The sequence below is a fragment of the Salimicrobium humidisoli genome (genome assembly GCF_002295105.1).
In the GTDB taxonomy this organism is placed as follows: domain Bacteria; phylum Bacillota; class Bacilli; order Bacillales; family Halobacillaceae; genus Salimicrobium; species Salimicrobium humidisoli.
In genome coordinates, this window is sequence record NZ_NSGH01000017.1 from 1 (window position 1) to 57,671 (window position 57,671).

General features: G+C 48.0%; 52 protein-coding genes, 1 riboswitch and 1 other annotated feature (1 of these 54 running past the window's edge). Of the genes, 36 read left to right on the forward strand and 16 right to left on the reverse strand.

Annotation, left to right across the window (positions count from 1 at the left end):
• The first annotated feature begins 1,321 nt into the window (after window positions 1-1,321).
• Window positions 1,322-1,912 (forward strand): hypothetical protein, encoded by a 591-nt coding sequence (locus tag CKW00_RS10435; protein WP_095822508.1) that lies wholly within the window; start codon window positions 1,322-1,324, stop codon window positions 1,910-1,912.
• 20 nt (window positions 1,913-1,932) lie between these two features.
• Here the strand turns inward: CKW00_RS10435 and CKW00_RS10440 are convergent, their stop codons facing one another.
• Window positions 1,933-2,328, reverse strand: a complete 396-nt coding sequence (locus tag CKW00_RS10440) for an RDD family protein (RefSeq protein ID WP_095822509.1) — start codon at window positions 2,326-2,328, stop codon at window positions 1,933-1,935.
• Window positions 2,329-2,461: 133 nt separating this feature from the next.
• On the opposite strand from CKW00_RS10440, the gene CKW00_RS10445 reads away from it, so the two are divergent.
• Window positions 2,462-2,926 (forward strand): divergent PAP2 family protein, encoded by a 465-nt coding sequence (locus tag CKW00_RS10445; RefSeq protein WP_095822510.1) that lies wholly within the window; start codon window positions 2,462-2,464, stop codon window positions 2,924-2,926.
• 54 nt (window positions 2,927-2,980) lie between these two features.
• On the opposite strand, the gene CKW00_RS10450 is transcribed toward CKW00_RS10445, so the two are convergent.
• The gene (locus tag CKW00_RS10450) at window positions 2,981-3,907 is read right to left on the reverse strand and encodes an AEC family transporter (protein WP_095822511.1); all 927 of its coding nucleotides are present in this window, start codon (window positions 3,905-3,907) and stop codon (window positions 2,981-2,983) included.
• A 12-nt stretch (window positions 3,908-3,919) separates the two neighbouring features.
• A complete protein-coding gene (locus CKW00_RS10455; RefSeq protein WP_095822512.1) occupies window positions 3,920-4,720 on the reverse strand; it encodes an alpha/beta hydrolase family protein in 801 nt (266 codons plus the stop codon).
• A 197-nt stretch (window positions 4,721-4,917) separates the two neighbouring features.
• Between CKW00_RS10455 and CKW00_RS10460 the strand changes: the two genes are divergently transcribed.
• From CKW00_RS10460 to CKW00_RS10485, 6 genes are all read left to right on the forward strand, one after another.
• A complete protein-coding gene (locus CKW00_RS10460) occupies window positions 4,918-5,997 on the forward strand; it encodes an AI-2E family transporter (RefSeq protein ID WP_095822513.1) in 1,080 nt (359 codons plus the stop codon).
• A 17-nt stretch (window positions 5,998-6,014) separates the two neighbouring features.
• Window positions 6,015-7,238: an NADH:flavin oxidoreductase/NADH oxidase family protein gene (locus CKW00_RS10465; RefSeq protein WP_095822514.1), complete on the forward strand. Its 1,224-nt coding sequence runs from the start codon at window positions 6,015-6,017 to the stop codon at window positions 7,236-7,238.
• 24 nt (window positions 7,239-7,262) lie between these two features.
• Window positions 7,263-7,964 (forward strand): 5-oxoprolinase subunit PxpB, encoded by a 702-nt coding sequence (pxpB, locus tag CKW00_RS10470; protein WP_095822557.1) that lies wholly within the window; start codon window positions 7,263-7,265, stop codon window positions 7,962-7,964.
• On the forward strand, window positions 7,961-8,968 hold the full coding sequence (locus CKW00_RS10475; protein WP_095822515.1) for a 5-oxoprolinase subunit C family protein: 1,008 nt from the start codon (window positions 7,961-7,963) through the stop codon (window positions 8,966-8,968). The genes pxpB and CKW00_RS10475 overlap by 4 nt, the downstream gene beginning before the upstream one ends.
• A 4-nt stretch (window positions 8,969-8,972) precedes the next feature.
• On the forward strand, window positions 8,973-9,728 hold the full coding sequence (locus CKW00_RS10480) for a LamB/YcsF family protein (RefSeq protein WP_095822516.1): 756 nt from the start codon (window positions 8,973-8,975) through the stop codon (window positions 9,726-9,728).
• 89 nt (window positions 9,729-9,817) lie between these two features.
• Entirely contained in the window at window positions 9,818-10,396 is a 579-nt protein-coding gene (locus tag CKW00_RS10485; RefSeq protein ID WP_095822517.1) for an NUDIX hydrolase, read from the forward strand.
• A gap of 48 nt (window positions 10,397-10,444) precedes the next feature.
• Here CKW00_RS10485 and CKW00_RS10490 read toward each other — a convergent pair whose 3' ends face one another.
• Entirely contained in the window at window positions 10,445-11,644 is a 1,200-nt protein-coding gene (locus tag CKW00_RS10490; protein WP_233129768.1) for a LysM peptidoglycan-binding domain-containing protein, read from the reverse strand.
• Between the two features lie 141 nt (window positions 11,645-11,785).
• On the opposite strand from CKW00_RS10490, the gene CKW00_RS10495 reads away from it, so the two are divergent.
• On the forward strand, window positions 11,786-13,441 hold the full coding sequence (locus CKW00_RS10495; RefSeq protein ID WP_095822519.1) for an SLC13 family permease: 1,656 nt from the start codon (window positions 11,786-11,788) through the stop codon (window positions 13,439-13,441).
• A 66-nt stretch (window positions 13,442-13,507) separates the two neighbouring features.
• On the opposite strand, the gene CKW00_RS10500 is transcribed toward CKW00_RS10495, so the two are convergent.
• From CKW00_RS10500 to CKW00_RS10510, 3 genes are all read right to left on the reverse strand, one after another.
• Window positions 13,508-14,761 carry an MFS transporter gene (locus CKW00_RS10500; protein WP_095822520.1) on the reverse strand — a complete coding sequence of 418 codons (1,254 nt, stop codon included), beginning with the start codon at window positions 14,759-14,761 and terminating at the stop codon, window positions 13,508-13,510.
• Entirely contained in the window at window positions 14,718-15,905 is a 1,188-nt protein-coding gene (locus tag CKW00_RS10505) for a CynX/NimT family MFS transporter (RefSeq protein ID WP_095822521.1), read from the reverse strand. Before CKW00_RS10505 ends, CKW00_RS10500 begins: the two co-directional genes overlap by 44 nt.
• Window positions 15,906-15,986: 81 nt before the next feature.
• Complete coding sequence (locus tag CKW00_RS10510; RefSeq protein WP_095822522.1) at window positions 15,987-17,162, reverse strand: MFS transporter; 1,176 nt, start codon at window positions 17,160-17,162, stop codon at window positions 15,987-15,989.
• Between the two features lie 457 nt (window positions 17,163-17,619).
• Here CKW00_RS10510 and CKW00_RS10515 point away from each other — a divergent pair, with 457 nt between their 5' ends.
• The 3 genes from CKW00_RS10515 (at window position 17,620) to CKW00_RS10525 (ending at window position 21,001) form a co-directional block, all read left to right on the forward strand.
• Window positions 17,620-19,356, forward strand: a complete 1,737-nt coding sequence (locus CKW00_RS10515; RefSeq protein ID WP_095822523.1) for a carbon starvation CstA family protein — start codon at window positions 17,620-17,622, stop codon at window positions 19,354-19,356.
• 423 nt (window positions 19,357-19,779) lie between these two features.
• Window positions 19,780-20,046 carry a cory-CC-star protein gene (locus tag CKW00_RS10520; protein ID WP_008588302.1) on the forward strand — a complete coding sequence of 89 codons (267 nt, stop codon included), beginning with the start codon at window positions 19,780-19,782 and terminating at the stop codon, window positions 20,044-20,046.
• A 13-nt stretch (window positions 20,047-20,059) separates the two neighbouring features.
• Complete coding sequence (locus CKW00_RS10525; protein ID WP_095822524.1) at window positions 20,060-21,001, forward strand: ArsA family ATPase; 942 nt, start codon at window positions 20,060-20,062, stop codon at window positions 20,999-21,001.
• On the opposite strand, the gene CKW00_RS10530 is transcribed toward CKW00_RS10525, so the two are convergent.
• The gene (locus CKW00_RS10530; protein WP_095822525.1) at window positions 20,998-21,987 is read right to left on the reverse strand and encodes a DmpA family aminopeptidase; all 990 of its coding nucleotides are present in this window, start codon (window positions 21,985-21,987) and stop codon (window positions 20,998-21,000) included. The two genes, CKW00_RS10525 and CKW00_RS10530, sit on opposite strands and share 4 nt — an antisense overlap.
• Before the next feature lie 273 nt (window positions 21,988-22,260).
• Between CKW00_RS10530 and CKW00_RS10535 the strand changes: the two genes are divergently transcribed.
• The 5 genes from CKW00_RS10535 to CKW00_RS10555 all read left to right on the forward strand — a co-directional run bounded on the left by CKW00_RS10535 (window position 22,261) and on the right by CKW00_RS10555 (window position 29,594).
• A complete protein-coding gene (locus tag CKW00_RS10535; RefSeq protein WP_095822526.1) occupies window positions 22,261-23,178 on the forward strand; it encodes a proline dehydrogenase family protein in 918 nt (305 codons plus the stop codon).
• Window positions 23,179-23,202: 24 nt separating this feature from the next.
• Window positions 23,203-24,750 (forward strand): L-glutamate gamma-semialdehyde dehydrogenase, encoded by a 1,548-nt coding sequence (gene pruA, locus CKW00_RS10540; RefSeq protein ID WP_095822527.1) that lies wholly within the window; start codon window positions 23,203-23,205, stop codon window positions 24,748-24,750.
• Window positions 24,751-24,918: 168 nt separating this feature from the next.
• Window positions 24,919-26,178, forward strand: coding sequence for a PucR family transcriptional regulator (locus tag CKW00_RS10545; protein WP_095822528.1), 1,260 nt, complete (start codon window positions 24,919-24,921; stop codon window positions 26,176-26,178).
• 306 nt (window positions 26,179-26,484) lie between these two features.
• Window positions 26,485-27,936 (forward strand): aldehyde dehydrogenase, encoded by a 1,452-nt coding sequence (gene aldA / locus CKW00_RS10550; protein WP_095822529.1) that lies wholly within the window; start codon window positions 26,485-26,487, stop codon window positions 27,934-27,936.
• A gap of 56 nt (window positions 27,937-27,992) precedes the next feature.
• A complete protein-coding gene (locus tag CKW00_RS10555) occupies window positions 27,993-29,594 on the forward strand; it encodes an amidohydrolase (RefSeq protein ID WP_233129769.1) in 1,602 nt (533 codons plus the stop codon).
• Between the two features lie 72 nt (window positions 29,595-29,666).
• On the opposite strand, the gene CKW00_RS10560 is transcribed toward CKW00_RS10555, so the two are convergent.
• Window positions 29,667-30,644, reverse strand: coding sequence for an acrylyl-CoA reductase family protein (locus tag CKW00_RS10560; protein ID WP_095822531.1), 978 nt, complete (start codon window positions 30,642-30,644; stop codon window positions 29,667-29,669).
• A gap of 138 nt (window positions 30,645-30,782) precedes the next feature.
• Here CKW00_RS10560 and CKW00_RS10565 point away from each other — a divergent pair, with 138 nt between their 5' ends.
• Together CKW00_RS10565 and CKW00_RS10570 are read left to right on the forward strand one after the other, a co-directional pair.
• The gene (locus CKW00_RS10565) at window positions 30,783-32,279 is read left to right on the forward strand and encodes a glycine betaine uptake BCCT transporter (protein ID WP_095822532.1); all 1,497 of its coding nucleotides are present in this window, start codon (window positions 30,783-30,785) and stop codon (window positions 32,277-32,279) included.
• A 91-nt stretch (window positions 32,280-32,370) separates the two neighbouring features.
• Window positions 32,371-33,897, forward strand: coding sequence for a BCCT family transporter (locus CKW00_RS10570; RefSeq protein ID WP_008588328.1), 1,527 nt, complete (start codon window positions 32,371-32,373; stop codon window positions 33,895-33,897).
• A gap of 97 nt (window positions 33,898-33,994) precedes the next feature.
• On the opposite strand, the gene CKW00_RS10575 is transcribed toward CKW00_RS10570, so the two are convergent.
• A complete protein-coding gene (locus tag CKW00_RS10575; RefSeq protein ID WP_095822533.1) occupies window positions 33,995-35,242 on the reverse strand; it encodes a cytochrome P450 in 1,248 nt (415 codons plus the stop codon).
• A 93-nt stretch (window positions 35,243-35,335) separates the two neighbouring features.
• Between CKW00_RS10575 and CKW00_RS10580 the strand changes: the two genes are divergently transcribed.
• The 5 genes from CKW00_RS10580 (at window position 35,336) to CKW00_RS10600 (ending at window position 39,661) form a co-directional block, all read left to right on the forward strand.
• A complete protein-coding gene (locus tag CKW00_RS10580; RefSeq protein WP_095822534.1) occupies window positions 35,336-35,644 on the forward strand; it encodes a CHY zinc finger protein in 309 nt (102 codons plus the stop codon).
• Window positions 35,645-35,735: 91 nt separating this feature from the next.
• Entirely contained in the window at window positions 35,736-37,574 is a 1,839-nt protein-coding gene (locus CKW00_RS10585) for a monovalent cation:proton antiporter family protein (protein WP_095822535.1), read from the forward strand.
• A gap of 162 nt (window positions 37,575-37,736) precedes the next feature.
• Window positions 37,737-38,909 carry a CapA family protein gene (locus CKW00_RS10590; protein ID WP_095822536.1) on the forward strand — a complete coding sequence of 391 codons (1,173 nt, stop codon included), beginning with the start codon at window positions 37,737-37,739 and terminating at the stop codon, window positions 38,907-38,909.
• A gap of 60 nt (window positions 38,910-38,969) precedes the next feature.
• Entirely contained in the window at window positions 38,970-39,200 is a 231-nt protein-coding gene (locus CKW00_RS10595) for an excisionase family DNA-binding protein (RefSeq protein WP_095822537.1), read from the forward strand.
• 83 nt (window positions 39,201-39,283) lie between these two features.
• Window positions 39,284-39,661 (forward strand): RidA family protein, encoded by a 378-nt coding sequence (locus tag CKW00_RS10600; RefSeq protein WP_008588344.1) that lies wholly within the window; start codon window positions 39,284-39,286, stop codon window positions 39,659-39,661.
• Between the two features lie 72 nt (window positions 39,662-39,733).
• Here CKW00_RS10600 and CKW00_RS10605 read toward each other — a convergent pair whose 3' ends face one another.
• A complete protein-coding gene (locus tag CKW00_RS10605) occupies window positions 39,734-40,795 on the reverse strand; it encodes an NAD(P)/FAD-dependent oxidoreductase (protein ID WP_095822538.1) in 1,062 nt (353 codons plus the stop codon).
• Window positions 40,796-40,948: 153 nt separating this feature from the next.
• Between CKW00_RS10605 and CKW00_RS10610 the strand changes: the two genes are divergently transcribed.
• Entirely contained in the window at window positions 40,949-42,325 is a 1,377-nt protein-coding gene (locus tag CKW00_RS10610) for a Glu/Leu/Phe/Val family dehydrogenase (RefSeq protein WP_095822539.1), read from the forward strand.
• Between the two features lie 88 nt (window positions 42,326-42,413).
• Entirely contained in the window at window positions 42,414-43,469 is a 1,056-nt protein-coding gene (locus CKW00_RS10615; RefSeq protein ID WP_095822540.1) for a C45 family autoproteolytic acyltransferase/hydolase, read from the forward strand.
• Between the two features lie 88 nt (window positions 43,470-43,557).
• Here CKW00_RS10615 and ppc read toward each other — a convergent pair whose 3' ends face one another.
• Complete coding sequence (ppc, locus tag CKW00_RS10620) at window positions 43,558-46,317, reverse strand: phosphoenolpyruvate carboxylase (RefSeq protein ID WP_095822541.1); 2,760 nt, start codon at window positions 46,315-46,317, stop codon at window positions 43,558-43,560.
• 189 nt (window positions 46,318-46,506) lie between these two features.
• Window positions 46,507-46,992, reverse strand: coding sequence for a DinB family protein (locus CKW00_RS10625; RefSeq protein WP_095822542.1), 486 nt, complete (start codon window positions 46,990-46,992; stop codon window positions 46,507-46,509).
• Between the two features lie 181 nt (window positions 46,993-47,173).
• A riboswitch (SAM riboswitch) is annotated at window positions 47,174-47,293 on the forward strand.
• A gap of 121 nt (window positions 47,294-47,414) precedes the next feature.
• On the opposite strand from CKW00_RS10625, the gene msrA reads away from it, so the two are divergent.
• The 3 genes from msrA (at window position 47,415) to CKW00_RS10640 (ending at window position 49,543) form a co-directional block, all read left to right on the forward strand.
• Window positions 47,415-47,885 (forward strand): peptide-methionine (S)-S-oxide reductase MsrA, encoded by a 471-nt coding sequence (msrA, locus tag CKW00_RS10630; RefSeq protein ID WP_095822543.1) that lies wholly within the window; start codon window positions 47,415-47,417, stop codon window positions 47,883-47,885.
• A gap of 115 nt (window positions 47,886-48,000) precedes the next feature.
• On the forward strand, window positions 48,001-49,113 hold the full coding sequence (locus tag CKW00_RS10635; RefSeq protein ID WP_095822544.1) for an ethanolamine utilization protein EutH: 1,113 nt from the start codon (window positions 48,001-48,003) through the stop codon (window positions 49,111-49,113).
• On the forward strand, window positions 49,088-49,543 hold the full coding sequence (locus tag CKW00_RS10640; protein WP_095822545.1) for an SRPBCC family protein: 456 nt from the start codon (window positions 49,088-49,090) through the stop codon (window positions 49,541-49,543). The genes CKW00_RS10635 and CKW00_RS10640 overlap by 26 nt, the downstream gene beginning before the upstream one ends.
• 87 nt (window positions 49,544-49,630) lie before the next feature.
• On the opposite strand, the gene CKW00_RS10645 is transcribed toward CKW00_RS10640, so the two are convergent.
• Together CKW00_RS10645 and argS are read right to left on the reverse strand one after the other, a co-directional pair.
• Window positions 49,631-49,861, reverse strand: a complete 231-nt coding sequence (locus tag CKW00_RS10645) for a hypothetical protein (RefSeq protein WP_095822546.1) — start codon at window positions 49,859-49,861, stop codon at window positions 49,631-49,633.
• A 69-nt stretch (window positions 49,862-49,930) separates the two neighbouring features.
• Window positions 49,931-51,553 (reverse strand): arginine--tRNA ligase, encoded by a 1,623-nt coding sequence (gene argS, locus CKW00_RS10650; RefSeq protein WP_095822547.1) that lies wholly within the window; start codon window positions 51,551-51,553, stop codon window positions 49,931-49,933.
• A gap of 81 nt (window positions 51,554-51,634) precedes the next feature.
• Window positions 51,635-51,845: a binding site (T-box leader), on the reverse strand.
• Between the two features lie 98 nt (window positions 51,846-51,943).
• On the opposite strand from argS, the gene CKW00_RS10655 reads away from it, so the two are divergent.
• Window positions 51,944-52,270, forward strand: a complete 327-nt coding sequence (locus CKW00_RS10655) for a thioredoxin family protein (RefSeq protein ID WP_233129770.1) — start codon at window positions 51,944-51,946, stop codon at window positions 52,268-52,270.
• A gap of 41 nt (window positions 52,271-52,311) precedes the next feature.
• On the opposite strand, the gene CKW00_RS10660 is transcribed toward CKW00_RS10655, so the two are convergent.
• Entirely contained in the window at window positions 52,312-53,412 is a 1,101-nt protein-coding gene (locus CKW00_RS10660) for an NADH-dependent flavin oxidoreductase (protein ID WP_095822549.1), read from the reverse strand.
• Between the two features lie 184 nt (window positions 53,413-53,596).
• Between CKW00_RS10660 and CKW00_RS10665 the strand changes: the two genes are divergently transcribed.
• The 6 genes from CKW00_RS10665 to CKW00_RS10690 all read left to right on the forward strand — a co-directional run.
• Window positions 53,597-54,223 (forward strand): FusB/FusC family EF-G-binding protein, encoded by a 627-nt coding sequence (locus CKW00_RS10665; protein ID WP_158221309.1) that lies wholly within the window; start codon window positions 53,597-53,599, stop codon window positions 54,221-54,223.
• A gap of 112 nt (window positions 54,224-54,335) precedes the next feature.
• Window positions 54,336-55,565 carry an acyl-CoA dehydrogenase family protein gene (locus tag CKW00_RS10670; RefSeq protein ID WP_095822551.1) on the forward strand — a complete coding sequence of 410 codons (1,230 nt, stop codon included), beginning with the start codon at window positions 54,336-54,338 and terminating at the stop codon, window positions 55,563-55,565.
• Window positions 55,552-56,331, forward strand: coding sequence for an SDR family oxidoreductase (locus CKW00_RS10675; protein ID WP_095822552.1), 780 nt, complete (start codon window positions 55,552-55,554; stop codon window positions 56,329-56,331). The genes CKW00_RS10670 and CKW00_RS10675 overlap by 14 nt, the downstream gene beginning before the upstream one ends.
• A gap of 16 nt (window positions 56,332-56,347) precedes the next feature.
• Window positions 56,348-56,920 carry a TetR/AcrR family transcriptional regulator gene (locus CKW00_RS10680; RefSeq protein ID WP_095822553.1) on the forward strand — a complete coding sequence of 191 codons (573 nt, stop codon included), beginning with the start codon at window positions 56,348-56,350 and terminating at the stop codon, window positions 56,918-56,920.
• A gap of 5 nt (window positions 56,921-56,925) precedes the next feature.
• Window positions 56,926-57,336 carry an acyl-CoA thioesterase gene (locus CKW00_RS10685; RefSeq protein WP_095822554.1) on the forward strand — a complete coding sequence of 137 codons (411 nt, stop codon included), beginning with the start codon at window positions 56,926-56,928 and terminating at the stop codon, window positions 57,334-57,336.
• A 4-nt stretch (window positions 57,337-57,340) separates the two neighbouring features.
• A protein-coding gene (locus CKW00_RS10690) for a phosphotransferase family protein (RefSeq protein ID WP_095822555.1) crosses the window boundary here: on the forward strand, window positions 57,341-57,671 show its 5' portion. 737 nt of this gene lie beyond the right edge of the window; the window shows 331 of its 1,068 coding nt (coding positions 1-331); it begins with the start codon at window positions 57,341-57,343; the stop codon falls past the right edge of the window.

Consider the following 57,671-nt stretch of genomic DNA (forward strand, 5'->3'; position numbering starts at 1 on the left):
TTTTGTCCTATACTTGTAGACATAGGTAGGGGATCCCCTTTCATGAGTTGATTTGGTCGTTAACTATGAGGATACCCTACCTCTTTTTTTGTCTTCAAGAGCTTTACACAAACTATTGTACGTCATCTTTAGTATTGTTTCTTATGAATATTGCTTGCAAAAAACTACGTTTCTGATTTTTTTGCACCAGTTGTTTTTACACGATTCTAGTTTATTAGAGATGGAATACAATGACGAGAGTCTACTGAAGATAGAAGAATTTATTACTAAAAAAAATCAACTTTATTACATTGAAAAGAAAGTAGAAAATCTCCACAAAGAGTATGGGATGATTAGTTTAAATGAAAATCATAAAAAGTACCAAGTGAATTGTTAGATAACCCTTTTCTCGTGTAGAAAGAAAAAGGGGAGGTATCATCATTAAAGAAGAAATGAATATTTGATTTCGCTGTACAAACCTTGCCTGTATATTTTTATAATCATGAATATATAAAGAATATGAAGGCGTCCAAGCAGTTACTTTTTTATTGCCTACTTGTTGGCAGATTCGGACAACAACCATCACATACGATTCGTCATCATCATAAGAGAAGTGCAACAAACCTTGATGCGTCAACGTTCATCCTTCTTTATCCTACACCTCCCTATAAGGGGGGCATGTCTGGCAGGGCAGACAAGAGGTCAGCGGTTCGAGCCCGCTATGCTCCACTATGTAACCCCTTGCTATGCAAGGGGTTTTTGTTATGGTGAGAAGTTTGGTAACGGCGAAAAGGTTCTCCTCATCTTCTTTTATTAATAAGGCGATAATCAAATAACGGAACCATAAAAATAAGCAGTCTTTCCGATTTGGATTAGGCTGCTTATTTTTGTTTAATTTGCCCCCTGAGTGGTATAATAAGAACAAATGTTCCTGTTTTTTGAGAGGGGAGAGATAACTATGGAGGGAGTTCTTGAAAGAGGTCTTTCTAATAAACAAAAAGTTGAAATAGTCTATATAGATAGCGAAGGCAGGATAACCCAGCGGTTTGTTCGTATAACCGTTATAAGGGAAGACACCATTTTTGCGTATTGTTATTGGAGGAAGCAGGTTAGATCATTTAAACGGAAGAATATTCTTTCAGCGTATCCGGTTCAAGCCCGTTATGCTTCACTTACATGAACCCTTCTCTCGGAACAGGGGAGGTTTTTTGTTTTCCAAGAATTAAAGGCTGTGGTAAGAATAAGGAGCCGGTTGACGAAGTATGGGAAGAGGAATATATTTAATGTAACTAAAAGGTAGGCTTTTTCGTTGTTCTGTATTCCATGAACGTGGAGGGATTGGATGAAGAAGATGTTACTCCTGCTGGTCTTTTTCGTATTCTCAGTCGGTGCTGCCGGCCATTATTCGCTGTTCGCAAGCATTATCGGCAAAGGATTTCTGCAGTTTATTCTGCCTGCGGGCTTCGTGCTTTGGGTGAACAGAAAAGAGTACTGGTTCCACTACCTTATAAGGAAACTGGACCATTTTAACCGGAACACACTGCTCGTCCTTTTCCTGTTCTTTGGTACAGGTGTCCTGTTTGATTATGTATGGCTTCAGGAGTTTTCCATCCTGATTACGATGCCTGTATCCCTGCTTGTGTTCGGGACGGCTCTCTGTCTCTTCCGCATGTTCTTTGAGAAAGGATTCCGGCGTTTTCACCGCCTCACGTTCGCAAGGACTTCCGTCTACCTTATCGTCCATATGACGATATGGGGGCTTTACACGATGGGGCTGGACGAGTACGGAGTGCCGGCGGAATTCTCCGTATATGCGAGGGTTGTGCAGGTGCTTGGCGGACTGATGCTTGTCCTCGTTTTTTTCCGTTGGGGAAAAAAGGATCACGAGGTGGATCCTCCGACCGTGGAAGGTATGGTAAGGAAATTGTATTAATAAAGGAAGCACCTGAAGACTCAGGTGCTTTCCGTCGTTACAATCGTTCCTGCGAACCGGTCCTGGGCAAGGCTCCGGCCCTCGTCTTTTGAGAAGTTCTTTCTGTCTCTCATGTATGAAATGCTGCTTGCGAACTCCCGGTGAGCTATACGTTTAAGAATTTGACCGGAAGTGAGAGGAGCGCCGTCTTCACTTTCCAGTCTCAGTCCCATCAGTTTATAGCCGATCGTCTGCCCGCTGTACTTCAATTGTCCGTACTCCATCCCCCAGGTGAGAAGAGTCGGGGAAACGAGTGTAAGGAAAGCTTCGTTTTTCACTTTTTTTCTGAGAAGATTCTCTGCTGCAGCATTGATGATACCGGAGAACGCAATGTCGATAAGCACGGCGCAGGTACGTTTTTTCGTGACGGGTTTCATTTTCATACCTCCTTTTTTATTATCTGTACGCAGGGCTTACATAGTAAGTTTCATTTCTGCAGTAAATTATCCTTTTCAAAGCATAATAGAAAGAAGTTAAGGGTAACAGGGACTAAGGAAGGAGTTGAGTACGATGGAAGATATGAACAGAGGAATCATTACGGCTCTCGGTTCCATAGGTCTTGCACAGGCAGCAAAGATATGGACGTATTACAGACAGACCGGGGAATGGGACGTGAAACAGCTGGCAGCGACCGGAGGAATGCCTAGTTCGCACTCGGCAGGAGTGGCTTCTATAGCTTCCTACATAGCTGCCAATAAAGGTTCACGGCACACAGAAACGGCTCTGGCCGTCGTTTTTGGGGTCATCGTTATGTATGACGCCCAGGGCATACGCCGTCACACCGGTGAAATCGCCAAACTCGTGAATGAGCTGGAAGACAGTTTCTCTAAAATTTCCAAGGATTTCCCGAGTCTTGAATTCGTGGAAAGAGAGAAGGAACTGAAAGAACTTCTCGGTCATCAGCCCCTGGAAGTGCTGGGCGGTGCTATATTGGGCGGTATCCTCGGCGTGTGGTCCGCCAAAATTGAGCATTAATGCGTAAAAAGCAGGAAGAAGAACGTATATCCCGGTTCTTCTTCCTGCTTTTTTTTATCCCCAGATAATCCGGGACACATAAATAACGAACGTGACCGTCACCGCTGAACAGAGAGTGGACAAAAGGACGATCTGGGCCGCGAACTCGGGATAATTCTCGTATTCCTGGGCGATGACGGCACTGTTGACGGCGGTAGGCATGGCGGAAGCGATGAAAAGCGCCTGGGCTGTCACGCCATGAAGCCCGAATACGTAAATCATACCAAGAGCAAGGAGCGGTCCTGCGAGAAGACGCAGGAACAGACTCGGATAGACGGAAGAAAAATTTGTGGTCCACTTAATTTTTGCCACCTGAGCCCCGAGCATGACGAGAGCGATCGCTATCATCGCATCGGCTATGTAGGTGGATGGTACCCAGAGAAAGGAAGGTACGGCGATGTTTCCGGCGTTCAGAAGAATGCCTGCAAGAAGAGCATAAAGGACGGGCATTTTGAAATATCCGGCCATCGCTCTCCATTTCCCGATGTGAATGGACTGCAGAGCGAAGATGCCGTAGGAAAAGGTAATCACGTTCTGCATCGTCAGAACGACGACCTGAATCGACATGGCGAATGGATCCCCTTTAAAAACGAGGTCATTCACCGGTACGCCGTAATTGCCGGAATTGAAAAAGATGACGCTGTTGGACACTGTCGTCGCCCTCGCTCCGTCCATCCCCTGCAGTCGGGTGAATACTCTTGTAATGATAAAAAGTAATAATACGTACAGGCCGATGAAGCCGATGATACCGAGGAATTTCCCCGGGGCGAATTCCGTTTCATACAGTTTTACGAATATGAAACCCGGAACGAGAAAGTATATATTCAATTTTGCCAACGTGTTCAAATCCAGATCGAATTTTTTCTCGAGGATGAAACCGATACCCATGATAATGAAGACAGGAAGGAGAATGTCCAGAAGAATCGTCAGCAGTTCTGCCATAGAATCCCCTCCTTACAGATGTTTCAGCAGTAATTCCATTTCTTCCTTCACTTTCTTCCAGGCTCTCGTGGAGGGGTCCGTAAACATAAAGTGTTCCGTATCCGTAAGCCTGATATATTTAACAGGATCCCCGATGTTTTCCGCCCATTCGTGATAGTCATCACTCATACCGACGGGAACATTCACATCGAGGGATCCGTGGAAGAGAATATGCGCCGTGGAAAGAGGAAGGAGCTCTTTCGGAGAGCCTTCCCGGTAGCGCTCCGGTACTTCCAGAGGACTTCCGCCCATCAGTTCAGCCGTCGGGTTGTCCGCAGGCTTCGCGAGTTCCTGGTCGCGGAAAGCGTGGATCATATGCATCGTGGACAGATCGCTGATGCCGGCAAGGCTGACGGCCGCTCCCGGCGCGAGAAAATTTTCTTTAAAAAGTTCGCTCGTATCGGGAAGTCTGTGACGGCCTGCGAGCCAGAGAGCGAAATGACCGCCGGCTGAATGACCGAGTGTGACGACGCGATCCAGATCCAGACGGTATTCGTGTTCAATGTGAATCAGATGGTCCATGGCGTCCGCCACGTCCCGGAAACTCCCGGGCCATCCTCCGCCATTTTGACCGATTCTGTTGTACTCGATATTCCACGTTGCCCAGCCGGCAGCGGTCAGGTCCATCGCTATTTCCCGCGTGAGGTCGAGATCGAAATCAGTCTTCCAGAATCCCCCGTGTATAATGACGACCACCGGGTGAGGGGCGGGCGTTTCCGGAAGCATGAGCTCCCCGTACTGGTATATATCTTCTCCATAGTAAATTCTTTGCATATTTTTTCACCTCTCTTTAGGAATATTACACTTATTCAGTCGTTTAGAAAACTCATCCGACAGAGAAACTTGCAACTCTTTTCCCGGTTCGGGTGCGAACAATTATAACCGTACGGGACACCCCGGCGAAAAAGCCGGGCTTTTCCGGTTTAACGAAATACAATTTAGTGAAAATTTAAGAGGAAGGAGTGAGACGTATGTGGTGGAAACACCCTTATTTCAAATACATTACGGCTTTTATTTTATTGTTGATCACTATTTATTTTATGCAGCTTTTAAACATATTCAGTCCGTTTCTTACATTATTCCAGACGCTGTTTTATCCGATACTGATCGCCGGGTTTCTGTTCTATCTTACCAGACCGGTGGTGGAATGGCTGTCGAGGAAATTATCGATACCGCTTCTCGCCTCCATTCTTATTCTGTTCGCAGCAGTCGGAGGATTGATTGCAGCCGGTGTTAGTCTGCTTGCATCCACTATTGAGGAACAGGCGAAGAACATCTCGAAGCTGCCGGATCAGCTGAGTAAAACTGCGGAAGAAGCAAGGCAGGGCCTCGAAGGTAAAGACATGGGGATGCTCTCGACGAACTCCCTGAAACAGCAGGTCAGCAAATACGCCAGCAGCCTTGGACAGGATATAGGTGAACATTTTGCCGAAACGTTTTCAACAGTAGCAGGAGCAGCGACTGTGATTATCATTATTCCTTTTGTACTGTTTTTCTTTCTGAAAGACGGAAGGAAACTGGTTCCTTTTCTTACCAGTCCTTTTTCCGGGGAAAAGAGGGAAGAAGCGACCAGACTGTTCCGGAGACTCGACGAGACCGTGGCTGCGTATATTATCGGTCAGGCGACCGTCGCCTTCGTGGACGGGGTGCTTATGTATATCAGTTACCTGATCATCGGGCTTGATTACGCTCTCATTCTCGGTTTGTTCGTGGTGGTGACGGCCATCATACCGTTCTTCGGACCGATACTGGGTGTAATACCGGCGATTGTTGTGGCACTGACCCAGGCTCCGATAATGGTCATTTACGTACTTGTGGCACTGATAGTTGTGCAGCAGCTGGAAGGGAACATCGTTGCCCCGGTGGTTCTCGGAGAACGTCTGCACATTCACCCGCTGACGATTATTTTTCTGCTTATCGTAGCCGCTCCGCTCGGAGGATTTATAGGAATGGTTATCGCTGTACCGCTCTATTCCGTGATTAAAGTGCTGCTTTATAACTTCTACAGATACTTCCAGATGTATCAGGAATCGAAAAAACGATCCGTCTGAACGAAGGAGAGGAAGGTATGATCCACTATTTACAGGAGCCTCTGCTTCTTGAGAACAGAGGAGTCACCATCAGAAACCGTTTCATGAAGTCGGCTATGAGTGAAGGCATGGCTTCCCGGTCGAACGCCCCTACGGAAGATCTTATAAGACTGTATGAACGCTGGTCCGAAGGGGGCGCCGGCCTAATAGTATCTGGAAACGTAATGGTTACGCGCGATGCGCTCGGGGAACCGGGTAATGTAGTGCTGGAAGATGCGGGGAGTATGGACACGTTCCGTCGCTGGGCAAAAGCCGGAAAAAAAGAAGGGAACGAGTTCTGGATGCAGCTCAATCATCCCGGAAAACAGGTAGTGAGAGGTCTTGTGAAAGAAGGGCAGGCTCCATCTTCCCTCCCTTTCCCTAAAGGCTTCCAGAAGTTTTTCGCTCCGCCACGGGCACTGACTAAAGCAGGGATTGAAGAAATTATCCATCGTTTTAAAAGAACAGCAGCTCTGGCGAAAGAGGCGGGATTTACCGGAGTACAGATTCATGCCGCTCACGGTTATCTCATCAGTCAGTTCCTCTCGCCGAGACATAATATCAGGGAGGACGAATGGGGAGGATCCATCGAGAACCGCTCCCGTTTCTTAAAAGAGATTTATCGCGCCGTGCGGGCGGAAGTCGGAGAAGATTACCCGATCGGAGTGAAAATAAACAGTGCCGACTTCATGCAGGCCGGATTTACAGAAGAGGAGTCGGTCTACGTCATCCGTACTCTCGAAGGCCTGGGCGTAGACCTCGTCGAAATTTCAGGTGGCACATATGAGAAGGCTGTCATGACCGGCAAACAGTCGGTAAAATCGAAACGTGAAGCCTACTTTCTGGAATATGCCGATGCTTTACAGAATCAGACCCATCTTCCGGTAGCAGTGACCGGCGGCTTTCGTACGAAGGAGGGAATGATCGGAGCAGTTCGTTCGGGCTCTGCCGATATGATCGGTCTGGCCCGTCCCCTTGCGGTCGATCCGGACATCCCGCGTAAAATGTTACACGGGGAGATGGAGGACATTGTGATCCCCTCCATTAAGACCGGCATTCCTCCGGTAGACAAAGCCGGGATGATGGAAGTGATGTGGTACAGCCAGCAGCTGCACAGGATGGGGAAAGGAAAAGCGACAAAGCCGCGCTTCTCCGCTAAACTGTCCATGCTTCTTGCGCTCTGGGAAAACGGCACGGGAGTATTTCAAAAACGGAGAGCATGATTGGGAAGGGAGAGGAATCTCACGATGAAACATACGATTGAACCGCTTGGAGACCAGTCCCTGTTCATTAATTTAGGAGATGAAATCGATCCTGAGACGCATGAGTCGGTGCAGGCAGTCGCGGCCCGGCTGGAGAAAGAAAAGTGGTCATGGCTATTTGAAATTGTACCTTCTTATACCGGACTGGCCGTCTACTATGATGCTCCGGCATTTTACCCTGAGCATTCTTCCCCTTATGAACAGGTGGCGGAGATGCTGAAGAAGGTCGTGGAGACGACGGAGCCGCGGGAAGGGAGCGGACACCGCACCGTGGAGATCCCTGTCTGTTACGGAGGGGAATTCGGTCCGGACCTTTCTGTGGTAGCCGGAGAGAATGGACTGACGGAAGAGGAAGTCATAAAACGTCACTCCGACAACGAGTATCTGGTATACATGCTTGGATTCGCTCCCGGGTTTCCTTTTCTCGGAGGGATGGACGAGCGGATTGCAACCTCCCGTAAAGATTCTCCGAGAACAAGCTTGCCGGCGGGTTCGGTCGGGATAGCCGGTTCGCAGACCGGAGTGTACCCGGTAGTGTCTCCCGGAGGATGGCAGCTTATCGGCAGAACCCCTATTAAGCTGTTCAGTCCGGATGAAGACCCTCCCTCCTACGTTCAACCGGGGGACCGGGTGAAATTTTACCCTGTTTCTTCTGAAGAATATAACCGTCTGGAGGGAGAAGAATGATACAGGTGCAGAAAGCGGGTCTTTTGACGACAATACAGGATGGAGGCCGCAGAGGCTATCAGAAATACGGGGCAAGTCCGGGAGGAGCGGCGGATACATTCGCTTACCGGTTGGCCAATATTGCGGTTGGAAACGAGGCCGGCGCAGCTGTACTGGAGATGACTCTTCAGGGGGACGAGTTTCTGTTTGAGGAACCGGCCGTCATATCCATCGCCGGAGCGGACATGAAACCGGAAATAAACGGGAAACGTGTACCGATGTGGCGACCGGTATATATAGACAAAGGGGAGATCCTCAATTTTTCCAATGCTTCCAGGGGAATCCGGACGTATGTAGCGATAGCGGGAGGTTTTGTCGGCGAGGATTTTCTCGGCAGCTTCTCTACCTACCTGAGTATGAACGCCGGAGGGTATAAAGGCAGGAAACTCGGACGCGGAGACGTGCTTTCGGTAAAAAATCCTAATAATCTGAACGAAGAGGTGAAGACCTCGCTGAGTCGGTCCTCCAAAGAAAAAGGATTCACTTATCCTCCCTGGAGAGTCCCCGGACCCGGACATTTTCGGGGAGGTAGTCCCGGAGAACTGCGTGCATTTCCGGGAAGGCACTATGAATTGTTTGATTCCGGAAGTAAAGAAGCGTTTGAAACAGAAAAGTACAAAGCCGGGAGCAAGTCCGACCGGATGGGTGTGAGGCTGGACGGAGTGGCTCTGACGCTCCGGGAATCACAGGATATTCTGTCGGAACCGGTGACATACGGAACCGTTCAGGTGCCGTCGAACGGTGAACCGATCATTCTGCTGGCCGATCGGCAGACGACGGGCGGCTATCCGAAAATAGCCCAGATCATCAGTGTGGACTGTGCGAAGGCAGCACAGCTGCGTCCGGGAGAGGCTATCGGTTTCCGTATGGTCACTCACCCGGAGGCCGAGCAACTGTTATTGACTGTCGAAGACCGGCTGGCCCGGTGTGAACAATCCGTCAAACGAAAAATAATGGAGGGATAACAGAATGGCTATCGATTTGAATTGCGATATGGGTGAAGGATTCGGAGTGTACAATAAAGGGAGAGACCGGGAAGTGCTGGATCACGTGACCTCTGCCAACATAGCCTGCGGGTTCCACGCCGGAGATTCCCGTTTAATGAAAGAAACGGTACGTATGGCTGCAGAAAAAAATGTGGCTGTCGGAGCCCACCCGGGACTTCCGGACCTGGCCGGGTTTGGAAGAAGGAAGATGGATATAACTCCCGAGGACGCTTATGATTTTGTGTTGTACCAGACGGGGGCACTGCAGGCATTCGCAGAAGCGGAAGGCACTCGTCTTCAGCACGTGAAGCCTCACGGGGCTCTTTATAACACGGCTGCCAAAGACGCGGAACTGGCACAGGCGATAGCGGAAGCTGTAAGGGACGCCGGCGGCATGATGCTTTACGGTCTTGCCGGGAGCGAGCTGCTAAAAGCCGGGAAGAACGCCGGCCTTCCCGTAGTGAGTGAAGTATTTGCGGATCGTCTGTATCAGTCTGACGGCACCCTTACCCCAAGAAAAGAGAAGGGCGCAGTGATTACGGATAGAGATCAGGCTTTAGAGCAGGTCCGTGATATGGTGCTTCATCAAAGGGTGAGAACCGGGGAAGGAACGACGATCGACATACAGGCGGATTCTGTATGTGTGCACGGCGACAACAGCGAAGCGGTGGATTTCACCCGCTTCATCCGGAAATTTCTGGAGGAGAACGACATAAGTATGAAAGCTCCCGGCGTGTAATGGGGGGAGGACCGGCCGTTTATTTTAAACAGTGAACGGCCGGCCTTTAGCTAAAAGCAAAAGTACAATTAGTGTAAGAGGAGAGAACGATGGAATACATAAAAGTATTTACGGAAGATTATGAATACAAAGGAATAATGGAGAGGGAAAAGGCTCACGTTTCCGGAGAGTGGCATGAAGTGTTTCACTGCTGGCTTCTAAGTTACTGCGGAAGTGATGTCTTTGTGTACGTTCAATGGAGAAGTACGTCCAAAAAAGATTACCCCGGTCTTTATGACATCACGGCAGCGGGACATCTGGAAGCGGAAGAGTCCGTGGCGGACGGGGTAAGGGAAGTGAAGGAGGAAATCGGCCTTGATATCCCTTATGAAAACATGGATAAAATAGCGGTACTCGATACGTGGATAGGAATCGACCGGGAATTCGCTCATGAACATGTTTACGTCTGCAGTCATTCCCTTTCCCAGTTTTCCCTGCAGAAAGAGGAAGTAGAAGAAATGGACCGGATACGCTGGGAGGACTTCAAAGCCCTGTTTCAGGGAAAGAAAGATGAAGTGAATTCGGCGAGAGGACGGATATTGAAAGAAGACGACTTTGTCCCCCACGGCAACTCCTATTACCCGAGACTCATTCACGCCGTCGAAAAATTTCTGGAAACGGAAGGATGAAAGATATGTACAGTGTGCCGCCCGTGAATGAGGGAGCACACCCATTTTTTATCGCGGAATTTTTAGTACCTGTCCCGGATAAATGATATACGGCGAAGAGATGGAGTTGGTGGCGGCAAGAGCGGAAACGGTGACGCGGTTGTTCAGGGCGATCCGGTACATGGTGTCCCCTGACTTGACTGTATGCGTTTTGGTTACTTGAGCGGTACCCGGGATTTTCAGTACCTGACCGGTGCGGATATAAGCCGGGTTGGAGATGTTGTTATGGGAAGCAAGGTTTGACACCGACACGTTATATCTTCTCGCGATACTGTAGAGCGTGTCGCCGCGTTTTATCGTATAGGAAGTCTGCGAGGCGGGAGGGTCCACAGTTCCATTTCCGGAACCGGAGAGATGCAGAACCTGACCGATACGAAGCATACGTGCATCCGAAATGTTATTGTTTTTCATCAGAGCATCTACAGTAGTTCCGTATCTTCTGGCCAGAGAGTAGAGCGTGTCTCCTGGCTGCACGCGGTGGGTGGAAGCTGTCGTCGTGCCGAGCAGTTGCGAGACCGTCGTGAAACTGTACCCCTTCTGCTTTAAAGCAGGGATGGCACGGGAGATGGCTTTCGTCGTTCCGGAAGCCCCGGCACCCGTATGCATCAGAATAATGGATCCGGGCTGGACATTCGACATAATACGGTCGTACACCCGGGAAGAAGAGTAGCCTTTCCAGTCCAGGGTGTCGATGTCCCAGTGGATAGTATGGGTGTACCCGGCATTGCCGACAGTGTTCAGAACCCGGCTGTTAACGGCTCCGAACGGGGCCCGGAAAATAGGGGAAAGAGACTGGCCGGTAATGGATTTGATCGTGCTTTCCGTACGGGAAAGTTCATTTCTCATCTGGGAAGAAGAAATAGTAGTGAAGTCGGGATGGGAATAGGAATGGTTGCCGATTTCATGACCGGCACGCGTGATACTCCGTATAGAGGAGGGATGTTTTTTCGCTCCGGAACCGGTTAAAAAGAAGGTAGCAGTGACGTTTTCCCTGTCCAGAACATTGAGGATGGAAGAGATGTTGGTGCCGTCCGAACCGTCGTCGAAAGTAAGAGCTACAGTTTTCGAGGAAGTGTTCCCTTTCATAGTGAACACGGAACTTGCAGCAGAGGCCGTGGAGAAAGAACCGAAAACGAGCAGCACAGTCATGAAGAACATGGTCACTATCCGGCTCATTACAGTCACCTCACTATAGTTTTGTACTTCCATTATACTCTCTTTCGCAGAAGATTTCCTGTTCAAAGTACCGGTAATGTTTTACTTAAAAGTAAAAAAAAGAACAAAAAGAGGCAACTTTCTGATATAATCGTCAAATGATAACGCATACATAAAGGAACAGGAGGCCAATATATGATATCAGCAACATGGAACTGGCTGTGGGAAAAGCACGACCAGGCCAAGGAGCTTCTGAATTTTTTCGTTAAGCCGAATAACAGTGGCACGTCCACCGGAAAAGCGACCGATTCGGAACGGAGTGTCCGACCGGATGACGATAACGGAGGGCCGAGCTATTCGAAGGTGCAGTGGATCGGTCTGATCACCGGCCCGCTTCTGTTCGTACTTACGCTTTTGTTTTTCCAGCCTGAAGGGATGTCGGATGACGCCCAGGCCGTACTCGCAAGTACGCTATGGGTAGCGAGCTGGTGGATGACAGAGGCGGCTCCCATACCGCTTACTTCCCTCCTGCCGATCATTCTGTTTCCGCTTACCGGGGGTCTCGGGATGGACGAGACGGCGTCTTCGTACGGAGACGATACAATCTTTCTATTCATGGGAGGCTTTATGATCGCGCTCGCCATGGAAAAATGGAACTTGCACAAACGGATCGCTCTAAGCATTATTCTCGTAATAGGGACGAATACGGAGCGGATTATACTCGGGTTCATGGTGGCGACAGGTTTTCTGTCCATGTGGATCTCCAATACGGCGACCGCCATGATGATGGTACCGATCGGTCTCGCTATCATCTACCAGGTTTCGGAACAGCTGAAGGACGATGATTCCATCGATACGTCGAAGGAGAACTTCGGATTCGGAAAAGCACTCATGCTCGGTATTGCCTACTCCGCTTCGATCGGGGGAGTGAGTACTCTCATCGGGACGCCTCCGAACACCGCTTTCGCTGCTATTGCGGGCGATTTATACGGTGTGGAAATCTCCTTCGCACGTTGGATGCTGTTCGGTGTGCCGGTAGCATGGGCTTTCCTTTTCATTGCATGGTTTTACCTGATTAAAGTAGCCTACCCGCTGAAGCTGAAAACATTACCGGGAGGCCGGGACGTCATTAAGAAAGAGAAAGATGCGATAGGAAGAGCGGGCTTTGAGGAGAAAGTGATCCTCGTCGTATTCGTACTGGCTGCTTTCTCCTGGATTACCCGTTCCTTCCTGCTGCAGGAGTTCGTGAACGAAAACATAAATGATGCCGTCATCGCCCTTACTGCTTCCGTCATTCTGTTCATCATTCCTGCGAAGAACGAAAAGGGAGGACGGATTCTGGACTGGGATACCGCGGTGAAATTGCCGTGGGGCATTCTGCTTCTGTTCGGCGGTGGACTGGCTATCGCCGGCGGATTCAGTGCATCGGGCCTCTCCGAGTGGCTCGGGAATCAGCTTACTATACTCGAAGGCGTCAATCTGTTCGTCGTCCTGCTTGCCGTGACGGTGATGGTGATCTTCCTTACCGAAATCACTTCGAATACGGCGACGGCGAATATGATGTATCCGATTATGGCGTCACTCGCGGTAGCTCTCGGGGTGCATCCTTATGCTGTTATGATCGCTGCCGGCGTAGCTTCCTCTTCGGCATTTATGCTGCCGGTGGCTACTCCTCCGAACGCCGTCGTATTCGGTTCCGGATATCTGCGCATACCGGACATGGCCAAAGCCGGTATCGCTTTGAACTTTGTAGGGGTCATTATCGTAACCCTCGCCGTTTATTTCTGGCTTCCAGTGGCATGGGGCATCGATCTCACCGAAGTGCCGCAAATGCTCAAGAACCCGAATTAAGTAACGATGTAAAAAAAGAAGAAGCATGGAGTTTCCGGCTCCATGCTTCTTCTTTTTGTTATATTATTAATTCCCGGTCTTTACCGTGCTTCGTACGATAACGATGTAGATAAGCGGAAGGAGAGCGAGAAAAATCATCAGTCCCGGCCACCCCTGCGAATTGTAAAGGGGGCCGAGCATTGAACTTCCGGTCACTACGCCTATATAGTAAGAAACCAGATAAAGGCTGGAGGCGCTGCCTTTGTGATGCGTGACTAGATCTCCGATGGAGGAGGCGGTCAGGGAGTGCGCGGTGAAGAACCCGAGACAGAGAAGAGCGAGACCTATAGAAATGATCCATACAGCATCAAAAAGCATAAGGAAAATACCGATACACAGTACGAAGATGCCGGTGAGCCGAACGCTGCTCAGAGGAAAGTGTCCGGCCAGCCATCCAGCGAGAGGCGAGCCGACAACACCGAGACCGTAAGCGAAATAGAAAAGGGAAATAGTTGCAAGCGACAGGAAAAACGGGGCTTCCTGCAGATGGAACGGTAAATAAGTCCACACCCCGGTGAAGCTCGTTTGAAAAATGATTCCTAGACCAAAAATAAGAAGCAGCCGCGGGTTTCTGAGGTGATAAGAGAAACCGTGTAGATCGTGACGGAAAGAAAGCTCGCTTGATTCAAAGAAACGGGAGGCGGGGAGAAGACGGAGCATCAGCAGAAACATAACCGTGCCGAGGCCTCCGAGCATATAAAAATACGTGTGCCAGGAAAAGAAATCGGTCATCGTTCCTGCCATTACCCGTCCGGCCATCCCTCCGAGGGCGTTGCTCGATATGTAAAGAGCGGTGGCTACGTGAACACTTCCTCTATCGATTTCTTCGTGCAGATAGGCAAGAGCGGCGGCCGGGAGTCCTGCGAGTGCCACCCCCTGAATAAACCGGAGACAGAGGAGCAGAAAAAATGAATCTGTCCATGGAATAATCAGAAAAGGAATAGTGGCACCGGCAACGGAGGCTTTTATGAACGACGTCCGCCCGTGCCGGTCCGAGAAGAAACCGAGAACGATCAGTCCTGCAATAAGCCCTGTGATTGTCAGGGAAAGAGACAGACTGGCTGCCGAGATGCTTATATTGAATTCTTTTACATAGACGGGAAACAGTGGCTGGACGGCATACATACTTGCAAAAATAAAAAAAGACGCAAGAGTGAGGCTCAGTGTTATCTGCCAGAAACTCCTGTCCTTCGGTGTATAGGGTTGCTGCAGAGCCAACGTCATCCCTCCCTTCTTATTAAGATTCTTCGACGTATCGGTTTCTTCCCGCTTCCATACCAAAAAGAATGACTCCTGCAGAAACGAGCAGAAGTGTGAGTACAGGCAGCGTCCAGCTGCTGCTCAGATCATAGAGAAGACCGATGAGCATCGGTCCGACTGCAGCCAGCGAATAACCGAAAGCCTGCGCCATGCCGGACAGCGCTGCAGCCTGACGGGCCGACTTCGTTCTCATTCCAAGAAAAGCGAGAGCGAGAGCAAAATTGCCGCTCAAGGCGATACCGATGCATATAATACTCACCATTAGCAGAGCGAAAGAGTTGCCGATCCACAAAATAAAATAACCGGCGAGAGAAAAAGTGCCGAGAATAAGCACCATTTTCCGCTGGTCGTTGAACTTTTCGGCTATAACCGGAACGATAAAGCTTGCAGGGAGACCGATGAAAAGGGCGGCGGAAGTCATCCAGCCTGCAGTTGCTATGCTGACACCCCCGGCATTCAGAATTTCGGGAAGCCAGGCTACCGTGACGTAGAAGAGAAACGACTGCAGCCCCATGAACGATGCGATTTTCCATGCCAGCGGGGACGTCCACACGTTGGTCTGCTCGAGTTCAAAATACTCCCCGTTACGTGGGGTGTTACGTTCTTTCACAATCAGATAAGTCCATAGGACCATTGCCAGAAAAGCGGGTACGGCCCAGATCGCCAGTGCATTCGTCCACCCCCACCCGAGTCCTGTAGCTACGGGAATGCTTACACCTGAAGCCACCGAGGCGAATACTCCCATCGTTGTAACGTAGACGCCGGTCATGAGAGCGACTCTGTCGGGAAATTTTTCTTTCACTATTCCCGGAAGTAGAACGTTACAGACGGCGATGCCGATACCTGCAAGCAGAGTACCTGCGAACAAAACAGCCGTATTCGGTATCAACCGTACAACTACCCCTGTAAATATCAGGAATGTTCCGGCGACCAGCACGATTTCATTTGTGAATCTGGCGCTGATTCTCGGGGTGACCGGAGAGGTGAAAGCGAAAGCGATAAGAGGTAGTGTCGTCAAAAGGCCAGCGCTCCAGTTGGCAAGATTCAGATCTTCCCTGATAAGACCGATCACGGGACCGACTGAAGTGATGGCCGGTCGCAGGTTAAACGACACGAGTACAATACCGAAGATGAGCAGGGCAGTGAAAAAATTTCGGTTGTTCATTATGTATCCTTCTTTCCATTGATTTACTTTTACTACTATAGCATGAGAGCCATCCCGTTGCCTATCGGGACAGCCCTCCATTTACTGTTCAGCATATTGTTTTTTTAGGGAAGGAATGTGCCACCCATAAAGAATAGCCAGCATAATAAGAATGATAAGAAACCCGGTGTGGAAAGACCACACCTCGATGACCCATCCGAAGAGAGGGAACGCGAGCATCGTCACGAAACTCTCAACAACGCTAATTATCGAAAAAAAGGTAGCCCGCACGGAACTTTCCAATCTGTTTTGCACAGCGTTCGAAAAAATCGGTTCGTACAACGTGAGCAACTGGCAAAGGATGAGAAAGGAAAGGACTGTTCCCCAGACAGGGCTCCAAATGAACAGGATGAAAAATAGCAGGAACAGCAGATAGCCATAATTCGTAACGGAGAAAAAGGACCATTTCTCTTCCAGCTTATAAGCGATCTTCGCCATCCAAGCACCGATCAGTCCTTCCCCGGTGAAAATGACCCCGATCCAAAATGTGCTGAGGCCAAGACGCACGAAATATTCCTGACCGTAGAATACGAGAATGACAAGGACCGTTCCGAGGCTGATAAAGAAAAGGATAGGAATGTGGATTCCTGGATGTCCTTTCCACACATGCGCACCAGTCTTGATCTGTGACGCCCACTGTTTTCTTACAGATTGCTTTTCAAGTTTCTCTCTCGGTGGTTCGTGTAACAAATAAATAGGAACAAGCGCCAGCACGTGAGAAAGAATCACACCTGCATAGACATAAGAAAAATCGATGTCCGCCAGCCAGCCTCCTAACAGCTTGGCCAGGCTAAGAGAGATGAGTGACAGTGCGATCATGTTCCCGAAGGTACTTGTATATTTTTTTTCCTGCCCATATTCTTTAAGAGTGTCGTAGGCAAGTGCTTCTTCAGCCCCTGATTGAAAGGTAACCGACACCCCCAGTGTGACGAGTGCCACCCCGAACAGAGAGAAAGAATCGCCGATAAGCATGAATGTGCCATACCCGATGCTCATCAGATTTCCAATCAGCAGGCTCACTTTCCTCCCATAAAGATCCGCAATGATTCCGGTGGGAACTTCCAAAAGGACTACAGACAAATGCATCAGTGCTTCGACGATACCGATCTCTGTCATACTGAGGCCCTGTTCATTCAGATAGATGACCCATAGGGCCCGGTCGAAAAACAGTTGGGCGAGAAAGATATATAAATAGATGAATCTTACGTTCCGTTTCACTTAGTATTCCTCCTGAAGACCAGTCCCATATCCAGAGCGGGAAGCTCTATGTTTTGAACAAAAAAATCCCCGCAGGTAAAAACCTCACCTACGGGAATCATATGGGACGCGGTAAGAATTTTTTTACGTTCGGTATTCATATACAGGTAAAGGTGGTTTTCTGAAAAAGGACATACGTGTCCCCTGGTCAGAAAAAATGCCAAAAACTGTAGTCATGAATGCATTGAAATGAGCGATTGGGCTCATGTTTCCGAACGTAGACAATTCTTTCCCCTCCTTTTGAAGAATACTTTTTTCATTATAGCTAAGACGGATTTATCGGGCAAGCTTTATTATGTGAGAATGTTTAGAAAAATCAGTAATATAGATTGAAGCTCTTCAGGAAAGATAGTATAATTAATTCCATATTGAAAACGCATACATAAAGATGCGGAAAATGATCAAAGGGGGAAGGCTGATGAATGGAATTTGGCTTGCGGTTTTCGGTATTATTGTTCTGGCACTCGGCTATCGGTATTATTCTAAATTTTTGGCAGAAAAGATTTACAAACTCGACCCGAACTACACGACACCGGCTCATAAATACAAGGACGGTGTGGACTTCGTTCCGACGAATAAGTGGGTATTGTGGGGCCATCACTTCACGTCCGTTGCGGGAGCCGCTCCGATTCTCGGTCCGGCGATTGCCGTGTACTGGGGCTGGCTTCCGGCTCTGTTGTGGGTGCTTCTCGGTACCGTTTTTGCGGCAGGTGTCCATGACTTCGGTACACTCGTTCTGTCTGTGCGGCATAAAGGACAGTCCGTGGGGACGCTCGCGAATACACTGATCGGCCAACGCGCCAAAATACTGTTTTTATTCATTATTCTCATTCTGGTGCTCATGGTCAACGCTGTATTCGCGTGGGTTATAGCAAACCTGTTCATCACAAATCCGTCCGCAGTTCTTTCTGTGTTCATCCAGATTCCGCTGGCCATATGGATCGGTTATACGGTATACAAAAAGCAGGGGAGCATGCTTCTGCCGTCTCTGGCGGCTCTTGCGGTTATGTATCTGACGGCTGTCGTCGCCAGTTATGTTCCGGCTCTGCAGATTGACCTGGTCAGCTATTTCGGCGGAGAAGGCAGTACTTCCCTGTTCGGAGCATCGGCCACATCTATGGCTTTCTTCGTCTGGATCATCATCCTGATGATTTATGTGTACATAGCTTCGACTATGCCGGTATGGAAACTCCTCCAGCCGAGAGATTTTATCAACTCTCATCAGCTGGTGGTCGGACTTGCCATCCTTTACCTCGGCCTTCTGTTTTCGAACCCGGAAGTGACGGCACCGGTTAGTAACGGTACGGCAGACACCTCCTGGTTCCCGCTGCTGTTTATAACAATTGCCTGCGGAGCGATTTCCGGTTTTCACGGGCTTGTCTCTTCCGGCACCTCGTCCAAGCAGCTGGATAAAGAAACGGATGCACGTTTCGTCGGATATCTTGGTGCTGTAGGGGAAGGGGCGCTCGCTTTGATTTCCATCATAGCCGTAGTAACTTTCTTTCCTACAGCGGGAGATTTCACAAATACGTACAGCGGCTTTGCGGAAGCAAGCGGAGCGGGTCTCGGGGTTTTCGTTCAGGGCGCAGCCCAGCTGGCGACCGGACTCGGCATCCCTGCCCAGGCTGCAGCTACCATCGTATCGGTAATCGTTGTAAGCTTTGCGGCTACGACACTCGATTCATCGGTGCGTCTGATGCGTTATATCATCTCCGAACTGGGTACGGAATATAATGTTCCATCTTTGACGAAGACTCACGTTGCTACTACGGTCGCTGTCGTCTCCAGTGCCGCTCTGACACTTATTCCGGAAGGTCCGAAAGGTTTCGGTTCCGGAGGATATCTGCTGTGGCCGCTGTTTGGTACGTCGAACCAGCTGCTTGCCGGTATCAGTCTGTTACTGATTTCCGTATGGCTGAAGCGGCTGGGCCGGAATTACTGGCCGGCGATGATTCCGATGATGTTCCTGATGTTCATGACCCTCTGGGCTATGGTTTCTCAGGTGCTCACCGACTGGGCGCCGTGGGTGGAAGGATCCGACTGGCTTCTATTTATATTCGGTGCTCTCATCATGGTGTTCGCCATATGGATAACGATTACTGCCATCTCTGTACTGATGAAGGAAGATGGTAATAAAGTCGAAAAAAGTGCCTGACCGATAGTAAGAAGAAGAGGAGCACAGTTCTCTGTGACTCCTCTTTCCTTTTATCAGTAGAACTCTGACAATATATTCACTTAATTTGAAGGTGGGCAGAAGAGATAGTATAATGATTTCTGCAATGTAAGCGCCTACATGATTGAATGGATAAAAAGGAGTAAGGGTAAGGAACAGTATTTCCGAACGCAGCAATCCGGCTCATAAGCACAGAGGTTGGATGGTACTGATGTTATTGATGGTGAAACAGGAGTTCACCGACCGGCTTCCATCATTATGGTAATTGCTATCCGGAGGATTGTTACCGCGCTTTCGGTGCTTAAAAATGAAGGGAAGGAATGTATGGAAGGAAGCACGTGACAAAGAACCGGACGGTTTCAGGCACCTCCATGTGTTCCTTCCGGTTAAAGAAAGGGGAATTCCATGCCTGATCGGAAATCGATGATCAAACGACTCGTGGATTATTATGAAGAAGTGCTCAGCATGCCGCACCGGACGGAAATAGCCCGGGAATTAAGGGACGAGGATGACCTCTTCCTGCTGCTTCTGTATTCCGATATGCTCGGTATACCGAACCCGGCGTTCTACTATACTCTGGAACTGTACCCGTATATTATTGATAAGTATCACGACTGGCATTTACGGATGGGAATGGAAAAATCCCCCCTTGAGGGAATACGCTGCTGCTGAAGGAGAATGATGTATGAAAGAAAAAATTGTATTTATCGGTGGAAAAGGCGGGGTCGGGAAATCGACGACGAGTGCGGCTCTTGCTCTGGTGAGAGCGGAAGAGGGAAAGAAAACACTTATCGTATCCACCGACCCTGCCCACAACCTCGGGGATATTTTCCATACGAAGCTGAATCACGAGAAGAAAAAACTGACCGACAATCTGTGGGGGATGGAGGTGGATGCCCGTGAAGAATCCACCCGCTACATCGAAGGGGTCAAGAAAAACCTGGAAGGTCTCGTGAAATCGAAGATGGTCGAAGAAGTGCACAGACAGATTGACATGGCGAGTGCGTCGCCCGGGGCGGAGGAAGCTGCTCTTTTCGACCGGATTACGGCGATTATCCTGGAGGAGAACGAACAATTCGATCATATCATTTTTGATACAGCGCCCACGGGCCACACCCTTCGGCTTCTGACACTCCCTGAAATGATGACTGTCTGGATTGACGGGATGCTTGAGAAGCGTAAGAAAACGAACGATAATTATACACAGTTGCTCAATGACGGCGAACCTGTCGAAGATCCTATTTACGATGTTCTTCAGGAACGGCGGGAGAAGTTTGAAGCTGTACGGGAAATTGTTCTCGATGAGGAGAAAACGAACTTCGTATTCGTTATGATTCCCGAACGCCTCTCTATCCTCGAAACCGAACAGGCCATTAAACAGTTACACCAACACCATTTTCACATCCGTGATATTTTCGTGAATAAAGTGTTACCCGATTACGCTGACGGCACTTTCCTTCAAAAACGCCGGGAAGTGGAAAAAGAACATCTGAAAGAGCTTCGGAAGACTTTCCGGAACCAGCACCTTGTCGAGATCCCACTTTATGAAGAAGACATCGCCACGCTTGCGCAATTGAAAGACTTCAGTAATCACCTGCGTCACTCGATGACCGACAGTAAATATTAGAACGGATATCTGCGCATAAGTTCACTCCAGGTCGGAGGAGTGAAACCGTTTCTTCCGGTCACCGGTTCCGCTTTCTGCAGGGAACGGAATATAGCTTCTTCCACAGCTTCTCCGACAGCACGGAACGCTCCGTCCAGAAGATGATCGGGGAGAGGGGAATGGTTCTTTGCGGTCGTGAAGCCGATGGCTATATCTCCGCTTCCGTTGCTGATAAATGACCCTGTCCGGGAGAGTCCGGTGACGGATCGTTTCAGTATGCGCGTAAGCTGTCTGTGGGTAACGGGAAGGTCCGTTGCGGTAATTATCATAATCGAGCCTTTATCCTCGTGGGGTTCGGCTTTTATTTTGTCGGCCCAATACTGACCGATCTGTTTCCCGTGGAACGTCAAATCGCTCATTACTCCGAAGTTTGTCAGGACGAGCACTCCGAGAGTGTAGGTGACCCTGTCGACTGAGATGAGGCGGGAGGAAGAACCGATACCTCCTTTCATGGAGTAGCACAGCATCCCGCGCCCGGCCCCGACGGACCCTTCCCGGAATTCTCTGCCGGCTGCGCGGATTGCTCTTCGGGCGTGTTCGGAATCGATGCTTCTGTTTCTGATATCATTCAGAAACATATCGTTGCACTCCCCGACCACAGGGTTGACTGTTCCGGACGTTCTCCCGATTTCTTCATTCCCCTCCAGAGCATGGTCCAAAAGAGCATTGAAACAACTTCCGACTCCTAATGTATTAGTTAGCAGAAGGGGCGTCTCAAGTTCCCCAAGCTCCTCAATTTGTACCATTCCGGACGTTTTCCCGTAGCCGTTTATTACGTGAGAAGCGGCAGTGACTTTTTCCCGGAATATATTCCCTCCATGCGGGAGTACAGCTGTAACTCCGGTCTGCACAGATCCTTCGCTCAATGTTTCATGTCCTACGAGAACACCCTCTACATCCGTTATTCTGTTGCTGTGTCCTTTCCCTGTCACTTCTGACCTGGCCATAATTTACCGCCTCCTTTATCTTTCTTTCAGTTTATCATAAGCGTTTCAGCCAACAACTGTCCATATTAACCGAAAAAGGTCATAATCTGCTCCCATTTCCCGGCATAATATGTCTTATTGTGGTTAAACTATAAAACCACAACCGGATGTTTGTGGTTCGCACACGTTGAGGAATGCGTTTTCAAAAGTTATAATTTTCTTAACAGTTCAAACAGATCTGCTACTAACTCTTCACGAGTTCAGGGAGGTAAGGGAAGAAAGGGTGTGTTGAATTTGCAAGCCATCACGAAAAATTTTTTCTTGTTTCTATCAAATAATAAAACACTCGACCGTTTGGCAAAGCAGTACGGAACCCGATTCGGTGTTGATAAGCTGGTCGGAGGAGAAACTTTTTCTCAGGCAGTTCCGGTCATCAGACAGCTGAATGACGAAGGGTTAGTAGTTACCGTGGACCACCTCGGAGAATTCGTGGATTCCGAAGAAGAAGCGAAAGAGCGTGCCGGGGAAGCTGTAGAAACGGTGCAGACGATGTTTGATCAAAACCTGGCCTGTGAGATGTCCGTAAAACTGACGTCGCTCGGGCTCGATATAAGCCGCGAACTGGTAATCCGGAATATGGAACGGATTCTGGATAAAGCTCAGGAACTCGGCATCACTTTACAGATCGATATGGAGGACTCCGGCCGATGTCAGGCAACTATAGATGTCTTCAAAGAACTGCGGGCGAAGTATCCGAACGTCGGAATCGTCATCCAGTCCTATCTGTATCGATCGGACAGAGATCTGGACGAACTGGACAAATATGATCCGTACGTGCGACTCGTGAAAGGTGCTTACAAGGAGCCCGGGACTGTCGCATTCCAGGATAAAGATATGGTAGATAAGAACTTGAAACAACTGGTCAAGAAACACATGCTTAACGGCAACTATACAGCCGTCGGGAGTCATGATGAAGAAGTCATCAACTTTACGAAAGAGCTGGCCAGGGAACACGGTATTTCAAAAGACCGTTTCGAATTTCAAATGCTTTACGGCATGAGAAATAAATTGCAGCACGATTTAGCGAAAGAAGGGTACACTGTGCGCGTCTATATGCCGTACGGAATGGAATGGTATGGCTATTATATGAGACGTCTGGCAGAACGCCCTGCAAATATAGCTTTTGCAGTAAAAGGAATCTTTTCACGATAATATAAATCGAAAGGGGAATGTATCATGGTAACGCCATACAAACACGAACCATTTACGGATTTTACAGTCAAAGAAAACAAGGAAGCTTTCGAGGAGGCTCTTAAGTATGTAAAAGGGGAACTCGGAAAGCAGCACGATCTTCTGATTGACGGCGAGCGTATCCGTACAGATGCAAAAATAGAATCGACGAACCCTGCGAACACGAAAGAAGTGGTAGGGGTCGTATCCAAAGCGAATAAAGAACTTGCCGAAAAAGCGGTAGAGTCTGCTGCGAAAACTTTCGAAGACTGGAGAAAATGGGATCCGGAAGCACGTGCAGGAATTCTATTCCGTGCAGCTGCCATTATCCGTCGCCGCAAGCACGAATTTTCTTCCTACCTTGCTTATGAAGTAGGGAAACCATGGAAAGAAGCGGACGCCGACACGGCAGAAGCTATCGATTTCCTTGAATATTATGGCCGTCAGGCTGTAGAACTGAAAAACGGAAAGCACGTGGAAAGCCGCGAAGGTGAGCACAACCAGTATATTTATCAGCCTATCGGCGTGACAGCTGTTATTCCGCCGTGGAACCTGGCGCTCGCTATCATGGCAGGTACGACAGTAGCACCACTGGTTGCAGGTAATACTGTAGTTATGAAACCTGCTTCCAACAGTGCAGTAATCGCAGCCAAATTTGTTGAAGTGCTTGAAGAAGCCGGACTTCCAAAAGGTGTTCTTAACTTCATTCCGGGCAGCGGTGGTGAAGTAGGGAATGCGATTGTGGACCACCCGAAAGTCGGTCTCATTTCCTTCACAGGCTCCCGTGCTGTCGGTACGAGCATCATTGAACGTGCTTCAAAAGTCCAGGAAGGCCAAAATCACCTGAAACAGGTTATTGCCGAAATGGGTGGTAAAGATACAGTAGTCGTGGATAAAGAAGCCGACCTGGAAACGGCTGCCGAAGCTATCGTCGTTTCCGCCTACGGTTTCTCCGGACAGAAATGTTCTTCCGGTTCCCGTGCTGTCGTTCATGAAGATGTCTATGACGAAGTGCTGGAAATGGTGAAAGAACGTACAGAGAAACTTACCGTAGGAAATGCTACAGAAGATAACGTCTACATGGGTCCTGTAGTGGATCAGAGCGCCTACGACAAAGTGATGAGCTATATCGAAATCGGTAAAGAAGAAGGCCGGCTGGTTACAGGCGGTAAAGGGGACAACTCTAAAGGGTATTTCATCGAGCCTACGATTTTCGCTGACCTGGCTCCGGATTCCCGCATGCAGCAGGAAGAAATTTTCGGACCTGTCGTCTGCTTCACAAAAGCCCGTGACTTCGATGAAGCTATCGACATAGCGAACAATACGGAATACGGATTGACAGGTGCCGTCATTTCCAATAACCGTGCCCATCTTGAAAAAGCGAAGTACGACTTCCACGTCGGAAACCTTTACTTCAACCGTAACTGTACAGGCGCGATCGTCGGCTACCAGCCGTTCGGCGGATTCAAAATGTCCGGTACGGATTCTAAAGCAGGTGGACCTGACTATATTATGCTGCATATGCAGGCTAAAACAGTTTCCGAGATGTTCTAGTATCACTGATGAAAGTACCATCCTCGTAAAAGGGTGGTACTTTTTTTATGATATATTTTTTTGACGAGTGGAATTTTCTTGAACAATCAGCAATTTTCTTGTTTTTGACACTTGAAAATAGGTATAATGATACCGAGCGAAACCTTGTTCGGGAAAGGATAGAAATAAATGGAATGGAAAGAACTTCTGATGCAGGTAGAAGATATTCACAAGGCGACCGAAATCATCAGTACGAAGCTGAAGAAGCCTGTAATTATCGAAAATAAGAGTTTTGAACTTGTATCCTACAGTTCCTCCTTCGATGGATTCGATCAGACACAGCAGAAGACTATACTATCGAAGAAATGCCCGGTATTTATTATAGATCATCTGAAAAAAGAGGGGATCGTGCAGCGTCTGGAGCGTACCAGTCACCCGGTCCGCGTTCATCCGATCGAAGATATAGGATTCCGGCAGCGGGTAGTCATTGCGGCGAAGCATATGGGGCAGACGGTAGGATATGTCTGGATACAGGAATCGGATGACTGGATGGAAGAAGAGGACATGGAATTTCTCCGCGATATCACTCCTTATATCGGTAAGATGGTTTATGATCTGCATAAAACGACGAGCGAAAAAGATAACCGGAAAGATGAAGTATTGTGGAAACTGCTCAATCACGAGTACTCTTCTGAAAGTCAGCTGAAGAAAAATGCCGCTCTCGTCAAAATTTCTCTGCCGGAACGGGCTTCTGTCATAGTTTTTTCCGTAACGGAAAGCAGATACCGGTATATGCTGGATTACCTCGAGCGGATTGTACGGACGTATAAACAGGAATATCGCATGTATTTCCTGAAATCGGAATATCAGCTGGTTCTGCTGATGGAAGCAGAATCGGAAGGGGAGTCTTTACGTAAAGCCCGCGCTTTCATTTCGAGAGTGAAAACGGAAGTCGGAGAAGAGGAATTTTACTGTTTTCTGATAGGTGTCGGAAAAGAGTATGACACCCTCAGGGAAATACGGAAAAGTTTCCTGGAGTCACTCGAAGTGATCGAAGTTGCAAGTTTTCTTAAGCCCCGTCCGGAGACGATGCCGCGGGAATTCGCGAAGATGGGGACGTATCGCTATCTTGCTGCTCTTTACGAAAAGAACAGTGCCGACGATTATTACAGTGAAGATCTTTTGAAGCTGATCAAAAATGACAGGGAAAAACAGACCGACCTGCTGCGTACGCTTGAAATGTACCTCGCGAACAATACGAAAGGGAAACAGACGGCAAGCGAGTTGTATATCCATCCGAATACGCTGAACTACCGGATTAAACAGATTCAGGAGCTTACGTCGATAGATTTCCAGGATTTCAATATGAAAGCCCACCTCTATATGGAACTGCTCCTCGTTAACAACGTGGATTCCTATTATCACAGATATCTGAACGTACTTTCCTGAGCGTATGCAACCTTCTGCATACGCTCATTTTTTCATTCTGGAAAAAGTACCACCACATGCAGCATCATACTTTCGTTAAATTGTTCAACATAAAGTTATTTTCCCGCTCGCCTTTAGCGGCTTTGCTGATCCTGCATCCGTTCAACAGCCTTAAGAACTCATTCAAAAAAATAGTCAGGTGACGTGAATTTCATAAGAGAACAGTCGCAGCCTGTAAGTCAGGGCTGCTTTTTTTTACCAGAAAAGTTTGTTTAAAGGTGTGCCCTTAGTGGAACATTCCCTGTACAACTACAGGAGGATGATAAAGTGATTGAACACAAGTTATACATTAATGGTGAATATACAGAGTTCAGTGGAGATGATTGGATAGAGATCGAAAACCCGGCCACGGGTGAGATTATTTCCAAAACTCCAAGAGGCACGGAAGAGGACGTGAATAAAGCAGTGGAAGCAGCGAAACAGGCTCAAAAAGGCTGGGAGCTCACACCGAATATTGAAAGAGGGAAAATCGTCCGTCGTCTCGGAGACGAAATCGAAGCCAACCGAGATACGTTCATCGATCTCCTGCAGGAAGAACAGGGGAAAGACTACGGGCTGGCCAGCGGAGAAGTGGATCTGGCCATCGATTACTTCCGCTATATGTCCGAGTGGGCAAGGCGCATAGAAGGTGAAATTGTACCGAGTGACAGAGAGAACGAGAACATCTTCGTTTATAAGAAACCGATAGGAGTTGTGGGCGGTATCGTACCATGGAACTTCCCGGTATTCATTCTGGCACGTAAAGTTGCCACTGCTCTCGTAACCGGATGTACAATCGTTCTGAAGCCGAGCCAGCAGACACCTAATACGGCTGCCGAATTCACAAAAATCATCGATAAGATGGAAGAAATCCCTAAAGGCGTTTATAACTTCATTACCGGCACAGGTTCCGAACTCGGAAACGCAATGGCTTCCCACAAGGACGTTGAGATGATCACGATGACAGGAAGCGTTCCTGCCGGTACGAAAGTGATGGAAGCGGCAGCGCAGAACATTACGAAAGTGAATCTGGAACTCGGAGGGAAAGCACCGGCTATCGTCACGGATAAAGCCGACCTCGATACAGCAGCGGAAAGTATCGTTACGTCCCGGCTTGCAAACAACGGACAGGCCTGTACGAACGCAGAACGCGTCTACGTGCACGAAAGTAGAAAAGAAGAGCTTATTGAGAAATTGAAAGAGTCTTTTGAAGGTATGAAAATCGGTGATCCGAAAGAAGATAAAGAAGTGGACGTCGGGCCTCTTGTCAGCAGAGAACGCCTGGAAGAAGTCGAAGAAATGGTGAACAATGCTGTCGCTGACGGTGCTACCGTCGTCACAGGAGGAGAAAGAGCGGATGTCGATTCCGGTTATTTCTTCAAACCGACCATCCTGACCGACATTTCCCACGAATCGGAAATCATGACGGAAGAAATATTCGGTCCGGTTATTCCAATTTCGACATATAAAACACTTGATGAAGCGATCGAAAAAGGAAATGACACCGAATATGGTCTGTCTTCATCGGTATACACCGACGACGTTAATCAGGCGATGCGCGTGGCTAACGAGCTTCGTTTCGGAGAGACGTACGTAAATCGCGAAAATTTCGAAGCTGTGCAGGGGTATCATGCCGGAATGCGTCAGTCGGGGCTTGGCGGTACCGACGGCAAACACGGTGTAGAAGATTTCCTCGTGACACAGGTCGTATATATGCAGTATAAAAATGACAAACAGTAATGATGTTCCTGCATCCGGAGACGGATGCAGGAAATTTATTAAAAGGAGTCACAAAAATGATTATAGATAATGTGCGGATTTATCAGCCGTCCGTTGAAGAAAAGCCGGAAGAACTGTACGCAGTGGAATTCGAAGGGGAGTACATCAAAGCGGTGTACCCGAGTCCTTACCAGGGAGAGGGAGCGGTGATTGACGGGGAAAGCAGGGTGCTTGTCCCGGGATTCAATGATTCACATATGCATCTGCTGAGGTACGGTCTGCTGGTGAAAGAGCTCGATCTTCGGGAGGCGAAAAGTTTCGGGGAGATGAAAGAGATGATACGAAAACACTATGAGGTGCTTGAAGAAGGACAGTGGATATTCGGTAAAGGTTTCAATGACGCCGGATTTGAGGATTTAGAACGCCCGTTGACAGCTGAAGATTTAAACGATATCCAGGGGAATGCATACATTTATCTTATTCATGAGGATGGACATGAGTGTGTCATCAGTGAAAATGCTCTTGACCTTTTAAAGGAAGAAAAGGAGTTTTCCCGCATACCTGAATCCTTTAAGGAAAGAGATACTTCAGGGCAGATGAACGGACGTTTTAAAGATACTGCGGTTCATTTCATCAATCACAGATTCTGGGGGCGCGGTAAGGAGGAGGCAAAAAATGCTATTAAAGCGGCCCTTCCCCGTCTCAGCAGCTACGGCATAACGAGTGTACATACGGATGACCGCAGCTTTATCGGTAGTTTTGCGAGACTCTATGAGGCGTACACCGAACTGGAGCAGGAAGGGAACCTGCCGATTGATGTACAGCTTCACCATTATGCTTTTCACAAAGACGACATTACGGAATTTGTTGAAAAAGAATCGATGCGCACAGGGGACGGTACCGATAGCGTAACGGTGGGCGCTGTCAAACTGTTTCTCGATGGAACCCAGCGGCTTCACACTGCTTCGATGAGAAACCCGTACCCGGATGAACCGTCAAAAAGCGGGCCGCTCATTTACAGTCAGAAAGAAGTGAACGAGATGGTGCGCTACGCAGCACAAAACCAGATGCAGGTAGCGATGCATGCGATCGGGGACCGGGCTGTGGAGCAGGCGGTTGAAGCGTTGGAGCAGGAAGAAGCCTGTACGAAAGATTTGCGTCACCGGGTCATACATGCCCAGACTCTGGCGCCGGACTTGATTGAGCGCATTTCTGCCAGTCATGCCTACGTGGAGACGCAGCCTTCTTTTCTTCTCGGAGAATGGGACAAGAAAGAAAAATGGGTGCCGGAAGAGCTTGTGCCTTTTTCGGATCCCTATAAAAGTATGAGGGAAGCAGAGATTCCGCTTACTTTAAGCTCGGATTTGCCTATCGGTTCGATCAACCCTATGGTAACGATAGGAACGGCTGTTACCCGGCAGGATCTGGAAGATAAGCCCGAGGGCGGATGGATGCCCCGAGAGAAATTGACAGTGGATGAAAGTTTTTATGGAATGGGCCATGCCCCTGCTTACCTTGAATTCAAAGAATACCGGAAGGGGAAAGTGAGTCCGGGGTATCAGGCGGATTTCGTTTTGCTGGATCAGCATCCACTGGAGACCCCGCCAGACCGGTTGAAAGATATTAAAGTTACGGAAACGTGGCATAAAGGTATACAGACGTATGCAACATCCGAATAAAACAACCCCGGCAGCACCGGGGTCGTTTTCGTTGCATTTGTAATCATCTGGTGTCCTGCGCGTATAAGCGGATCAGAGTTTTACGATGGTTCTTCCGCGAACTTCACCACGCAGAATTTTATCAAGGACGCCCGGTACTTCTTCGAGGCTGACTTCGTTCAGCATATCCTCCTGAAGCATAGAAGGTTTCCATTCATCCGCAAGTTTCTGCCATACTTGTTTACGTTCGGGCATAGGGCAGGTGACGGAATCGATGCCGAGCCAGTTTATCCCCCGGCCGATAAAGGGCAGGACAGTGGTGGAAATCTGGATGCCCCCTACGAGTCCGCTGGTGGAGACGGAACCGCTGTTTTCAAGCGTGCTCAAAATATACTGAAGGGTATTGCCACCTACCGGGTCAACCGCGCCGGCCCAGCGTTTTTTCCGTGTAGGAGTACCGTCCGTATCCATGATTTCATCTCTGTGAATGATAGAGGACGCTCCCAGTTTTTTCAGATAGTCATGCTCGGAATCTTTTCCGGTAGCTGCCGTAACACTGTAACCATTCTGGGCAAGGATATTTACGGCGACACTTCCGACACCGCCGGTTGCACCGGCAACGAGAACTTCGCCCTTTTCCGGAGTGAGACCGTTATCTTCAAGTCTCTGAATGGACAAAGCGGCGGTAAGACCCGCAGTTCCGAGAATCATCGCTTCTTTTAAACTCATATTTTCAGGAAGAGGTACCACCCATTCTTTCGGTACTCTCGCAATCTGGCTGAAACCTCCGTCGTGTCCGGTGCCGAGGTCGTAGCTCGTAACGATAACTTCCTGTCCTTTTTCGAAAGAACCGTCTCTGGATTCTATTACAGTTCCGGAAAGGTCGATGCCCGGAACGAGAGGGTAGTGTTTTACTATCTGATTCTGGTTCCCTACAAGGGCATCTTTATAATTGATACTGGAATAGGCTACTTCTATCGTGACATCCCCTTCGGAGAGATCGTTTTCCGTCCGCGAGCGGAGATGCAGGTCTTTATCTTCTTCGAGCACCAGTGACTGGAATTTTTCCATCGGTTATTCCTCCTTAATAAATGCTCTTATTCTCATAGCCGGAAAAGGGTTTCATGAAACATAGGAACTTTGCTAAACTGTTTAACAGGAGAAACGATGGGTATATAACTTTTATATGTGAAATTAAAGGAGGACGTTATGAAGAAATTGACAGAAGTTTTTTGGATAACATTAGCCATTACTATTGCCGCTTCCGTATGGGGGATTTTTGCTCCGGGTAACTTTGAGGCGACCACCGGTACTATAATGAGTTACATATCGTCGAATTTCGGCTGGTACTACCTGCTCATAGTTACGTTTTTCGTAGTTTTCTGTATTTATCTCATTTTCAGTCCTTACGGAAAGATAAGGCTCGGGAGCCCGGAAGACCGGCCTGACTATAGCTATCCGACGTGGTTTTCCATGCTGTTCAGCGCCGGTATGGGAATCGGTCTTGTATTTTACGGGGCAGCATCCCCGGTATCACATTACATAAACACACCTCCACTGGCAGAACCCGGTACGAGAGAAGCGCTTCGTGACGCTATGCGCCTTTCTTTTTTTCATTACGGAGTGCACGCCTGGGGGATATATGCGATAGTGGCGCTTGTACTTGCGTACTTTAAATTCCGTCACGGGAAGCCCGGCCTCATCAGTGCCACCCTGGAACCGATATTTGGTGATAAAATGTACGGTCCCTGGGGGAAAGCGATTGATGTTGTTGCCGTTTTTGCAACGATTGTAGGGGTTGCCACGACGCTCGGTTTCGGCGCTGCCCAAATCAACGGGGGGCTTACCTATCTTCTGCAGTGGGACGAAAGCTTTTCCCTGCAGCTGATCATTATTGCAGTGGTAACTGTCCTGTTCATGATTTCCGCCTACACCGGGCTCAGCAGGGGAATTAAGCTTTTAAGTAATGCCAACATGGTGCTGGCTGCTCTGCTCTTCGGCATCATGATTATAGTGGGGCCCACCGTTTACATTGCAAATACATTCATCGATTCTCTCGGAGCGTATATACAGAATTTCGCTTACGAAAGCCTGCGTCTGGCTCCGAACAGTGAAGAGGAGCGCGCCTGGGTCATGGACTGGACAGTCTTCTTCTGGGCGTGGTGGATAGCCTGGGCGCCTTTTGTCGGTATATTCATTGCCCGGGTCTCCAAGGGACGTACCATCCGCGAATTTTTGAGCGGTGTACTCCTCATTCCTTCCCTTGTAAGCTTTTTGTGGTTTACGGTATTCGGAGCTACAGGAATCCAGACTCAGCAGAACGGTTCCGAAGTCGCCAGCCTTGCAGATACTCAGGTTCTTTTCGGAGTATTCAATGAGTTTCCGCTGGGGATCGTTATGTCTATCATCGCTATGCTTTTAATCGGTACTTTCTTTATCACTTCTGCAGATTCGGCAACGTTCGTGCTTGGTATGCAGACGACCAATGGTTCACTGAACCCTCCGAAGACGGTTAAGTTCGCCTGGGGGATCGCCCAGTCTACCGTCGCAGCTGTACTGCTTTATACAGGGGGGCTGCAGGCGTTACAGAATGCCCTTATTATAGCCGCTCTTCCATTTTCCGTGATTATGCTTCTGATGGTTTACGCTTTTTATAAAGCAATCAGAGCAGACAGGGAAAAAATAAAGCAGGATTTACAGAAGTAGGAGACACTTCGATTTTTCCGCTTTACACGTAATTAAGGTAGTGGTAGTATATTTAATTGTGTAAAAAAATAAACCTCAAAAGGAGTTTGTTATGCTACAGAATAAACAGGGTCGCGTTGACTGGCCCGTATTTGGTATAAGCGGAGGAGCACTCCTCTTATTCGTGGTATTTGCAATTATCGATATTAACAGTGTGACCGAATTTGTAAACACAGGATTCGCTTGGGCTGCTAAATATTTTGGTGCTTTTTGGCAGTTTCTCATGCTTGCTACATTTATAGTGGGGCTGTACCTTGCGCTTTCCAAGTATGGAAACGTGAAAATGGGGAACCTGGACAAGCCTGAATTAGGTTTGTACAAATGGTTATCCATTATTATGGCGACTCTTCTCGCCGGAGGTGGTGTATTCTGGGCGGCTGCCGAACCGATTACCCACTTTTTGACTGTCCCGCCTTCCCAGGGGGATCTTGATGCAGGTACGAGGGAAGCGATCGCTCCGGCTCTGGCTCAGAGTTTCATGCACTGGGGCTTTCTGGCGTGGGCGATCCTCGGTACGGTAAGTGCAGTAGTGATGATGTATGGTCATTATCAGAAAGGTATGCCGCTTAAACCGCGGACGCTTCTCTATCCGATTTTCGGGGAGAAAATACGTACAGGGTGGTTCGCGACGATTGTAGATGCTTTCTCCATCATTGCAGTGGCAGCAGGTACGATCGGCCCGATCGGATTCCTCGGAACACAGGCAAGCTATGGTCTGCAGACTATATTCAATATACCGGACAACTTCTATTCGCAGCTCGGAGTTATTGGTGCCGTAGTTCTCATCTCCACCATTTCAGCCGTCACCGGGTTGTATAAAGGCATTCAGAAGCTTAGTAACTTCAACGTTCGACTTGCTATCGGACTGATATTTTTCGTTCTTATTTTCGGTCCCGGTCTGTTTATAATTAACCAGTATGTAGCAGGCTTCGGTCATTATCTTCAGGAATTCCTGGAGATGTCGACCTACCGTGACGACAGAGGCTGGCTCGGTGCGTGGACCGTGTTCTTCTGGGGATGGTTCATCGGTTATGGTCCGATGATGGCGATTCTGGTCAGCCGTATTTCAAGAGGACGTTCCATCCGTCAGATCATTCTTTCCATTTCCGTGCTGGCACCGGTCATCTCCGCTTTCTGGTTCACAGTTCTCGGAGGTTCCGGCATCCACTTTGAATTAGAGAATCCGGGAGCTATTTCCGGTCCTCTCGCAGAAGCCGGTAACGCTGCAGCGATGTTTGCTATTACGGAGCAGTTTCCGCTGGCAGTCATCATTTCACCGTTGTTCCTCATACTGACTATTCTGTTTGTTGTTACGACGAGTGACTCGATGTCCTATACTATCGCAATGGCAGTGACCGGTGAGGGAGATCCGAAACCATGGGTACGTATTTTCTGGTCTCTTCTTATGGGAGCTGTCGCAGCAATACTCCTTATCATCGGTAACGGCGGAGTGGGAGCACTGCAGAACTTCATCGTAGTTACGGCAGTACCCGTTTCGTTCCTTCTGCTTCCTATGATCTGGCTCGCCCCTCGCGTAGCGAAAGAAATGGCTGTAACGCAGGGAATTATGAAAAAGTAAAGAATTGAAAAAAGCGTCGACCGCGGAAGGTCGACGCTTTTATTTTTTGTCAGTTTATGCTGAATGGCTTAACAAACGGACAGGGCCTGGAAACGTCTCATTTTTTCTTTACACTTTTCATAATAAAGCCGTCTTTTGGCAAAGCGGGCATCTTATTCAGACTGTAACTTAAATCCTGTTTCGGAAGTTTGTACTCGAGATGCCGGGCCATGTACTGGAAACTGGCTTTCAGAATTTCAAGAGTCGACCATTCTCCGGGACAGCGGTGGTTCTTTTCGTAGTCGCCGCCTCCCTGAGGGATCAGATCGAAAAGCCCTCCGTTCCAATTTCGGAAGCGTTCCGGATTGAAAGTTTCCGGTTCTTCCCAGATGCGCGGGTCGTGATTATTACCGTAAACGTCTATGAGCACGAGCTGCCCTTCGGAGAAGTTGTATCCCTGCCACGCGAACTCTTTCTTCGTACGTGCCGGCAGGTAAGGAACGAACGGATAGAAGCGCCGCACTTCCTGAGCGAAATAGTAGAGATAGTCTTCACTACCGGCAACCTTTTCTTTTTCTCCCGGAAATTCTTCCATAGCCAGGGCACCGAAAGTGATGAATTTACTGACAGCCACCGTCGGACGGACGATGTTCAGCAATTCAATGGCGGCCATTCGTGCATCCAGGTGGTTGCCATTGAGATCACGGTGCATCGCCATTTCAAAAATTGCAGTGCCTTCCTGAGCTTCAAGCTTCCCTTCCCGGACGTCGAGTATAAGGTTTTCAAACCACTGCTCGGAACGCTGCCGTGCTTTTCTGCTTTGAAGATGTTTGGGGCCGATAGAGCCGAAGCCGTCGATCATGAGCGCAAAATCATCGGCTCTCTTTTTAACTTCTTTATCCTTAAGCGGGACACCCGCCCATTCGCAGGAAACCTTCATCAGAAGGGTGAGCATCTCTTTGTACAAAACGACTTTCCGTTTCTTTTCCCAGACTTCTGAAGCACGTTCCCAGTGCTCCACAGTAATTTGGAAAAGTCGATCAAGCGCTTCCGGGGTCATGAGAGAGAGGAACAGTCTCTTTCTGTGTTCGAAAGGGTTACCGTCCATCGTCTGGATTCCGTTTTCACCGAATAGAGTTTTCAGTATGAAAGCGGGCATAGCGCCGCCGCGTTTCATTTTATCGTTGTCATAAAAGAGCTCTGCTCCTTTTTCGCCACCAAGGAGTGCAGCTCTTTCGCCGAGCAGTTTCGTTTCATATACGTCCAGGTGCTGTTTCTGCAGACGTTTCCGGGCGAAGTTGTACCCGTCTTTCAAAATTCCGAGAGAGCGGTCCGGACCTTTGTCCTTTGCAGGGAAATAAGACATTATTCATTACTCCTTCCTATGTACAGTATAATTTAATATTATCTGTAAGCTGCGATTGTTACAATAGAAAGAAATCGAAGGGGGTCTGGACTTATGGATATACACGGAATCCGACTGGATGATAAAACGAGGTGTCACCATTATCACAATTACGAAGATGTCGTTGCAATAAAATTTTACTGCTGCGGGGAATATTATGCCTGTATCAAATGTCACGAAGAAATGGCGGAACACGAGGTGGAGGTCTGGCCTTCCGGACGACAGGGGGAGCCGGGTATTTACTGTGGGAACTGCCGCCGGGAGATGGCTGTAGCGGTTTATAAAAAACAGACGGAATGTCCGTATTGCTCTCATCCTTTCAATCCCGGCTGCCGGTTACATTTTCCTCATTATTTTGAATAATTCCCGGCGGTAAAAATTTCTTGACGTCAAGGTGGTCACCGACGATAATAGGAGGGCTTTCTGCGTAATATGAAGAAAGGGGCGTTTTTTTATGGAAGACCACATTTCTGTTACTTCACTGATCATCGTGCTTGTAGCTGCTTTTTTAACCCCGATTTTACTTAAAAGATTCCACCTCCACTTTCTGCCGGTCGTAGTGGCGGAAATTATTGTGGGACTCATTATCGGACAGAGCGGCTTCAATCTGATAGAACCGAACGAATGGCTGGATATACTATCCACGCTCGGATTTATATTCCTGATGTTTCTGAGCGGTCTGGAAATAGATTTTTCCATTTTCAAATCGGGAAAAAGGAAGAAACTGATGAACGGTAAGCCGGAACCCCATCGTTTCGGTGTAGCTGTCATTATATTCATATTTATTCTGGTTTTATCTTACCTTATTTCTCTTGCTCTTTCTCTGGCAGGTCTTGTAGGAAATGCTTTCTTTATGACGCTCGTCATTTCCACAATATCTCTGGGCATTGTAGTACCCACGCTGAAAGAATCGGAACTCATGAGATCCACAATCGGTCAGATTATACTGCTTGTAGCTGTAATTGCCGATCTTGTCACGATGATTCTTTTGGCGGTTTTCGTCTCCTTCTATGAAAAGGGTGGAAACATGTGGCTGCTGCTCCTGCTTTTTGTGGCAGGCATCGGCCTTTATTTCCTGGGCAAATTCTTCAAGAATCAGACATTTTTCGAGACCCTTTCGACGGGTACGGTTCAAATCGGAATGAGAGCCGTCTTTACTCTGATAATGATCCTTGTCGGACTTTCCGAGTCTCTTGGAGCAGAGAATATTCTGGGCGCTTTTCTGGCCGGAGTCCTTGTTTCCCTGCTTTCGCCTAATAAGGAAATGGTCCAGCAGCTTGATTCTTTCGGATACGGTTTTCTTATTCCTATTTTCTTCGTAATGATCGGAGTGGAACTGGACGTCTGGGGTCTTTTCAGCAACCCTTCCGTCGTACTGCTCATTCCGCTTCTGTTCCTCGGTCTCCTGCTGTCCAAGCTCATCCCGGTGGTTGTGCTGAAGAAATGGTACGACTGGCGGACGGTGGCAGGTTCCGGGTTCCTGCTTACTTCCACCCTGTCGCTCGTAATAGCAGCTGCGAAGATAGGAGAAAGGATAGGAGTGATTGACGGGGAGATGGCTTCTTCCTTAATCCTGCTTGCCATTATAGCCTGTATTTTCACTCCTGTGCTTTTTAAGCAATTCTTTCCGATTGCCGAAAATGCAGAAGAGAAGAAGCGCCTGAAAATCATCGGTGCCAATCAGATCACCATGCCTTTAACGAAAGAATTTGCAGAAGAGGGGTATGAAGTCTACCTTTATCACGCCCGTCCCAATCACAGCGGGGAACTTCCGGGATCGCCTGATTTTACTGTGGAAAAACTGGAAAGTTATGCGATAGAGGAACTTCAGAGCCACGGCGTATTTGATTCGGAAGTACTCGTAATCTCCACAAATGACGATGAACTGAATACGAATATTGCGCTCGAGGCTGCGGATTCGGAAATCGAGAATATCATCACTAAAGTGGAAGCTCCGACCAATCAGGCTATGCTGAAAGAGAAAGGGATCAACGTGTTTTCTACTATCTTTTCTTCCCGGGCAATGATGAAAGCGATGATCGCCTCTCCGTACATCGCTGATATTTTCGCCACAAGAGAAGAAGGACTGATGGAAGTACCGCTTACAAACCAGGAGTTTCATGGTATGAAGCTTCGGGACTTCCCGTTCTTCGGTGATACGATCATCGTAAGAATCTACCGGGGTAACGAATCGATTATTCCTCATGGGGACACTGAATTGCAGCTCGAAGACCGGCTGATTGTGACAGGAAACCATGAAAATATAAGTGAGCTTGAGTACCTTCTCGAGTGACATCGGTCTTAAAGCAGAATGGTTCATGAAGGGATCCGGACGTTAATGTCCGGATCCTTTTGTATATACGAAAAAAGGAGGGGAATATGCGAAAAGTAAGTGGTATTTCTTCAGGAGTAGTGACATAATAAAAACAAATATAAAAAAGGGGCACAATACTGTATGGCGAAGCTGCTGATTACGTTGACCATGATTATGATGCTTTTTTTTGGTTCAGCTCTGTTCTTCGTAGTATATGAGTCCACTTCCGGGGATATTAAGGCCGGAGATCTGGAAGAGAATGCAGCAGCTGCGGGGAAAGATAAAAAGAAGAATGATGGGAATGAGACAGATGGTAACAGTGCAGATGAAACGAAAGAAAAAGCGGGTGGAGAATCTATGGAAGACGGTTCCTTCAATAAGGAAGTGGATCTTACTTTTACCGGAGACGTGCTTTTTGAAAAGTCTACGAAACAAACGGTCGCGGACGAGGGGTATGCTTACCCTTTCCACTACGTAAAGGAGGAGTTTCGGAGTGACGATATTACTTTCGTCAACCTGGAAACCCCTATTACGACGAGAGGCGTGCGGGAAGATAAGATATACAATTTCCGTTCGGAGGACAAAGCGCTTGACGGTCTGAAGAAGGCGGGAGTCGACGCTGTATCGCTGGCTAATAACCACACTCTGGATTACGGTATCGCCGGGCTTGAAGACACCTTGCACGCATTGGAAAAACGAGAGATCCCTTTTATCGGTGCGGGCCGTAACAAAGAAGAGGCCTATCGTGGGTGGAAAACAGAGAAGAAGGGGAGGAGCATCCACTTCCTGGCTTTCTCCGCAGTTTTACCTAAAGTGAGCTGGTATGCAGAAGAGGACCGCCCGGGTATTGCCAGCGGTTATCAGGTGGAAAGAATGGAAAGAATAATTGAAGAAGCAGAAGCTTCGAGTGACCACGTCATTGTGCAGATGCATTGGGGAGATGAACGTCAGACCCAATTCCAGGCCGGAGAACAGCAGGTGGCCCACCGTCTTATAGATGCGGGAGCGGATGTGATCGTCGGACATCACCCTCACGTTCTGCAGGGGTTCGAATATTATAAAGATGGTTTTATCGCTTATTCTTTAGGAAACTTTCTTTTCCCGGACTACGTGGAAGGGGAAACGGCTTATACCGGGTATTTGAAAGTCCGGCTGAAAGACGATGAGGTCCGCCCTTCTTTCATACCGATGCAGATCCGGAATGACCGGATCATGCCCGCGCCCGACGAGAAGGAAGCTCTTCAGCGCATGGAAGAACGTTCCGCCAACATCACTTTTGAGCAGAATAAAATAGTGGAAACGGGCCAACCCTGACGTTGCTATGTTATAATTATGGAAAGAGATATACATTTATCCATTAAGGAGTGGATTTCCATGTACCGTACAATTGAAGAGACGGCCCGGTATCTGGAGCTTCCGGAAGATTATGTATATTCATGCATCGTATCTGGAAAGATAAGAGCAGTTCATGACGGGGAACAGTTCCTGGTGAATGCGGATCAGTTCAATCTGTACTGGGAGCAGCTGGAGCAATATCAGCAGCAGATTCAGCAGTTTCTGAGCGAACCTGTTCCTGCAGATCCTGTCATAAATGACGAAGATTGATTGCACAAGCCTCCGTGGCTTGTGCTTTTTTTTAGATAATTGTATCCTTGGAGGGACGCCACCCATTCAAAGGAGGATTCAGTATGACGAAAGTAATCGAAACAGACAAGGCTCCTAAAGCGGTAGGTCCTTATTCGCAGGCAGTGGACGCCGGAGATCTTATATTCATTTCCGGGCAGATCGGTCTAGATCCGGAAACGCAGCAGTTCGTGGCTGATAGTGTGGAAGAACAGACGAAACAGGTAATGAGAAACATAGGTGCCATTCTGGAAGAAGCCGGGAAGGAATATACGGACATCGTGAAAATGGGGATCTTCCTGGATTCCATGGATGATTTCCAGACAGTCAACGAAATTTATGCCGGATTTCTGAGCGAACCTTACCCTGCACGGGCTGCAATCGAAGCAGCTAAGTTACCAAAAGGGGCAAAAGTGGAGATGGAAGCGATTGTGAAGAAATAAGGGCCAATCTATACGTAAAAGAAGTGAATCAGCTGATAACAGCCGATTCACTTCTTTTTTAATGATGTGATATTAGTGACGTTTGTGAAGCCAGAGCACTCCGGACTTCGCAATACGAGGAATCTTTCCAGTGAGCGGCTGGTTCATCATGTTACCGAAACCATCGCTTTTACCTAGGGAACCGAGCGTACCTTTCAATTTGATCGAGCTCGGTTTTTTAGGTTGCTGGCCGCGCCATACATATTTAAGAACTTCGGCGATCCGCTCTCCCTGCTCGCCGGCGAGTTGTCCGCTCGGAGAAAGCTCCGATGAAACGCAGTCACCTACTACATAAATGTTCGTCTTCTCGGGGATCTGATAGAAGTCGTTCGTGATCAGTTTCTCCTCCCGGTCTTTTTTGAAAGGGAGTTCCCGGGCAAGGTGATGTGGAAGGACGCCGGCTGTCCACACTGTAACGTCATTCATATAACAGATACCGTTATTACAGACACCGTCTTTTTCTACGTATTCGACTTTGGCTTCATGAATGACATTCACTTCATTTTCTCTGAACCAGTCTGCTACGTGTTTCTGGATCTTTTCATCGAACGCTTTAAGGACCGTGTTCCCGCGGTCAAGCAGGCGGATGTTCAAATCGGGGCGGCTCTCTCTCGTCTCTGCGGCCACTTCGATTCCGCTGAGACCCGCTCCTACAATAGTCACGTTACCGTAAGCTTTCAGATCATTGATTTTGTATCCGGCGTGACGGGCGCTTGACATCGTCTGCACACTTTCAGTGAATACTTCGGCTCCTTCGATCCCGTGGTAGTTGTCCTCACATCCAAGAGCTATTACCAGCTGGTCGAAAGCGAGCGGCTCCTCCCGTCCGGCAAGAAAGACCCGATCCTCTTCCGCGTCTATCCTGGTGACTTCGTCAAAAATGTAGGAGATCTTTTCATGGACAGGAAAATCAACACGAACACTTCTGTCGGACGTTGTACCGGCAGCTATAGCGTAATATTCCGTTTTCATGGCGTGGTAAGGGTTCCGGTTTATCATCGTGATATGCACGTCGTCCGGAATGCCGTTTTCCAAAGCATCATAAAGAACTTTGAACCCTCCATACCCTCCGCCCAGTATTAATAGTTCAGTCATTGTATGTTCACCTCTGCTGCAATTTTACGTAACGAATTTCCAATCTCTTCTTAAAGAGTATCAAAAAAAATCAGGAAAGACTAGATAAAATTTCTCAGAGTGGTTTTCTAATGGAAAAGTAGGGAAGAAGTATGAAAGAAGGAGGAGATGAACTTGGATAAACAGAGTACAATCATAGAGAATTCACTGAAAGCGATTATGGATGATAAAGAATTTCTTCCCGATTTGAAAGCGCAGACGAGGGAACAGGCTTACCAGTCACTCGTTTCTATTTTAACAACGCCGAACCATATACATAAGTCGTTCCTGAGGGTGACGATGGAGAATGGGACTGTAGAGAGGATACCTGCATTCCGTGTCCAGCACAACGATGTGCTCGGACCTTATAAAGGAGGTATCCGCTTCCACACGAGTGTTACGGAAGATGAGGTCTCCGATTTTTCGAAACTGATGACCCTGAAGAACGCCCTGCATGAGGTGCCTTTCGGAGGAGGCAAAGGCGGGATGGAAATCAACCCGCGCGAGTATACAGAGAAAGAGTTGAACCTAATTTGCAAGAAATATGTGCAGTATTTCGACCCCATCCTGGGTCCTGACAAGGATATCCCCGCTCCCGACATGGGGTCCGGCGAACGTGAAATGGACTGGATGATGGCCGAATATAAGACAATCCACCCGGGAGAACCGTACCGCAACAGTTTCACAGGTAAAAGTATAGCGAACGGCGGCTCACGCGGCCGGAGAGAAGCGACAGGAAAAGGCGTGTACTTTTCTTTCCGCTATCTTATGTATAACTACGCGAGAGAGAACGAAAAGTGGCTGACCCAGAACGAAAACGTATTTGCCGATACGGCAGTAAAATATGCGAAGAAAAAGATGACCATGGCCATCCAAGGGTTCGGTAATCTCGGATCTGTCGCAGCCCTCGAAGCTTATAAGTGTACGTACCTCCAGAACAAAATAGTTGCAGTAAGTGATCATAACGTCATGCTTTATAACGAAGAAGGTCTCGACATCCCATCTCTTGTGGAGTTTGCGAATGAACACGGCGGCGAACTTCCTACCGAAGACAGCCAGCTTCAGGAGTATGACATTAAAGCGAATATCCACGACAGGGATGAGCTCCTGGAACTTGATGTCGACGTGTTGCTGCTGGCAGCTCTTGAAAATCAGCTGCATAAAGGTAATATGGAAAATATCAAGGCAGAAATCATTATCGAAGGAGCGAACAAACCGATCGCGGAAGAAGCCGATAAGTATCTGAGTGACAAAGGTGTATTAATCATTCCGGATATTCTGGCTAACGCCGGCGGTGTCATTGTTTCGTACTTCGAATGGATGCAGGGAAGAGAGACCCAGTTCATGTCGGAGGAAAAAGTATATGAACGTCTCTATGATAAAATGAAACACACGATGGACACGATTCTGCCACAGTTCTTCGGAGACCCTTTCCCGCTTCGTCAAAACTGCTACATTCACGCGGTAACGAAATTATCGACGATCATGTTTAAACAGGGAAAACTATATTAATTACCGGTCCGGGACTTTCGAGTTCCGGATCTTTGATATTTTCCAGCCTTTTCCTTAGAATAGTGGGAAAAGATGGGAAGGTGCACATATGAAACGAATACATAGCGACGTTATACAGTTCAGAGGGACACATTACGATTTTGGCTACGCTCAAGGCCTGGAGCTGAAGGGATCTCTCACAGTGGAGAACAGAAAAAAGCAGTGGGAGGTACGCATCCCGCGATTTGAGGTGGATATAGAGGAAGCGAAAGAGGTGATCGGGCGGTTCGCTCCTGGAATATGGGCGGAGCTTGAAGGGCTGAAAGATGCTCTTGACTGGACGATGACACGGACACTGATGGAATTCGGCGGCTACCGGGTCCCCTACAAGAAATCGGGCTGTTCCATCCTTACCGGGGACGGATATATGATTCGTAACTATGATTATCTGCCGAAAACGTACGAGGGGAGATTCGCATTTTTCCAGCCTTCGGATACGGGATATGCTACCGCCGGTCCGACTCAGCGTATTACGGGGAGAATGGACGGAATGAACGAAAAAGGTCTGGTGCTCGGGTATAATTTTATGAACCGGAAGCGTCCCGGACCTGGTTTTATCTGCTGTATGATCGGAAGAATCATTTTGGAGACCTGTGGTAATGTGGAAGAAGCGGTGGACGTATTGAAACGAATTCCGCATCGCCATTCGTTCAGTTATACAGTGTTTGACCCGTCCAATACGCCTTACGTGGTGGAAGCATCACCGAGAGGCGTGGAAGTGAGGCAGGCACGTATGTGTACGAATCACTTCGAAAAACTGCCCAAAGAAAACAGATACCACCTTGTAGATTCGAAAAGAAGGATGGAAGTGATGGAAAACGCCGGAGCTCCGGAAGCCGAAGAAGCTTTCAGACTTCTGAACGACAGATCCAAAGGAGTCTTCTCCGAACTGTATGATCAGTGGGCGGGCACCATTCATACTTCCGGGTACCTCGTTCATGACAAAAGAATATGGTTCGCTCTCGGGGGCGATCAGTCCCCGGTAGTATTGGATTTTTCCGCCTGGCTTGAGGGGGAGAAGATTCCTCTTGCCCGTATAGAGGGAGAAGTCAATACCCATGTCCCTTTTGTACACATGGAGCGGGGCGCTCACTGGAGTAAGTAAAAAGAGCATTCAATATAAAAGGAGCCGGTATCACCGAACTGTTCGGTGATACCGGCTCCTTCGTTTATAACTTTTTATTTATACCGGCTTAACCGGTGTTTCTGAGCCCTGCAGCTACACCACTGATAGTGAGCAGAACTTCTTTTAGCAGTTCATCTCCCGGGTTCTCCGTTTCCCGTAGTTCTTTGATCAGTTCCACCTGAAGGAAATTCATAGGGTCCACGTACGGGTTACGGAGGCGCACGGACTCCTGAATTGTCGGCTGATGATCGAGCAGTTCATCGTCTTCAGTGATCTGGAGAAGGACTTCTTTCGTTCTTTCATATTCGTCTACAATCGTATTGAAAATCCGTTCTCCTACCGCTTCGTCCTTCACGAGCGATTTGTACTCTCTGGCAGTCTGAATATCCGCTTTCGTGAGGGCCATCTGCAGATTGTTTATAGTGGAGCGGAAGAAAGGCCAGTTTTCATACATTTGTCGAAGCAGTTCCATATTTCCATCGGCACGGTCCCGGTAATCAGCGAGGCCGGATCCGGCTGCGAACCACCCCGGCAGCAGCTGACGACTTTGCGTCCAGGCGAATACCCATGGAATGGCACGCAGGTTTTCGAATTTCGAACTGTCTTTACGCTTCATGGGACGAGACCCGATATTCAGTTCGCTCAGTTCGTTCAGCGGAGTAGCTTCATTGAAATAAGAAATGAAATCTTTGTCTCCGAAAACGAGTGACTGATATGTCTTTAAGGAAACGTCGGATATCTCTTCCATCGCCTCTTCCCAGCTGTCTTCCCGATGAAAACCCTGCTCTGACTCTTTTGAAACGTTAGCGGCCCCTTCCAGGAGCGTAGAAGCCCCCTGCTCGAGACTACGGTAAGCTATATCACGGAGCATGTACCGGGAAGAAAGGACTTCTCCCTGTTCGGTTATTTTCACGCCGTCTCCAAGTGTCTCTACCGGTTGGGAAAGAAGACTCCGGTGGAGGGGTCCTCCGCCTCTGCCGAGAGAGCCACCGCGTCCGTGGAAGAACTTCAGGCCGATGTTATATTCGCGGGCCATCTCGTGGATCTCGACCTGAGCCTTGTACAGTCTCCAGTTGGCTGTGAGCGTGCCGCCATCTTTGCTGCCGTCGGAATAACCGAGCATAATCTCCTGGTGGTTGCCCCGTTTTTCCAGGTGTTTCGAAAATACTTCCATTTCAAACAGGGTCTTGATGATGTCAGGTCCTGCAACAAGGTCATCTACAGTTTCGAGTAAAGGTGCGACGTCGAGGTCGCTTTCGACACTTCCGTCTGCATGAAGACGGTAAATCCCGGCTTCTTTAGCAAGTACGAGGACTTCGAGAAGATCACTGACGGACTCTGTCATACTTATCAGGTAGACTTCAATGGAGCGTTTCCCGAATTCTTTATGAGCATCACGTATCATATGGAAAACGTTCATAATTTGACGGGTCGCTTCCGAATAGTCTTCATTCAACAGAGAAAGAGGTCTCGGGTCTTTCAATACATTCTCAAGGATCCCGGTTTTATCCGCTTCACTCAGGGACGAATAATCGTCTGTGATCCCTACTTTCTGTAAAAGTTCCGAGACAGCTATTTCATGTTCGCCACTGTGATTACGGACATCGAGAGTAGCCAGATGGAAACCAAACAGACTTACTTGACGGATAAGTTTTCTCAGGCTTTTAAGCTCTCTGCTTTCAGGCTGATGGCGAAGCGCGTTTTCCTGAATCAGGGACAGGTCATTAAGCATCTCATCGGCGCTTCTGTAGCCGGTTTCTGACTGACCTATTTGACGCAGACGCTCTAGTATCACCGCGAATTTTCTGCGGTACACTTCTTTTTCCACTTTCCATACTTTGTCCTCCGGAAGCCACGTTTCTTCTCTTTCGATAGACTGCATGAGCTTCCCGGACACCTGGACGTAAGCAAGCGACTGGCTGAAACGTTTCATCAGATCGACGAGCGAGTCTTCGTATTTTTTTAAAATCAGGTTTCTGTGCTTATGCAGGGTTTCCCAGGTGACTTCCGGCGTCACGTTCGGATTCCCATCCCTGTCTCCGCCGATCCAGGAACCGAAATGAAGAAAATCAGGTACAGACCATTCTTCTTCGGGATAGTTCACCTCAAGCTGATGCTCTAGTTCCTGGTGAATATCCGGTAAGACGTCGAACAACGTATGGTCAAAGTAGTACAGGCCGTTCCTTACTTCATCCATAACGGTCGGTTTCCGCTCCCGGAGCTCTTCTGTCTGCCAGAGCACGGTGACTTCATTCTGAAGACTGTCCATGACGCCTTCTCTTTCTCTCCGGGTGAGTCTGCTTTCATCCAGCTGTTTCAAAAGGGTAGCAATCCTTTTCTGTATTTCCAGTACGGTCCGTTTCGTCGCTTCTGTAGGATGGGCCGTTATGATCAGCTCCAAAGAAAGTTTGTCCAGTGTCTCCTGAACGACGTCTTTGGAATAATTGTTTTCTTTTAAGTTCTGTACAGCACTCTCCAGTGAAAACGGCTGGACTGACATATCTTCCCTGAGCTGGTACTCTCTCCGCCGGCGTATACGGTGGTTCTGTTCGGCTATGTTCACCAGGTGAAAGTATATGGAAAAAGCACGAATCACCTGAGAACGCATAGGCGGTTTCAATTCGGTGATTTCCGACTTTAACGTCTCATAAGTCGAGGAATCGGGGGTGCTACGCAAATCTTTTGTCAACTTGCGTATTCTTTCCACTTTATCAAGTAATTCCTGACCGCCCTGATGAACGAGTACTTTACCGAGCATTTCGCCTAAGACCCGTATGTCATGGCGCAGTGGTGTAGTATGATTGTTGGATTTTGGTTGTGTATTCACTTTTTCACCTTCCTGTATGTTCTATTGGTTGATGCAGCTGCGGGTTGTAGAGAGGGGGCTGCAAAGATTCGTATTTTAATTATATTATCAGAATATTTCATACAGTCAAATGGCGGGGGGAAGAGATATGCGTCCTTATACAAACAACACCTCTCTTCAAAAGGCTCAAAGAAGAGAGGTGAAAAGGATTCAGCTTATTTGTTCCTGTACTTCTTTCATCTGCTCCAGGTGACGCATTTCGTGCCATCCGATGAATTCTACCCACTGTTCCAGATTCATAGCCCCGAAGGAAGGGTGGGGAAAAGAGTATTGCTGAAGTGTATCCCCGGATTTATTATGGGTCAGAAACATTGTAGCTTCTCTTGTCTTTTCAAGAGCGTCACGTGCTTCCTGTATAGAAGAGAAGGTTCCTGATGGCTGGACTGCTTCCGGAGCTTCCACTTTATGGGAACGGTTGGTTGTACGTTCGATAGGCTTCGGTGATGCAGATTCTTTCGTGCCATTTTTTATGACGTCATTGATCTGTTCAACGATGAAGTTCTCCATCAGATACAAATGTTCCAATACTTCCAGTATAGACCACGTATCGTCTGAAGGTTTCTTTCCGGCATCCTCTTCGGAAACCTGACTGATAAAGTCCTGAATAAGCTTTCTTTTGTCTTCCAGTCCGTACATAGTTCGTCATCCTTCCCGGAATTATAACCATTGTGATTATTATAATCGTAACTGTTACTTTATAGACAAAAACCCAGGAGGTTAAACATAATTATCAGAGATGAAAAAAATGAGCTTTACTGCTTTACTTTACTACCGGTTCGTTGTATTATGGAAAATAACTTAAAATTAATAACGAAACTTCTTATCCAGAGAGGCGGAGGGACTGGCCCTTTGAAGCCCGGCAACCATCCTGCTGATGTAAATCAGTGTGAACGGTGCCAATTCCTGTAGAATGTACATCCATTCTAAGAGATGAGAGGATCGAGCGGATATTATAACGTCGACCCCTCTTCCTGGATATTAAGGAGAGGGGATTTTGATTGTTAGCCCGTCTAAACTCTCGGAAGAAGTGTAGTTAGAGAGAAAGGATAAGATATATTATGGCAATCGCTACTTTCGGTGCAGGATGTTTCTGGGGTGTGGAAGCGTTCTTTGACAGATTGAACGGAGTGACGAATACGACAGTCGGTTATACGGGAGGATTTGTGGAGAATCCATCCTACCAACAGGTGAAAAACGGGGAAACAGGACATGCGGAGTCCATTCGTATTGAGTTTGACCCTGAAGTGCTCACTTATGAAGCTCTCGTCGAGTACTTCCTTGAAGCCCATGATCCTACTTCCGTCCATCGTCAGGGAGAAGATGTCGGACATCAGTACCGCTCCGTGATCTTTTATGTGAATGAGGAGCAGCGTCAGCAGTCCGTTGCAAAGATAAAAGAATGGAACGATCGCGGAATTTTCAAGTCTCCGATTGTAACAGAAGTGGTACCGGCTTCCACTTTTTATGAAGCAGAGGAATATCATCAGCAATATGTTAAAAAATATGGAGCGGCCTGCAGCGCCGTTTAAAACTTCAGCTTTCAGCTGGAGTTTTTTTATGCATTATTCTTTATTCGTTAACTTCACGCGGATGCTTACGCTTTCGCACCGGTTTGTTATACTATGAGTAACAGGGGGTGGGTGTATGACGCTGAACGACTGGGTCCTCGGAGCTATGTGTTTTTTTCTGATTCTCGGGGCTCTGGATTATTATATACTGAACAGTCGGCTGAAGCTCGGGGACCGGTTTTACGAGGCGTTCCGGATGATGGGGACGCTTGCTCTTGCCATGATAGGGGTCATTTCGTTCGCCCCCGTGATGGCCGAGTGGATGGCTCCGGTAGTCGTGCCGCTGTACGAATGGCTGGGGGCGGACCCCGGGATGTTCCCGTCGATGCTTCTGGCTATCGATACCGGAGCGTATCCCCTGGCCGAATCCCTTGCCGAGGACGCGGAAGCGGCTGTGTTTTCATGGTCGCTTCTTGGAACGATGATGGGTTCGACCGTAGTGTTTACTATACCGGTTGCGCTTTCGGTATTACATAAGCAGGATTATCGTTATTTTGCCAAAGGAGTTCTGATCGGATTTACGACTATCCCCGTGGGCTGTTTTACGGGCGGGTTTCTTGGAGGATATGCCTTTGACTGGATGCTTGTAAATCTTCTCCCTTCCATTGTTCTTGCAATTGTAATTTCCATCGGCCTCGGTTTATTTACAGCTGTCACTATACGTCTGTTCGCCGCATTTGGTAAGATAGTGGAAGTCCTTATTGCTGTAGGTCTCGTGTCTATTACTATTGAAACACTTCTTGGAGTGAGCGTTATCCAGGGTCTGGCCCCTCTGTCGGAAGGAGCGGTGATTGTAGCGAAAATAACAGTCACCCTGGCCGGAGCTTTTCCACTGGTCGCTTTTCTCGAAAGAGTGCTGCAGAGGCCTTTTGAAATAATCAGACCTTTGGTGAAAGTGGATAAAGTGGCGATGACGGGGCTATTGGCCTCACTGGCTCACAATATACCTATGCTGGTAACAATGAAGGATATGGAGCCGAGGGGGAAAGTGATCAATTCAGCTTTTGCTGTCAGTGGAGCTTTTGCACTCGGAGCTCATATCGCTTTTGTGGCAGGCATTGAAAAGGATATGGTAGTGCCGGTGCTTGCCGGTAAGTTGAGTGCCGGTTTTCTTGCAGTGGTTATCGCATGGGCAGTAACAACAGAAGAGGAGGGGAAGTCACATGAAAAGGTGGTCGGATACGATTGAGGTAGAGACACCTATTGAACACGCCTGGTCATATTTCGATCAGTCCCTGGAACAGACCAAAAAAATTATGCCGAATATCGAAGAACACCGGCTCATCCATTCTTCCGGAGAGACGGTCGGGAATGTGTACAGACAATCGTACGGCGTAGGGGAGACAAAGGAAGAATACGAGGTTACCATTACTGAATTCAAAGATGCAGAAAATGAAAAAAGACTGACTTATTCTTATACTCTGGCCGGGGTTTATGACATACAGGCCACTTATTTACTTGAAAAAGCGGGAGAAAAGAAGACGAAGTTCACCTATCTATCTTCAAACAGGCCGAGGAAATGGTATTTACGGATACTGATTCTTTTCTCCAACGATCAGGCTGTCGCTAACTTTGTCCGTCGCGTGAAAAGAGTGGCCGAGGAAGAATATGACGAATAGTACAGGTGTACACAAAAGTTGCCGCTCTCCCGTAGTGCTTTATGAGGGAGAGCGGCAACTTGTTTTCCTTACCTTCTTCCGGGAAGGTTAAAGTATGAAAATCCAGATCAGTGCTAACGTAATAACAAAAGTGATAACGTAGATGATGCTGAGACGACGGAAACTGGAAGTGTCACGGGAGTCCGATTTCAGGCTGGCCAATTCTTCATCACTGTCGGCCGAATGTTCCTGCTTGTTCAGGTTTTTTCCGATATAGATAGTGGCTCCAAGGGCAATAGCTGTCATAATGATAGCTACCGTATAATACAGTGGATACATAATATCTCCCCTTTCAGAAATAGGGTATATGCCAAACATACTATTATTATATAATGAACGCAATTTCTTTTACATTTTTTCTACAGGTTTCATCCCGAGCAGATGGAGTCCTTTCTTCAGTACTGTAATCACTGCCTGGACAAGTGTGAGACGCTGATCCGTCTGATCCGTCTGTAAAATTTTCGTGTTGGCGTAATACTGATTGAAATGTTTCGACAGCTTCAACAGGTAACGTGCAATGATGGAAGGGTCTTTCTGGTAAAAAGCTCTTTCTGTTTCATCGGGGAAAAGATGCAGCTGTTTTACAAGTTCCCAGGCACTCCCGTCTTTCAGGTCGGTCCTGAAGTCGAAATCGGCTTTTTCGGTAAGCGAAACGGCGCGGGCATACGTGTATTGCAGGTACGGCCCTGTATTTCCTTCGAAAGTGAGCATATCATCCAGTGAAAATTCAACGTCGTTTTGTCTCTGATGTTTCAGGTCGTGGAAAATCACCGCTCCTGTCCCTATGTCGGCATTGCCTCCGGCCCGTTCCCGGGCTTCTTCGAGTACGTCTTCAAGCAGAATGGTTCTGCCTTTCCTCGTCGACATCTTTTTTCCGTCCTGAAGCATCATGCCGAAAGAGATGTGTTTCATGGAGGATGCCCAGGGGAAGCCGGCTTTTTCGAGCACCTTCCGAATCTGCTCAAAGTGGAGTATCTGTTCATTTCCGACTACGTACAAACTTTCAGCGAAATGATAGGCCCGATAGCGATCGATCGCAGCCGTAAGATCTCTCGTAGCATAGGTGGTCGTGCCGTTACTTTTAACGATCAGGCAGGGAGGGAGATCATATTCATCCAGGCGCACTACGAGAGCCCCTTCGGATTGTTCGAGCAGTCCTTTTTCCTCAAGTATCGCTATCGTTTCTCCCATTTTATCACTATAGTAAGCTTCACCCCGTGTCAGATCGAAAGTTATATCAAGCTGTTTATAAATCTTGTCGAACTCTTCGAGAGATAATTCACGGAAACGACTCCACAGAGCTGCGGCTTCCTCTTCTCCTTCTTCAAGACGCTTGAACCAGTCGCGTCCTGCTTCTGTAAGTGACGGGTTTTGTTTTGCCTCTTCGTGAAATCTGACGTAAATATCCGAAAGCATTTTCAGAGGATTTTCTTGTAATGTATCTTTATCCCCCCATCTTTCGTAGGCAGCCAGCAGATGACCGAACTGAGTACCGTAATCGCCTATATAATTGATTTTCACTGGTTTATAACCGCAATATTCGGCGAGCAGCCCCAGAGAATTCCCGATAATTGTAGAACGCAGATGTCCCATGGAGAAGGGCTTTGCTATATTTGGGGCCGATAAATCCAGCACTACACGCTCACCATTTCCGAAACGGTGACGGCCGTAGTCGATATGGGTAGCACGGCGGAGGATGTGGTCGGTCATGAAAGACTGGTCGAGAAAAATATTAACGTAGCCGTGAAGGGCTTCCGTGTCCGCAAAAATAGGGTGATTCAGCTGAGCGCTTACATCCTCCGCTATATTTTGAGGATTTTTTCTGAAGTGTCGGGCCAGGAAAAAGCACGGGAAGGCTATATCCCCATGGCTGCTGTGCTTCGGCTGCTCAAGTTTCTGTTTCAGGTCTTCCGGAGTGAACTCCTCTCCAAGAATGTGAGCAAGCTGTAACGCGATGATTTCTTTTTCCATATTTCCATCTCCTTTCCGAATCGAGCCGGATTTTTGTGAACTGATTAAAATTTATGTGACATAAAAAAAGCCCCCACGTCGTAAAGAGACGTGGGGGCGCCGCGCGGTACCACTCTTTTAGCCTTAAGGCCACTTGATCGGATAACGGGGTCCATCCCGGCGGCAGAGCTACTTACGTTCACTCCCGCACCTCAGAAGTCCGGTTCTTCCATCGTTTTTTGCCGGGCTCCCACCATCCCCGGTTCGCTGTTGAAAAAACAGAATAGATTACTCTCTTCATCAAAGGTGATATGTTATTATTAGAAAACATAGCATAAGAAGAAAAGTAAATCAATAATCGGATTAAAAATGAAGGTGCAGGGAAAAGACAAAGTAGAGGTGAAGATTTCTATGGAAAAGTTACAGACGATTACAGAAGCCAGACAAATAATTTCCGAAGAGAAACTGTCGCTGGTGTATATTTCCCAGCCGACCTGTTCTGTCTGCCATAGCCTGAAACCGCAGGTGGAAGAGTTGCTTGAGAGCTATTCGGAAGTAAAAGCGATTCACCTGGATGCAACTGAAATTCCGGAGGTATCCGGAGAATTTCAAGTGTTTACGGTACCTGTGGTACTGGTCTATTCAGAAGGAAGAGAACTTATAAGAGAAGCACGTTTCGTACCGGTGGGAGAACTGGATTATCAGCTGAATAAATTGCAGGATGCCATGAACGCATAAGAAGAGCCGCTCTCCAAAAGAACGGCTCTTCTTTATCATTGCTACACTTTTCTCGGAATCCATCCCGGAACACTCATGATTTTTGACCACATCGGTTCGGGAATCACCAGCTCTTCCTGCGCTTCCATATCCATTTCCGTAACTATGTGGTCTTCCTGTCCTTTTTCCACTTTCACAGCCCAGTCCGGGTCGATAAGAAGCTCTCTTCCTAAAGCCAGCAGTGGTACGGTTTCGAGTGCTTTTTCCGCATCTTCTTTTGTTCTTATTTCTCCGACGCCGACAAGAGGAAGGTCAGCCCCGATCTGGTCTCTGATCTGCCGAATGACGGAACTTCCATCGCCTTCTTCCCGGATGGAAGACTGGTGGAAATCTCTCAGGGAAATATGAAGATAGTCCAGTCCTTTTTCGGTTAATTCGCTGACCAGTTTCATCGTGTCTTCAAGCGTAATGCCGGGAGTGTGCGGTTCTTCAGGAGAAAAGCGGTATCCGGTGATGAAAGGGGCCCGGGCGTATTCCCGGACGGCCTGCTTCACCGCTTCCGTAACTTCTAACGGGAATGTCATACGCTGCCACACATCTCCGCCCCATTTATCGCTCCGGCGGTTCGAGTGAGGGGAGAAGAACTGCTGAAGCAGATATGTATTCGCTCCGTGAAGTTCGACTCCGTCAAACCCGGCTTCAATTGCCCGTCTCGTAGCCTGTTTGAAATCCTCGACTGTCTGTGAAACTTCTTCTGCAGTCATCTCTCTCGGAGTTGCTGCTCCTTCACGTTCGGAGGGGACGGCACTGGCCGATACCGGTGTTTCGTCCGGCAGGAGGTGTGGCGGGCTCATTCGTCCTCCGTGATAGATTTGCAGGATGGCTTTTGCTCCTTCTTCATGGATGACTTCTGCCAGTCGTTTCAGGCCCGGAATAAGTTCGTCACGGTCTACTCCTATTTCTCCATCGAAGCCTTTACCCTGCGTATTTACGTTTGCGCAGGCCGTGATGACGGCACCGGTTCCACGTGATCTTCTTTTATAATAAGTCAGTTCTTTTTCGGATACCCGGCCGTCTTCTTCTGAGAGAAAATTTGTCATGGGGGCCAGGATCAGCCGGTTTTTCAACGTTACGCCCGAAGGCAGTGTATATGAATCGAACATTTCTGTTTCCTCCTTTGCTTTTATGAGTTTAACATTCGGAGAAAGGCAAGGTCTTTTAAATTGCTTTTATCATCCGTCATTAAACAGATATTTATTCTGCTGAAGATTGTACGTGTTATTATTCCCGTACACTTCCGGAGCAGGCCGGATGAAACGAAATATATTTGAAGGGAGCAGTGGCAAAATGGAACCATTTATACGCAGCGATCAATACCACTTCCTGAAACAGCAGCTCCGCCACATTGTTCAGACGAATGCACTTGTTAATGACAGAGAAATGGTCCGGACAGTGCAGGGGCTGGCGATGGACAAGATGAAGGATGTTTTTCACGGTCTCACCGATCTGCAGAAAAGGCTGCTCGAAGGGATGACCGAACTTGAAGACCGGACAGATATGGAAATGTTCGAAGCACGTATCCTCCCACTGGTCCATCCCTTTGAAATGCCGGAGGAAGGGGAGGTCAGAAGTCTGTTTCCGCACCTTTCCCGGGTGAAAACGCCCGTGCTCGGGACCGGCGTGGACCGGCGTGATCTGACTTACGTAAGCTGGTTCGACCCGGGACTCGACAGAAAATTCATTGTAACGTACAGAGAGGGCGTCCTGACGGGTATGGAAGGGTCCTTCACTTACAGTGGACGGAAAAACATGTGTGTTATCTGTCGCGAACATGAGTATGTCGGGCTTTTTGTTACAGATGCTACGGCATACAAAAGAAAAGGAAATTACGTCTGCAAAGACAGCATTACGTGTAACCGGAATATAACAGACCAAAAACACCTTCATAAATTCATGGACGACATAAAAAGATAGGAGACGCTGTCTTTTTATGTCGTCTTTTTGCGAAATTTTTCTTTCTTGAATTTTCCGAATTTTTTATTTATACTTTACATACCAACTGGTTAGTATGCGAGGAGGAGAAATGATGGATTTTTCATATAATGAAAAAACGAAAGAGTACCGGAAGGCCGTGCGTTCATTCATGCAGGAATATGTCTACCCGAACGAAAAAGTGTTTGCCGAACAGCTGAATGCCCAGCCTGACCGATGGAGCGGGATTCCGCCAATCATTGAAGAACTGAAGAAGAAAGCCCGATCGCTCGGACTGTGGAACCTTTTCCTCCCGGATGAAGAGATCGGGGGAGGACTCACCAACCTGGAATATGCACCTTTATGCGAAGAAATGGGAAAATCGATGTTAGCTCCGGAAATCTTCAACTGTAACGCACCGGACACAGGAAATATGGAACTGTTGTCTATGTATGGTTCCCGGGAGCAGAAAAAGAAATGGCTGGAACCTCTTCTTGCCGGGGAGACCCGTTCCTGTTTTGCGATGACCGAGCCGGATGTCGCTTCTTCGGATGCGACGAATATCTCTTCCAGCATCGAGAAGAAGGGTGACTCCTATATTATAAACGGCACGAAATGGTGGTCGACCGGAGCGATGGATCCGAGGTGTTCTTTCGCTATATTTATGGGCAAGACGGATACAGAAGCTCCGAGACACAAACAGCAGTCGATGATTATTGTGCCTATGGATGCAGAAGGGGTGTCTGTGAAGCGTCCGTTGAATGTCTTCGGCTATGATCATGCCCCGCACGGGCACGCGGAAATCGAGTTTACGAATGTAGAGGTGCCGAAAGAAAACCTGATTCTCGGCGAAGGACGCGGTTTTGAGATAGCCCAGGGAAGGCTCGGCCCGGGGAGGATCCACCATTGTATGAGACTGATCGGAGCTGCAGAAAGGGCGCTTGAAGATCTGTGCAGACGCGTCCGTCACAGGGAAGCATTTCACCGCCCACTGGCTGAACAGGGAGTGATACGCGAATGGATCGCCGACTCCAGAACGGAACTTGAACAGGCAAGGTTACTGACTCTTCATGCAGCCTGGCAGATGGACAAAGTGGGAAACAAAGAAGCGAAAGCAGCGATAGCTATGATCAAAGTCACGGCTCCTTCGATGGCGCTCAACGTTATTGACCGAGCTATCCAGGCTCACGGGGGAGCAGGCGTCAGTGACGATTTCACACTGGCCATGAATTATGCGAATGCCCGGACGCTCCGGCTCGCAGACGGACCGGATGAAGTTCACAAAAGACAGATTGCAAAAATGGAACTCTCTAAATACGAGGAGGATGGATATGCACGTACTTGATTATTTTAAGCTGGAAGGGAAGACCGTTGTCATCACGGGAGGAGGAAGAGGTCTCGGAGCACAGCTCGCCGAAGGTATGGCTGAAGCGGGAGCTGATGTTGTGTTATGTTCGAGAAAACTAGAAAATTGCGAAGAGAAAGCATCCGAACTGACAGAAAATTATGGAGTGAGGACGCTGGCACTCGAATGTGACGTAACCGACGAAGACAGTGTGAGGGGCGTCATTGAGAAAGTGAAGGACGAATTCGGAACGCTTGATGTGTTAATCAATAATAGCGGGGCTACGTGGGGAGCACCCGTTCTTGATATGCCTACGGAAGCTTTTCAGAAGGTGATGAATGTTAACGTTACCGGTACGTTTCTGATGAGCAGGGAAGCTGCCAAAGTTATGAAACAGCAGCAGTCGGGTAAAATTATAAACCTGTCCTCAGTGGCAGGATTCGGTGGGGCCGATTCGAGATTTATGGATACCATCGGCTATAATACGAGCAAGGGAGCAGTGAATACGTTCACAAAAGATCTGGCTGTGAAACTTGCGGGAGACAATATCCAGGTGAATGCAATCGCTCCCGGGTTCTTCCCTACGAAAATGTCCGAAGGCCTTCTCTCGATGAATGGGGAATACATTCTGGATCAGACCCCGATGAAGCGTTTCGGAAAAGAAGGGGAATTAAAAGGCGCAGCGCTTTTTCTGGCATCCGGCGCCTCTGACTACGTGACGGGAGATATTCTCACAGTCGACGGGGGGATGCACGCAACTTGTTAAAAAGGAGGAAGCAGGCGTGAAAGGAAAGATTACCGAAACAAGCATTTCACTTTTCGGCCAAAAAGGCTTCAAGGAAACTTCTATACAGGAAATCGTCGATCATCTCGGTCTTACGAAAGGCACATTCTACTATTATTTCAAAAACAAAGAAGAAGTTCTCGTTCAGATTCATGAACGATTCATTGATGATTTACTTGAAAAACAGGAAAAAATTTTGAAAAGCAGCCTTCGCCCGGAGGAGAAACTGCGCGAGCTTGTCAGGATGATGATCGAAAATATCCGTGCAAGTGTAAACAGTGCCATGATTTTTTTCCGGGAAATGCGGCACTTAAGCGAAGGAAAATTGTTATACGTGAGGCAGAAACGGGATTTATTTCAGCAGAATATCGAAAAGCTTGTGCAGGAAGGTATAGAAGAAGGAGCATTTCGCACTGATCTTCGGGCGGACATGATCTCCTATTTCATTCTCGGCATGGCGAACTGGAGCTATTTCTGGTATGAGCCGGAAGGAGAAGTGTCGGAAGAACATCTGGCGGATATATATACAGCTATTTTATTACAGGGTCTGGAATCGAAAGAGAAGGAGTGAGGGACATGCACGAACATGATATTAAAGTGAGATTTTCGGAAACGGATCAGCTGGGACACGTAAATAACAACAATTATTTCATATATATGGAGGAAGCAAGAATACATTTCTTCGACTATCTCGACCTGATCGGGGATGGAGAATGGAAGTTCGTTGTAGCTTCCGTAAAGTGCGACTTCGTTAAACAGCTGTACTTCGGTCAGTCGATTACGATTAAAAGTTTTGTGACGAAAATAGGGAACTCCAGTTTCCATTTGAAGCAGAACATGTATGAGAAAGAAAGTGGAGAACTTGTAGCGGAAGGGGATTCTGTAGTAGTCCAGTACGATTTCAAGGCGGAAGCAAGCGAGAAGATGTCCGAATGGATGAAGAACCAGCTTGCTTCCTGTCAGTTTGAAACTGCAGAAGGGAGATGACTGTATGGACACTCGCGAAGTAAGAAAAGGAGAGGAACTGGAGAAAGAAGTTCTTGATGAATACTTGAGAAGTACGTTCACAGACCTTCCTGAATCCCCTTTAAACATCCGGCAGTTCGGTGCGGGGCATTCCAACCTTACGTATGAACTGAAAATCGGAGACTGGGAAGCCGTACTGCGAAGACCGCCAAAAGGGCCTCTCCCTCCCAAAGCCCACGACATGGAGAGGGAGTATAAAGTCATCAAAGCGGTCCATCCTTTTTTCCCTCTTGCGCCTGAACCGATGGCTTTTAAGGAAGAAGAATTGATTGGAAAACCCTTTTTTATAATGGAAA

Excerpts from the sequence above, each read along its gene's own strand:
- CKW00_RS10435 (WP_095822508.1), top strand. The coding sequence starts at position 1,322 with ATGAAGAAGATGTTACTCCTGCTGGTCTTTTTCGTATTCTCAGTCGGT.
- CKW00_RS10440 (WP_095822509.1), bottom strand. The coding sequence starts at position 2,328 with ATGAAACCCGTCACGAAAAAACGTACCTGCGCCGTGCTTATCGACATT.
- CKW00_RS10445 (WP_095822510.1), top strand. The coding sequence starts at position 2,462 with ATGGAAGATATGAACAGAGGAATCATTACGGCTCTCGGTTCCATAGGT.
- CKW00_RS10450 (WP_095822511.1), bottom strand. The coding sequence starts at position 3,907 with ATGGCAGAACTGCTGACGATTCTTCTGGACATTCTCCTTCCTGTCTTC.
- CKW00_RS10455 (WP_095822512.1), bottom strand. The coding sequence starts at position 4,720 with ATGCAAAGAATTTACTATGGAGAAGATATATACCAGTACGGGGAGCTC.
- CKW00_RS10460 (WP_095822513.1), top strand. The coding sequence starts at position 4,918 with ATGTGGTGGAAACACCCTTATTTCAAATACATTACGGCTTTTATTTTA.
- CKW00_RS10465 (WP_095822514.1), top strand. The coding sequence starts at position 6,015 with ATGATCCACTATTTACAGGAGCCTCTGCTTCTTGAGAACAGAGGAGTC.
- pxpB (WP_095822557.1), top strand. The coding sequence starts at position 7,263 with ATGAAACATACGATTGAACCGCTTGGAGACCAGTCCCTGTTCATTAAT.
- CKW00_RS10475 (WP_095822515.1), top strand. The coding sequence starts at position 7,961 with ATGATACAGGTGCAGAAAGCGGGTCTTTTGACGACAATACAGGATGGA.
- CKW00_RS10480 (WP_095822516.1), top strand. The coding sequence starts at position 8,973 with ATGGCTATCGATTTGAATTGCGATATGGGTGAAGGATTCGGAGTGTAC.
- CKW00_RS10485 (WP_095822517.1), top strand. The coding sequence starts at position 9,818 with ATGGAATACATAAAAGTATTTACGGAAGATTATGAATACAAAGGAATA.
- CKW00_RS10490 (WP_233129768.1), bottom strand. The coding sequence starts at position 11,644 with ATGGAAGTACAAAACTATAGTGAGGTGACTGTAATGAGCCGGATAGTG.
- CKW00_RS10495 (WP_095822519.1), top strand. The coding sequence starts at position 11,786 with ATGATATCAGCAACATGGAACTGGCTGTGGGAAAAGCACGACCAGGCC.
- CKW00_RS10505 (WP_095822521.1), bottom strand. The coding sequence starts at position 15,905 with ATGAACAACCGAAATTTTTTCACTGCCCTGCTCATCTTCGGTATTGTA.
- CKW00_RS10515 (WP_095822523.1), top strand. The coding sequence starts at position 17,620 with ATGAATGGAATTTGGCTTGCGGTTTTCGGTATTATTGTTCTGGCACTC.
- CKW00_RS10520 (WP_008588302.1), top strand. The coding sequence starts at position 19,780 with ATGCCTGATCGGAAATCGATGATCAAACGACTCGTGGATTATTATGAA.
- CKW00_RS10525 (WP_095822524.1), top strand. The coding sequence starts at position 20,060 with ATGAAAGAAAAAATTGTATTTATCGGTGGAAAAGGCGGGGTCGGGAAA.
- CKW00_RS10530 (WP_095822525.1), bottom strand. The coding sequence starts at position 21,987 with ATGGCCAGGTCAGAAGTGACAGGGAAAGGACACAGCAACAGAATAACG.
- pruA (WP_095822527.1), top strand. The coding sequence starts at position 23,203 with ATGGTAACGCCATACAAACACGAACCATTTACGGATTTTACAGTCAAA.
- CKW00_RS10545 (WP_095822528.1), top strand. The coding sequence starts at position 24,919 with ATGGAATGGAAAGAACTTCTGATGCAGGTAGAAGATATTCACAAGGCG.
- CKW00_RS10555 (WP_233129769.1), top strand. The coding sequence starts at position 27,993 with ATGATTATAGATAATGTGCGGATTTATCAGCCGTCCGTTGAAGAAAAG.
- CKW00_RS10560 (WP_095822531.1), bottom strand. The coding sequence starts at position 30,644 with ATGGAAAAATTCCAGTCACTGGTGCTCGAAGAAGATAAAGACCTGCAT.
- CKW00_RS10565 (WP_095822532.1), top strand. The coding sequence starts at position 30,783 with ATGAAGAAATTGACAGAAGTTTTTTGGATAACATTAGCCATTACTATT.
- CKW00_RS10570 (WP_008588328.1), top strand. The coding sequence starts at position 32,371 with ATGCTACAGAATAAACAGGGTCGCGTTGACTGGCCCGTATTTGGTATA.
- CKW00_RS10575 (WP_095822533.1), bottom strand. The coding sequence starts at position 35,242 with ATGTCTTATTTCCCTGCAAAGGACAAAGGTCCGGACCGCTCTCTCGGA.
- CKW00_RS10580 (WP_095822534.1), top strand. The coding sequence starts at position 35,336 with ATGGATATACACGGAATCCGACTGGATGATAAAACGAGGTGTCACCAT.
- CKW00_RS10585 (WP_095822535.1), top strand. The coding sequence starts at position 35,736 with ATGGAAGACCACATTTCTGTTACTTCACTGATCATCGTGCTTGTAGCT.
- CKW00_RS10590 (WP_095822536.1), top strand. The coding sequence starts at position 37,737 with ATGGCGAAGCTGCTGATTACGTTGACCATGATTATGATGCTTTTTTTT.
- CKW00_RS10595 (WP_095822537.1), top strand. The coding sequence starts at position 38,970 with ATGTACCGTACAATTGAAGAGACGGCCCGGTATCTGGAGCTTCCGGAA.
- CKW00_RS10600 (WP_008588344.1), top strand. The coding sequence starts at position 39,284 with ATGACGAAAGTAATCGAAACAGACAAGGCTCCTAAAGCGGTAGGTCCT.
- CKW00_RS10605 (WP_095822538.1), bottom strand. The coding sequence starts at position 40,795 with ATGACTGAACTATTAATACTGGGCGGAGGGTATGGAGGGTTCAAAGTT.
- CKW00_RS10615 (WP_095822540.1), top strand. The coding sequence starts at position 42,414 with ATGAAACGAATACATAGCGACGTTATACAGTTCAGAGGGACACATTAC.
- CKW00_RS10625 (WP_095822542.1), bottom strand. The coding sequence starts at position 46,992 with ATGTACGGACTGGAAGACAAAAGAAAGCTTATTCAGGACTTTATCAGT.
- msrA (WP_095822543.1), top strand. The coding sequence starts at position 47,415 with ATGGCAATCGCTACTTTCGGTGCAGGATGTTTCTGGGGTGTGGAAGCG.
- CKW00_RS10635 (WP_095822544.1), top strand. The coding sequence starts at position 48,001 with ATGACGCTGAACGACTGGGTCCTCGGAGCTATGTGTTTTTTTCTGATT.
- CKW00_RS10640 (WP_095822545.1), top strand. The coding sequence starts at position 49,088 with ATGAAAAGGTGGTCGGATACGATTGAGGTAGAGACACCTATTGAACAC.
- CKW00_RS10645 (WP_095822546.1), bottom strand. The coding sequence starts at position 49,861 with ATGTATCCACTGTATTATACGGTAGCTATCATTATGACAGCTATTGCC.
- argS (WP_095822547.1), bottom strand. The coding sequence starts at position 51,553 with ATGGAAAAAGAAATCATCGCGTTACAGCTTGCTCACATTCTTGGAGAG.
- CKW00_RS10655 (WP_233129770.1), top strand. The coding sequence starts at position 51,944 with ATGGAAAAGTTACAGACGATTACAGAAGCCAGACAAATAATTTCCGAA.
- CKW00_RS10660 (WP_095822549.1), bottom strand. The coding sequence starts at position 53,412 with ATGTTCGATTCATATACACTGCCTTCGGGCGTAACGTTGAAAAACCGG.
- CKW00_RS10665 (WP_158221309.1), top strand. The coding sequence starts at position 53,597 with ATGGAACCATTTATACGCAGCGATCAATACCACTTCCTGAAACAGCAG.
- CKW00_RS10670 (WP_095822551.1), top strand. The coding sequence starts at position 54,336 with ATGGATTTTTCATATAATGAAAAAACGAAAGAGTACCGGAAGGCCGTG.
- CKW00_RS10675 (WP_095822552.1), top strand. The coding sequence starts at position 55,552 with ATGCACGTACTTGATTATTTTAAGCTGGAAGGGAAGACCGTTGTCATC.
- CKW00_RS10685 (WP_095822554.1), top strand. The coding sequence starts at position 56,926 with ATGCACGAACATGATATTAAAGTGAGATTTTCGGAAACGGATCAGCTG.